This window comes from Oceanobacillus sp. NCCP-135, from assembly GCF_059698015.1.
In genome coordinates this window covers 57,672-115,342 of sequence record NZ_BAAKSZ010000007.1, presented here as the reverse complement: position 1 = coordinate 115,342, position 57,671 = coordinate 57,672, and the positions used below count along the sequence as shown (strand labels likewise).

Genomic DNA, 57,671 nt, shown 5'->3' with positions numbered 1-57,671 from the left:
CGTCTTTTTGAATATTTATTATCCTCGTCAATTTAAACGTTCGATAGTCTTCTCGTTCTAAATTATAACCAAAAAGATACCAATGCATTTCACGTACATGTAACTTATACGGTTCTACCACCCTATAAGTGATGTTGCCTATTTGGTCAACATACTCAAACTTTAATAACCAATTTTTTTCAATTGCTTGCTTAATAAATAACATATCTTCTTTCATTTGACTTCTTCCTACCCAATCATAAAAAGTTAAATCAAGTATTGGTGAAATATCTGCGCTGGTCATTCCTTTGATTTTTTGAATAGTCGTTTGAATCTCTTGATTGGTAATCAGTTTCTCAAATCCTCCTAAAGCTACGAGTATATTTTCAATATCCTTGTGATTTAATAATCGCTTATCGAATTTATACTCTTTCATTAGTGCATATCCCCCTTCAGCACCATATTGTGCATAAATAGGGATGTTTGCATAACTTAATGCTTCCATATCACGCTGAATCGTCCGTTTCGTCACATGAAAAAGTCGGCTAAACTCTGATGCCGAAACCACTTCTTTTTGTAACAAAATCATCACTATCGAGATAAGTCGCTCAATCTTTTTCATATTTCCCTCCCATATACGACATACACTTGTCGCCTATGTCCTATTATACTTCAAATATGAAAAGGAGGAATTAAATTATGAAAGCAATCGTTTATCTACAATTTGATGGAAGAGCAGAAGAAGCGTTAGCCTTTTATGAAAAGGCATTACAAGCAACAAATGTAAAAATGGTGAGATTTGGTGCTTTTGGTCAGGATCCAAGTGCCCCATTAACGGTAGAAGAACAAAACATGATTATGGAATCCCGTTTGGAGTTTTTAGAGAATATGTTAATGATCTCAGATGTTCCGCCTTTTATGCAAGCTGCAGCAGGCGAAATCACAACAGGGAATACCGTCTTAATCAGTATTATTGATGCTGATCCAGAAATGAATAAGCAAATTTTCGATGGGCTTTCAGAAGATGGTACTGTGATCATGCCGTTATCTTCTACGCCATGGTCAGCAAGTTTTGGAATGCTAATCGATAAATTTGGTGTAATGTGGAAATTCAATAGTGATGCAAGTAAATTTCTAGATGGTTTCGTAGATTAAATTTGTATTATTAGTTTGGGTGTCCCGTCAACATTTTTTACGATATACCTACATTAAGACATTATTAACAGACCCTGAAGTACCTTTATGATTGGTTATTAGCAGAACTGCTTCCTTAAAAGCTATGTCCCCTATATACCATGGAGTATTGCATTTTAGGACAAAATATTAATTTATACATCTGAATATATGTTAAGAACGCAATCAAGAGCGGTAGCTACAAATGATGAAGTGCTGGAGTGCTGGAGTGCTGGAGAAATGTCCATCCTACTTAGAGCTGAAAGTTGAGAGAAACTGGGTAAAAGTTGAGAGATAACATGGGAAATTACAATTATCTCTCAACTTTATAGGCTTCTCTCTCAACTTCATGCACTCTTCTCTCAACTTCATAAGCTTCTCTCTCAACTTCATAAGCTTCTCTCTCCACTTTGTCTGATTTCGGCAAAAATACTCGTAAAATCTATACTTTTTTATTATTTTCACTAAAAAACTAAGGTGCTCACATTATTTATATTTACACAAAATGAGTGTCCTTTTTTATTCATATTTACTTTTCAAAACTTCCATGAATCCTACCGTGAAGCCTCTTCATTTCGTCTTTTAATTCTTTATTTTTCTATTCTAACTCGTTTACTTTTCCCCGCAATCAGTAATGGGTCAAGCTATTTTCGGAAGTAATTAGGCATCCCACCTATCTTCTCCCCCCCTTTTTCAACAGCACCTGCTCCAATGCACCCGTCCCAATAAACACACCACTTAAAATCAAGATAAATCCAGCAACATGATTTAAGGTAATAATTTCATTTAAAAATACTGACGCACCAATAATCGCAAAAAGTGTGTTCAAATTTATAAAAATCGCTGATTCCGCCGGACCTACTTTTTTAATCGCATAATTATATGTCATATGCCCAAATCCTGATGCTAAAACGGCACTAAATAAGAAAACCGATCCCAGTTTCCAGTCAATCAAATTGGTGATCTCCATAATCCCTGGATGGAATAATTTGCCAAACAAAAAGATAAATGCAGCACCGAGTACCAGCATATAACCAGTTGCCAGCCTTGGATCAAATGTTGGTTTTAATTTGCTAATTAACACAAAACTAAATCCTTGCACGACAACAGCTAAAAACACGATGATATCTCCCAACGATACAGCAGCTATTCCATCTCCACCTGTCAATGTCGTCACAACTATACCGATAAATCCCAACACAAAGCCTGAAATTCGTATCCATGAAACACGCTCACGTAAAATGATCAATGCCATCATCACCGTAACCAGTGGCATCATTCCCAGAATTAATCCGCCATTTATACCTGTGGTCATCTCCAGCCCAACCGCCACTAGCGAATGATGCAGAATCACATTGAACACCGCTATGTAAAAAATAACGAGCCACTCGTGCTTGTAGGGCAGCCGAAAGATCCCCATTATATAGCAAATGATTAAAACCGTAATACCTGCCACCATGATTCGAAATGAGGTAAGCAGCAGCGGATCAATCGCATCAACCAACACCTTCAACGCCGATACATTAAACCCCCACATCACCATGACCAGCAGTAATAAAGTATAAATTTTTACCATGTATTATTTCACCCGGTTTCTAGATTGTTATTCTTACACTCTACTATAATGGTTGGAGGGTGTCACTAATAGGGATTGCTTTGTGGACTGCTGATTTTAATTGTTTAGAAGTGCTTCATAAGGGCTAGGATCTTTCTGCTTTCGAAAAAGTAAGGGAAGTTATATCCTTGCCATCCCCCAAATAATCCAAAAACGAGGAATTTAAGTGCTTCAGCAAGGCTATGGCTAATATATCTTTCAATGTTACCGCTTCCCATCACTTTCTCGACAATATACACCCGACTTAACCTGAAACACTTGAAGTATATAATAGATATGTTACGCTATTAAACGTTCAATAATAAGTAAATAGGAGCGTATTAAACTTTGAGAAATAAACGAATTGCATTTATCGGTGCAGGTAATATGGCAGAAGCAATTATTTCCGGATTTATTAAGTCTAAGAATTTAGAAAAAGAACAAATCATCGTTACAAACCGAAGCAATCAGCAGCGTTTGAACGAGTTAAATAGGAAATATGGCATTGAAACAGTAACGAAAGAAAAGTTGGATTATAAAGCGATCGATATCTTTATTTTAGCAATGAAACCGAAAGATATTGGGACTACTTTGGAAGACCTGCGTGATAAGATCACTGCCGATCAGCTGCTCATTTCTGTATTGGCGGGAATTTCAACTTCATATATGGAAGAAAATTTAAACGATCGCCAGCAGGTAATTCGGGTGATGCCGAACACCTCCAGCATGATTCAGGAATCGGCAACCGCTGTTTCGCCTGGGAAGCATGTATCCATGGATCAGATGATGCTAGCTAAGCAACTGATGCAATGTATTGGAGAAGCGTATATCATTGACGAAGCGATGATGGATATTTATACGGGGATTGCAGGCAGTGGACCAGCCTATTTTTATAACCTAATGGAACATATGGAAGAAGCCGGTCAAAAAGCAGGACTTGAGAGGGAACTGGTACGAGAAATTGGAGCACAAACACTGCTTGGTGCAGCAAAGATGATCATCACCCAAGCGGAAACCCCTGCCCAGCTTAGAAAAAATATTACATCACCAAATGGAACCACCGCTGCCGGATTAGCCGCTTTAGATGCATATGGTGGTGGAAGAGCAATGGAAGAAGCGGTAAAAAGTGCTGCTTTAAGATCGAAGGAATTGAGTAAGCAGCCGGGGGAGAAGTTGGTGCTACAGAGGTAAATTGTTGAGGATAGGTGGAATTACCTATCCTTAGAAGTACACCTACGGAACAGAGAACTGTTCGTTTTGAATGCATTTAATTCATACTTCTCAAAACGAACAGCTCTTTATAATTCCAGTATTATTCTGCGAAATTCAGGAAGTGGCAAGCACTAGCAAAAGTACCATTCCCCTTCCCATACACTTAAATTATCCCCTGTAATCGCAATACAATCTCTGCAACAATTGCTGATCCTAAATAAGTTCCTATAATTACAAACATACCGATAACGATCGTTCTCCATCCTAATTTGGCAAAGTCTGTCCATGATCGACCAATCGAAATACCGGCATAAGCTAAAATTGGTGTTGCAACAGCTAATAGATTGACTTCTGTTGTCCAGGCATTCCTGGAATTGTAAGGATAAATGAATTGCAGCAGTTTAGGGTTCATTCTTGCAATGACACTCGTTTCAAAGATTGCTGGTTCGATGGACATTATCGAATATCATGTTATATATTATTGTCGCATTAATCGCATCTCAGACCGACTTCAGCCAATTATTCCAAGCACCAATATATATCATCCGTGGATTTTTGATTTTGTTTATTCGTAACTACTCAGAGGATCGAAACACCGCTAAAAAAATGCAACCCAAATAAGGGGCATGTCACCCCTGTATTTGAGTCATATTAAATTATCCATCTGGTAACTACTCAGGTATATGAAAAGTCAACACGTACAAAAGCTTAGTGCGCCCGTTTAGCGACGTAAGGACTGGACTGAGCAGTAGGAGATAAAGGAAACATGGCATTTAAGATATAAACCAATCATTTTCACCTACATACCTAGAATCACTACTACTTTCATTTTATGTAAAAAAGGAACCCCTCAGGATTCCTTCCACAAAATTTTCTGAGAAAACCACTAACGCAAACTCCTTTTCATTTCCCGATTAAAGTCCTTTGTTAGATCTGCAAAAAGATCATCCCAGTCTGCTTTATACCGTTTATAAAACGATGTATATTTCTTACGCACCCGGAGAATTCCTGCAGCATAATCCTCTTCGAGTAGGCCTTCCTCCCCCAATACGGTATCCGTTATCGTACGTTCTCTTCCACCGAAAGGATCCAGTTTATGACTTCGAACATCGCCATCTAATAAGACAGTGATCAGGCTTTGGGTTGTAACTGATTTCCCACTGCCATTATGGCCACGAAGTACCCCACAGCCATTTTTAAAATAAAATTCCTGGTCCGGGTAGTACCAAAAACTGAATAATTTCGCTCGATGCATCTGCCACCTGCCTGTAGTTTGAAGTGTTTCACTCATGCTTGATTCCCCTTTTCACACTGGCTTCTTCATCCGTATAGTCACCAACAATACGGAAGATCCCTTCTTTTATTACCACCGTTTTATCATCTTTTATTTCTGCAAAATTCCAGTTCACCAAATAGTCTGTTAGTACATTTCGCAGTTGCTCAGAAGACATTTGCTTAAAGCTTTTCGTCCAAAACCGCCCGTCACTTTCCTTTAATTTTGCCAGAATCTGTTGTATTTCATGATTGGAAATTTCGATTTCATTTGTAAAGGAGAAGTCATGAGCTTCCTGATTTTTAAGTAAATATCCGGCAAATCTGAGGACAAGGTTTGTCAGCATGTTTTCAGCAGGATGGACTACCTCCCCTGAACTCATCATCGTTTTCGTCAAAATAGAATTATGCTGATAGCGTTCATATTCATAGCCTGTGTATTTTAGAAGGTTGCTTTCGATTACATGATAAAACCGTTTCACATAATCCTGTTCATCCTCGGTAATTTCATGATGATAAACAATCGGTTCCAAAAATAAACGCCGATAAAAGCGATGTTTCCCATCAATGTATTCATCATTTTCATTTTCCAGGAACGCTGCGAAATCATCGTAGCTGTTCCAGGCAAATAAATCTTTAAAATTACGCAGGAAAAAGGGTACATATGGGGTTCTTTCAAATAACACATCATGATTGGAGTCTGCTGCAAAATCATCCAAGTGCTGATCCACAACAACAATCAGTTTCATCTTCAGTGCATACTTTAACACCCGGATTAAGGAAAGTCTGTTTTGATAACCGGAGCCCTCTTTCCAGATGATCGTTTGATGTGCATCTTCGTCCGTTTGGGGATAATAGGCTTGAATTGCTTCACATATATTTTGCAGGGAAAACTGATCATCTCTTCCTTTGCCTTCGATAAATGCCAGTATACAAAATAAAAAGACAAAGTCACGCTGCCTTTTAAATGTGGTCTGACCCTTTACTTGCTTATCCCCCATCCAATTATATGTTTTGACAGGAACCTTCTCGAGTTTTGCCAGCTCATGGGTAATAATTAAACGATAACGAAATATGTCCCGAAAGAATGCTTTGATATCTGCCTCATTATCTTTGATGAGATAATACAATTCCTCATCATCTGCTCGCGTAATCCAGAAGCGTTCGATTAATTGGCGGACACATCGCTGTACTTCTTCCTTCATCAGCTTTTTGCCTTCTCCAGTTGATTCCATTTCTTCATTCATCACTTCTTACACCTCAAAATTTAAGACATAATCATCCATTTGGAGCATTCCCTCTGTTGTACTTACCGTTATCATTTGATTACTATTTTTTAATAGTTTATACGTGATACCATGTTCCGTCTTGCCGCTTTTGGACTTTGTAGAGTTCGCCTGACTGATCCAATTTAAAATAGCATATAATAAGAAGCTTTCGATTTCCTCCACCTCGCCAAGTGCTACTTTGCCCCGTCTCGTAAATGCTTCCAGCTGCTGCTCTTCATACGCCTTTCGCTGTCTTAATTCTTCTAGCAGCTGCTTATCCTCTTCGCTTGGTTCAATCACGGCAATTTGTTTTTTCTTTCTGATTCCAGCAGTTTTAGCATTTTGCAAGGGCTTCACCTCTGCACCTTGTTCGATGATCGTTTCATCGGCATAGACTTCCTCATCTCTGGTTGAAACGATATGGGGAGGATTTTCAATGTTGGTTATCGCACCAAACATCCTCAGACAATGCTCGAAATTCGCTTCTTCCTCAAATAGTTTTGCCAAATGCAGAAATTCATGTTTTCTGCTTTTCATCTGTTGTTCTCTTTCCGTTAACTGTTCTAAGAACTTCATGAATTTACTAATCGTTTCATTGGTCTGTTTCTGTAAATAGTCCACATAACGTTCCTCATATTCATCGTGAACAAACCATTTTTGAATCCCGCTCCATTGCATCAGATAGATATCTGCCATCTGCTCGTCGTCCATTTCCTCTTCCAGATTCGGCTTATCCTTTTGGTAGATGATCAGCTCCTGAATTGCCCGATCCACCAGATTTCGATTTGATATATCCTTCAGCGCATATTCAATGATCAATGTATTTTCTTGCAAAGCAATGATAAAATCTGTCAAATAATTCGTGAATTTAATACGAAATGCACTGATATCCTTGCGCCCGATTGCTTCTTCAATATTTTTACTTTGAATGATACCTAAATAATCCGAAGCCTCTTCTCGGAGTGTCTTAAATCTGTCGATAATATCTGTCCAAAGTTCGTGAAATTCAGTACGTTCCTCTTTTGTCAGTGGGGTTTCAAACTTCATCTGTTGAAATTCCAGCACAAGCGTCGCCAATGAACTGATCATTTTCGAATCCAGGGAACCTTTGATTCGGTGGATTTGACCTTCCAGTTTTTCCAGCATCCGTTCGATTTCAATCGTTTCATCCGTACATTGATAACGCAGTCTGCTTCGATTGTAGTCCTGAATTTTACTCACTCTGGAATTATCTGCATGGGATAGAACATTTCCCCATTCCTCAAGCTGCTTCAAATCCTCATCCAGTTGTTTCTCCGTGTAATCCACAAACAACCCGAGCGAGTCATTTTCGATTATATTATTATAAATATCACCCGGAAGTGCTGGGGGACCATAATAGTATTCATGCTGCTGATATAAATAATGAATGATACTTGTATACCTTCTATAATTAGCTTCTGATAGGTATTTAGCCTTCACAAAAGGGCTTAGCATACGCTGTTCTAATTTCACTCGAAATACACCTCTCCCTTATGGAAATTATAACACGAATTATTAATAGAAAAAGAGCTTTTAGACATTTTTTGATCATTTAATGGGAGGGATTTCGTCAATCTTTTCCTTTACTCTGGTTTTTGTTATTCTGTGAGACCTAAAGTGACAATGTTTCCTTCTCTGCTCTTCGCTTAAGTATTGAATTTCTTATTTCACAGCAAAAGATAAAAAGCTGCCAGTTTCATCTGCATTACATCATGCTTCTCAAAACTAACAGCGTATACATCTAGATTTCTGTTCAACAAAACTCAAAGAAGATAGCGTCCTATGGCAAAATAAGTCCTATAGGGCCTATCCCCTATTTACTTAAGCTTCGTTCAATCTTATTCGTCTTTCTTTTTACTCCTTCTACCTCTTTAAAGAGAAGATCAATATCGGATCGAGTTTCTTGATTCGTTACCCGCATGTCTTTCCGAATAGAAGTGAAATTTTCAGTCATTAACGTAGCATTGTGTCTAACAATATTTTTCAGTTCTTCCAGATTATCATCTAATCGGTCAAAGCGAATATCTGCGCCTTCCTGCCATAAACGCAGGGCGATAAACGCAGGGACGGTTCGCTTGTTTCAACTTGCATTGATTTGAAACAGCAGAACCGTCCCCATGATAAACGCAGGGACGGTTCGCTTGTTTCAACTTGCATTGATTTGAAACAGCAGAACCGTCCCCATGATTCCTTCTATATATTTAATATCTCTCTAATGTCTTCTTCTGTTATGGTCGAGATTGCTTGGTCTCCAGGCTGGACGACTGTTTCAATTAGCTCTTTTTTGGTTTGTTGTAATTCATAAATTTTTTCCTCAATTGTACCTTGTGTGATTAATCGGATGACTTGCACAACCTTTTTTTGCCCAATACGGTGGGCTCTGCCTGCAGCCTGCTCCTCAACTGCTGGGTTCCACCAAAGATCATATAAGATGACCGTATCCGCTCCTGTTAAATTAAGTCCTGTATTTCCCGCTTTTAAGGAAATTAGAAAAATAGCCGCATCCCCTTGATTAAACTGTTCAACCATATTGACCCGTTCCTTTGGTGCTGTTTGACCATCTAAATAGAAGAAATCTAAATCGGAACTCGCTAACTGATCGCGAATAATCGAAAGCATACTCGTAAATTGTGAAAAGATTAACATCCGCTTTCCATTTTCCAAGGCATTACGGACAACCTCCATTAATTGCTGCAGCTTTCCGGAATCCCCTGTGTAGTTTTCCAAAAATAAGGAAGGATGGCAGCATAATTGACGGAGTCTCGTCAATCCTGCCAATATTTTCATACGACTTTTTTGAAAGCCTTCCCCCTGAAGCGATTCCTTTGATTCCTGTTGGATTTTCTCCAAGTACGCCAGGTAGAGGCTTTTTTGCTGACTCGTAAGCTCTGAATAGTTGACCGTTTCAATTTTGTCAGGTAACTCCTTCAATACGTCTTTCTTAACCCTGCGCAGTAAAAACGGACGAATCATTCTAGCTACTTTTTCTGGTTCAATTTGACGAAACGCTTTTTGATTCGGAAAGAAGTCGGGCATAATCGTCTGAAAAATAGACCAAAGCTCATCAATCGAGTTTTCTATCGGGGTTCCACTAAGTGCAAAACGTGTTTCCGATCGAATATCCCTAACTGCCTTCGCTGTTTTTGTTACGTTATTTTTAATCGCCTGTGCTTCATCCAAAAATAGCGAACTAAATTCAAGCTGCTGATAGGATTCAATATCCTGTCTCAATGTCGGATAGGATGTAATATAAACATCCGGCATTGTTTCCCTTTGCAGCTTTTGAACCCGTTCCTCAGGCTTTCCAATCAAAACCTCACATGTTAACGATGGAGAGAACTTTTGAAACTCATTTTTCCAATTATAGACAAGGGATGCAGGGGCAACAATCAATGCTGGCTTAGGATTTTTATCCAATCCTTTTTCTGATAAAATAAAAGCAATACTTTGTATCGTTTTCCCTAGCCCCATATCGTCTGCAAGTATGCCCCCGAACCGGTAAGACCTAAGTGTTTTCAGCCATTGAAAACCGTAATTCTGATAGTCTCTCAATTCAGCTTGCAGTAAGTCAGGCAGATCGAATTCCAGTTCTTCAGGATGCTTCAAACGATTTAAAAGCTTGCGAAACTGCTTTCCATACTTGGTATTGCTTCCTTTTTCCTTATCAACCACATCAGCAAGCTGCATCCCCCTGTATAATGGCAAATTCATTGTTCCGTTTTGTAGTTCAGCATGTTTAATATTTAACTCTTCAAACATGTTCTGAATGGTTTGGAATTCTTCAGCTTCTAGTGAAACAAACGCACCGCTTCTAAGTCGGTAATAGTTTTTCTTTTCCACCACAGATTGTAGAATATCACCAATCTCACCTTGATCTATCCCAGCCATATCAAAGCTTACCTCCAGCAAGTTACTCGAAGAATCGACCTCGATATTCGTAACAGGGGCTTGTTGCTCTGGTAATATTAGTGACTTCACAGGATTGGTCAGAAATATTTCCACATTGTCCTCAAGCTGTGGAAGAATTTCATATAAAAATTCGAAAATTTCAGCTTCCCCTTCTATATATAATTGCTCCCCTTTAAAGCTCAGAGAGGAAGATTCGATTACATCGAGGATGACCTGCTCCTTATCTATATCCCTCATTATAATACGCCCGCCTGTCTCCGGTGTCGTTTGTTCAAATGGAAGAATCATATATTCCCCGTAATGAAATTCCATTGAAACATGGAGCAGCTCATCCACACGATCGACATAGAGCCTTGCATTTAGTGGAAAGTTTACGATCTTATTAGAAACACTATCCGTCATCTCCAATGTTCCAATCGTTGCAATCCTCGGAGCAACTTGAGAGATAAATGAATCGATCTGGTCATTAGCAATTGGCAGCAAAGGAAGATTTACCTTATCCGTTAAGTTCTTCAGTTCAGTCAATAGTAATTGCTGCTCAGCAGATATTTTATAAAAGTGATTAGCAAATACGACATAGCCATATAGATCTAGATTCTTATACGAATGTAATTCTGTTAAGTTCAAATGAAACGTATCATCTTTTTTTGCTTTATCTAATTGAATAGAAAAGGGAAGTTCAGATTGATAGATGTTGATTTGCTGATACGCTTGCCCACCAGATTCAAAGCGAAGCGATCTTTTCTCAAGCTTTGTTAGGAGCTCATCGGTAATCATCGGAGGAAGATTCAGCGCCCGTTCATCCGATGACCCCGATCGATAATAATTAGATTGAAATTCCCGGTAAGTTTGCTCAAATTCTATTGCATCCTGCAAAAGATCAATAATCTCCTGATCTTCCGTGATAAATTCCTGTTCTGACGGATCATAGCTAAAGTTTTTTGTAAAAGGGTATGGTGCTTGGATTTTAATTGCCCAGAGAAAATCTTTTATTTTCTTCACAACATAGGCTCGTTTTTGACCTACCTTCATTTCTAATGATAATAACGTTTTTGTCGAATAATATGGCTTATCCACCCTCAAAATCCATTCGACAAGTAGAGGAGATTTTATCCTCCCTGTTTGCTGTTTGGAACTTGTTTTCTGTTTGGAACCTGTTGGCGAAAACCTGGAAAAGCTTTGAATAAACTGATTGGTCAGCTGTTTCACATAGCGGGCTTGTCTTTCTTTTCTTTGCCTTTCTAATTCCTGTTGTCGCAAGTCAAAGGCTTCCTGCTGCTTTCTTTGCCTATCAAGTACACTATCGGAAGAACTAGATATAGTAGTTTTCCCCTGCATACTATTTTCGTGAATTTTAAGCATTACTGCAGCAATATGTTTACAGGGATTCCAGTATTTAGCATAGGCAGGACAATCACATTCTGAAGAAATTCCAATTTCATCGTACTCAATTTCCACATGATAGGTCATTGACCCTCTTACACTTGCCTTCCAACTATTATTTACAGAATCAAAATATAAATCCCTAACACGACCTTCCCGATAGTAAGTACGCCCGCGCCGATAAACAGCATTCGGAAATATATCTTTAATCTCATCTTTTGATAATTGGTCAATCATCTGGTTACCTCCATTATTGAAACGTGGTGAAACGTGGGGACGGTTCGTTTGTTTCAGCCCCCATACATATCATATTCTCCTATTATCTATTAATTTAGACTCTAATTCCAGTTTTGTAAACATGGGTGTAAACATGGGGACGGTTCGCTTGCTTCAGTTTGCATTGATTTGAAGCAGCAGAACCGTCCCCATGCATATCTTTAAACCACCAATCATATAATTGATATAGCATTCACATAATTCCCTGAGGTTTTTGTTTGTAAAATGATATTTAGAGGGAATGGAATATAATATTATATTTGAGGGTGATATTATCGGAATTTTAGACAATTTTTTTAGTAGTGCTTCTTAGATTATATCAAGAAGGGCAGTAAAAATACATTAATTTTGAGAGGAAGATGACTAGTGCCAAAAAAATTATTTAAGGTTGATTTGAACAAAACGATGGACAAGCAGGCTGTGCCTGGACATAATCGGTGGCATCCGGATATTCCAGCTGCATTTTCAGTTGATCCAGGAGAGACTTTTCGGATGGAGTGCTTGGACTGGACGGATGGACAAATTAGTAATAATGATGACCCCTCAGATCTACGCAATGTAAATTTGAATCGTGTACACGTACTTAGTGGACCTGTTCATGTAAATGGTGTCGAGCCCGGGGATTTACTTGTTGTTGATATTCTTGATATTGGTACATTCAGCGCACATGAATGGGGATTTAACGGCATTTTTGCAAAAGAAAATGGAGGAAGCTTCTTAACGGAGCACTATCCTGAAGCAGCGAAATCAATCTGGGACTTCCAAGGAATTTATGCAACCTCCCGCCATGTTCCTAATGTTAAATTTGCCGGAATTATTCATCCAGGATTAATAGGCGTTGCTCCCTCACAGGAAATGCTCGATGAATGGAACAGACGGGAGAAAGAATTAGTTGATCAGAATCCGAACCGTGTACCACCATTGGCAAATCTTCCAACAAAAGACAGTGTCGTTCTGGGAAGCTTGACAGGGGAGGATTTTGACAGGGTAGCAAGAGAAGGGGCAAGAACGGTTCCACCAAGAGAAAATGGGGGAAATTGTGATATCAAAAATCTATCCCGCGGTTCCAAAGTGTATTTTCCTGTATTTGTTGATGGTGCCAAGCTTTCTGTAGGCGACTTGCATTTCTCACAAGGAGACGGTGAAATCACATTCTGCGGTGGAATTGAAATGCCGGGATGGATTGATTTACATGTCGATGTAATTAAAAGGGGAATGGAAAAATACCAAATAAAAAAGAACCCAGCATTCCAACCAGGTCCAGTTGATCCACATTATAATGAATACATCGTGTTTGAAGGAGTATCTGTAAACGAATTTACCGGCAAGCAAACCTACTTAGATGCTAACACAGCGTACCGAAATGCATGTTTGAATGCAATTGAGTTTCTAAAAACGCATGGCTTTACGGGCGAACAAGCCTATATGTTACTTGCAACTGCTCCGGTACAAGGACACTTAGCCGGTGTTGTTGATATTCCAAACTCTTGTTGCACGGTAGCTTTACCAAAAGATATTTTCATGAAAGATATTATACCAAAATAGCGAAGGAGGTTGGACATGGCAAATTTCACATTTCATTGTCATACATGTGGTGAATTTACATTATGGTATCAAGGGATGAATGGAAATAAACAGGAAGCCGAATGTCCAGATTGCAGGGCAATTGCAAAAAGGGTATTCAAACCACCGATCACCTTCCGAATAGATAGTAAGGTTAAAAACAGAATGGAGCGTGGAATGGAACCACTAGTTGTTAAAAAGGAAGACATGCCAATGACCAGATATAAAAAACCGACTGTATCCAGACCGTGGCAAGCAGGGCATTGAGAAACATGGGTGAGAAACATGGGGACGGTTCGCTTGTTTCAGCTTGCAGTAATTTGATGTGAAGCAGCAGAACCGTCCCCATGCACCCCCATGCACCTCTAAACATTTCTGTAATAGTTTATTTCCTTTGGTTCTCCCAAATAAAATCCCTGCGCAAAAGGTACTCCTAACTCCACAGAAACTTGTAAATCCTCCCTGGTTTCTATTCCTTCTAATACTATTGAAAAGTCTTCCCCAAAAACCTGTACAACATTTTCAATATATGCTTGCTTTTCAACCGAACTTTTTATATTTTTTGCAAAGAAGCGATCAAATTTAATAATGTCAGGTCTAAACTTGGTGATGGACTGTAACGTTAAATTACCTTTTCCAATATCATCAAGCGCAATCAAATATCCTTGTTTTTTCAGCTTTAGAATTACATCTTTTAGTAATTCAGTTTCTTTGATTTTTTCCGCCTCATTTATTTCAAATACGAAAGAACTTGGTTTAATTTTCAAGTTTTCTTCCATCTCCATCATTCTTGAAATAAATTTAGGGTGAACTAATGTCGATGGAAATATGTTAATAAATAGTAATACAGTATCATCATAAGTGAAATCTGATTTACACGCTTTCTCAATCGATCTCATATCCAATTCAAACAAAATATGTTGTTTCTTAGCATATTTGAAATACATTTCTGGATTTGGAAATTTGTTGGTTCTGAGTAATACTTCATAGCCGTAAACTGCGTTGTTAGACAGGGTAAATATAGGCTGATAAACATGATAAAAAGCCATTTCTTCCTCATTCAAATATGAAACGTCAACAGACATGGAATCACCCCAAATCTTTTTATATATTGGATACTAGTCTTAAAGCTTAAATCGTCCAACCAGTTCATTTAATTCTTCAGCTAATTTAGCCAGATGCTCGGAACTTCCAGATACCTCTTCCATAGAGCCACTAACTTGCTGTGCAGATGCGGCTGTTTGTTCTACACCTGCTGCTGATTCCTCGGAAACTGCAGCTATTTCTTCAATAGAACCATTCATTTCCTGACTACCTGCTGCTATTTCAGATAGGTTTTCTGATACTGTGTGAATATTTTGTACCATTTTTGTAAGAGCTGTACTTATTTCTTTAAACGTTTTACCTGTGGTTTCGATTTCTACTGTTCCTTGTTCAACCTGTTCGTAACCTTCTTTTAAAGACTCAGCTACTACGCCAGATTCAGACTGAATATTCGTTACAAATCCAGTTATATCGTTAACGGAATGTGCAACCTGTTCAGCTAGCTTTCTTACTTCGTCTGCAACTACTGCAAATCCTTTGCCATGTTCTCCTGCTCTAGCAGCTTCAATCGCTGCATTTAAAGCTAACAGATTGGTCTGATCGGCAACATCTTTTATAACAGATACAAGCTTTGAAATTTCCTGTGACTGGTTATCCAGGTTTTGCATTTTCTTCGCTGCATCTTTAACAATATGATTTATCTTATTCATTTGATCAGTTGAGGATTGCATCAATTGACTACCTTCACTGGTCATTTCGATAATTTTATTCGAATTCACTTGAATATGTTCGCCATTTTCATTTGCTTCCTCTACTCTAGCGGTGAATGTTCCCATAACGGAAGCTAAGTCACTTGCACTATTGGCTTGAGTCTCAGATCCTGTAGCAAGTTCTCCCATTGTTGTAGCGATTTGTTCAGTTCCGGTTGTCACCTCGCCTGCCGCTTGGGTTAACTCCTCACTATGACTTGAAACCGTTTCAGATACAACGTTAATTTGATTTAATAAATCACGCATTTTCTTATTCATTTCATTTGTCGCATTACCCAATTGACCTGTTTCGTCTGTGGATCTCACTTCAAGTGGGTCTTGACTTAAATCACCATCCGCAATTTTTTTCATTCTTTCCATTACTGTCTTAATTCGAGTCGTAATTCTTCTTGTAACCAAAAACGATATGATAATTGCTAAAACTAGTGATACACCTAATGTGATGGCGATCGGAATTAGAACACTTTGTGCCTTTTTCTGAAACTCTTCTATATACACGGTACCACCAAGAATCCATCCAGTAGTTGGGTTTTTAATAAACGCCATTATTTTGTCTTTACCTTCAAATTGATATTCTATAATACCTTGTTCACCAGCATCCATAATTTTTTTATAATATTCTTCTTCAGACTCATCTTTACCAATATACTCTTGCTCTGAATGTACTACATATTTACCAGAATTATCAAACACAACCCCGTAGCCTGTGTCACCAATTTCCACTTTATCCATCATGTCAATTAACGTTCCTATCATTACGTCAGCAGCGAATACACCGTACAATTTATCACCGTTATAAAAAGCTTTTGATACAGTAACTACTGTTTCACCAGTACTAGCGTCGATATATGGTTCAGTCCATACTGTTTCATCAGATTCTAAAGCATTTTGATACCATTCTCTTTCTTTAGGCTTAAAGTCTTCACCCAAATCTGCTTCAGGATAAATAATTACTTCTCCTGTACCATCAATAACTGTGTATATATTCGCTATAGAAGGATTCGTTTCTTTCGTCTCTCCCAAATAATTTAATAACTCTTGTTTCATTTTAGATTGATAATTCTTTACTAATTCATTTGATATAAAACGATCCAACGTATTATTAATATTTGAAAAGAATAATTCAAACGTGTCATTCATTCCCACCATTTGACTTTCTACGTTATTAGTCAGTTCATCGGTTGTATTATTTGCACTTGATTGATAACTTACCATAGCCACAGATCCTACGACCAAAATAAGTAGTATTAAAAAGGGAATTAAAATTTGATTTTGTATCGATTTTTTAAAAAATCCACCTTTGCTCCGGAACTTTTTTGCCTTTCCATTATCCGTATTATTATGTTTCATTTTTTTACTTGGCCTCCCTCAATTTAAACTAATGGTTAACCTTAGTTTCGTTTCGCATTATATAAATCTTTAATTAGTTATTGTTTGATTAAATTGGAATATTGAACTGATATAGTTATATTTATAAAACTTTATTTACAGCTTCTTGTATCCTATCAACAGAAAAAGGCTTGACAACAAAATCCTTGGCTCCTGCTCGAATAGCATCAACTACCATACTTTGTTGTCCCATCGCCGAACACATGATGATTTTCGCATTTATATTCAATTTTTTAATTTCTCTTACAGCATCCACCCCATTCATCTCAGGCATGGTAATATCCATTGTCACCAATTCAGGTTCTAGTTCTTGGTATTGATCAATGGCAACCTGACCATTCTCTGCTTCACCAACAACTTCATGCCCTAATTTTGTCAATATATCTTTTAATTGCATTCTCATAAATGCAGCATCATCAGTTACTAATATTCTTGCCATGTTATATATTCCTCCTGATTTCTATTCAACTACTTCTCTAACTTCATTTATTTCGTTAAAATCTAAGATATGTTCTACATCCAACAAAACTAAAAGTCTATCCTCAAGCTTTGCTACACCTTGAATAAATGTTTCCTTTACTCCACCTATCATTTTTGGAGCGTTCTCAATAACTGTCGGATGAATATCTACTACTTCCGTCGCTGAGTCTACTATTAAACCAACTTGAATAGCATTAATTTGTACAATTAAAAATCTGCTTTGTTCAGTTGGCTCCGTTTTTTCGATAAGTAAACATTCCTTTAAATCGATGACAGGCGTTGTTTCTCCACGAAGATCAATAACACCTTTTATAAAATCTGAAGTTCTTGGTATTTTGGTTACTTCCTGTAATCGTTCGATTGAATTAATTTGTTGAACATTTACTCCAAAGACTTGGTCATGCAAATGAAATACAATATACTTTGATAACTCATCCATTGTAAGACCTCCATTTATTTAATCAATGCATTTGGATCAATAATTAAAGATACACGACCATCTCCCAAAATAGTCGCACCTGAAATAGCGAATATATCTCTCAAATAATTACCAAGTGACTTTAAAACGATTTCTTTTTGCCCTAAAAACGAATCAACGATTAAACCAGCCAGCTTGTCTCCTTTTTTCACAATTACAACCGCTCTTTGTTCCATAGCACCCTCATCACCAGATATATTAAACACTTCTTTTACAGAAACAAGTGGAATAACCTTCCCTCTATAATCAATCACCTGTTGACCATGAGCGTACATGATTTGCGCTTTCTCTAACTGTGTTGTTTCAAGGATTGAGGACATGGGAATTGCATACGTTTCTTTTTTAATATCCACTAGCAATGTTGACAAAATAGAAAGCGTTAATGGTAATTCAATAGTAAATTTGCTGCCCTGACCTTTAGCAGATTCTATGTAAATTTGCCCCCCAAGAGATTCAATTTTATTTTTGACAACATCTAATCCTACACCGCGCCCGGAAATATCTGATATTTCATCAGCTGTGCTAAAACCAGAGGATAAGATGAACTGATGAATCTCGTTATCTGATAGAAGTTTTGATTCTTCCACTGTAGTTAATCCATTCTCAATTGCTTTCGCTTCTACCTTATTCCGATTAATTCCTGAGCCATCATCTTCAATTTCGATAAATACATGGTTGCCGCTATGATAGGCTCTTAACGTTAGCAGGCCTACTTCCGACTTTCCTATATTTTTTCGTACTTCCGGAACTTCAATACCATGGTCAATCGAATTACGAATTAAATGAACTAGTGGATCTCCTATTTCATCAATCACTGTTCGATCCAGCTCTGTTTCAGCTCCAAGAACTTCAAGATCAATCTTTTTATTTAAATCTTTGGCTAACCCTCTCACCATCCGTGGAAAACGGTTAAACACCTGCTCAACAGCAACCATTCTCATCGTAAGCAATAAACCTTGCATATCCTCAGAAACCCGACTCATATGTTCAACCACATCAAGTAAATCGTGATTGCCTGCTTTTTGTGAAAGATCCTCTAATCTACCTCGATCAATAACTAATTCTTCAAAAAGGTTCATTAGATCATCTATTCGTTCCAGATTTACTCTAATTGTTTTTGTAGCGTTGCTTTTGGTTTTTGTTTCTTTTGTTTCTTTTGTTGACGTATCGGCTGTATCAATTTGTTCATTAGGCTTTTTAATTGTAGCCGAATACATGGTAATTGCTACATTATTAATTTCTGATATTTTATTAATCTCTATTTCAATCACTGTTGAAGGTTCTTTTGAAACATAAATAAAAGAAAAATCCAAATTAAAATTTTCATTTTCGAGTTCTTCTATGGATGGAAAAGTTTGAATAATCTCCCCTTTACTTTCAAGAGATTCAACAACCATGTATGCTCTTGCTGCTTTTAATATACAATCATCTGCTAATTCAACTGCAATATGATATGCTTGATAACCTTGTTCTACAGCTTGTGAAACAACAGTCTTCTGATAAATGTCTAAATCCATCTGCTGAAGCGTTTTCTTATCTGCTTTATGCTCTGACACTTCAGAAACAACTCTCCCCATCTCCATTTGTTCCAGACGGCTAACTAAACCTTTTACATCCTTTTTACCATCATTACCAGCACTAATTTCATTTACCATTTCTTCCATCGCTTCTATAGCTAAAAAGGTAATATCGATAACTTCTGTTGTAACGGCTAATTCATTATTTCGGATTTTTTCCAGTACATTCTCCATTTTGTGGGTTAATGATGCAATATCCTTAAACTCCATGGTTGCTGCCATTCCCTTTAATGTATGAGCTGAACGAAAAATTTCATTTACTACAGATATTTCCTTTGGCTGCTTTTCCAATATCAGCAAATTATCATTTATAGCCTGCAAATGCTCACGACTCTCATCTAAGAACACTTCAATATATTGATCCGTATCCATCTGATACTTCCTCCTTCATTATCAGTTGAGCAATAAATAAATATCCAGTCCACCAACACCTTCAAATTCTGCAGTTAACTGAATCGCTTTTTCATAACCTGATAACGTTGTATTCCCCTCCATAATAGTCGGAGCAGTAATATCTGTTTTAATGTCATTCTCTACGATAGTGGTGGCTATTCTGCCTGCAAGCATATTACCCAATTCACCGCTAAATGATGAGAGCATTTCTCCTTCTATTGGCATTTCAAACATTGATTCTCCAATCGAACTAAAGACTGTTGGTTCTCCTGCTAAAATTAATCTTCCCTTGATATCCCCGGTTACACCAATCAATACACCAAATTGAAGATCTAAGGTTCTACCTAAAACTTTAGGTTTACTCATTTGATATTTTATGGGCACAATAGATTTCAAAGATGTATATGTTCCATTCAATAAATCTGTAATTGTTCTGTTTCTTTCCGTAGTAGTTACAGTCATATTATAATCTCCTTGTGTTCAAATTTAGTTTGTATTAATTTCATAATTAGGTAAAATAAGAATTTCAACTCTCCTATTCTTTGCTCTATTTTTTTCATCAGTATTAGGTACGAGTGGTTGATATTCACCAAATCCTTTAGCACTAAAACGCGTGGGATCGTGGTCCTCATTATTAAGAATTAACCCCATAAAGTTGACTGCTCTGATAACACTCAACTCCCAATTTGATGCAAATTCTTCATTGTGCATTGGTATGTCATCTGCATGACCACCAATTACAACTTGATGAGGGGGATTGGTATTAAGGAAACTTGATACTTCTTTTGCTATTTCCTTGCCCTTTTTTTTAACTTTTGCACTACCTGGATCAAAAGATACTTCATTTAAAATCGTAATTAATAAACCCTCATCGGTTAATTTTGTATCCAATGCTTCAGCCAAGTTATTTGTTTCAATGAAATTATTTATTCCAGCTTGAAGCTCTTTAAGATCATTCAATTCATCAGTACGATTACTTACTTCTTTCCCTTCTTCTGGCGTCTTCGTAGTAATTTCTAACTGATTATCTCCTGGAGACGATTTCTCTAAAAATAAGTCTCCTCCTGAAAATTCACTTTTAAAAACCTTTGAAAGCTCCTCATACTTTTGTGCATCAATCTCACTCATAGCAAATAATACAATAAATAACGCAACAAGTAGTGTGAGCATATCAGAATAGGGGAGTAGCCATGATTCGTCTAGACGGTGTTCGCTTTTCTGTTTGCGTCTACGCATCTGGTATCGCCTGTCTTTTTTGAGAAAATTCCTTTGACGATAGATAGGAACTTAACTTATCTTTTACTACTACTGGAGAATCTCCGTTTGTGATTGAAAGAATTCCCTCAATTATTATTTCTTTCGTTTGTATTTCTTTCTTTGATTTCTGTCTTAACTTATTTGCAAATGGATGCCACAACACATAACCTGAAAAGATACCTAATAATGTAGCAATAAATGCTGCAGATATAGCATTACCGAGTACTTCCATATCCTCCATATTACTAAGGGCAGCAATTAACCCAATAACAGCACCGAGCACTCCAAGGGTTGGTGCATACGTACCGGCCTGCGTAAAAACTGCCGCTCCTTCTTCATGTCTACTCTCCATTGCATCTATTTTTTCCGTCATAACCTCACGTATAAATTCGGATGATTGCCCGTCAACAGCTAATTGCAGTCCAGAGGATAAAAATTCATCATTCGTTTCTTTTACTTGTTTTTCTAAAGATAACAATCCCTCTTTGCGAGTTTGATCGGTCCATTTTGTAAACATATCAATAAGCTCCTGTAAATCAAATTGTTTATCATCTGTAAACAGCTTTTTGAAATAGGAAGGAACCTTTTTAATCGTACTTGCCGGAAAAGCAATACACACAGATGCTGCTGTTCCTAAAAAAATAATTAAAATAGCCGCTGGATTAACTAATGCTACGATCTCGACACCTTTCAAGACCATTCCTGTAATAACTGCAATAAGGCCTAAGAAAATACCAATGATTGATGTTTTATCCATTTTTATACCTCCACTTTATGGCTCTTTGATTAGATGATTTCTATTAATTAAGATCTGCATTTCCACAAGCAATTAATAAGTTAAATGAACTAGTATTTATTACCTAATTTATATCGGGCTTTTAAGTGATTGTTAAAGGAAACTAAAAAAAGAAGTAAAATTGAAATTATTGAATCCGATTACAATCGATTTATTTATTTGCACACTTAATGTCATAAATCATCCCTAGAAAAAAGATGCAATATCATTTAATATAAATAGGATTATTATTTTAGGAGGAAGTTTAATTGCATAGAAATTGGCGTAATTATGAAATTGAATATTTAGAGGAAAAAACCGGTCATGTCAAAACATCTACTATAGCTTCTAATTTAGGAAAGACTTGTACAGCCGTCGAGTTAAAAATGAAGCGATTAAATTTACATAATACAAAAAAACAAATAGGTTTATTAACAATGGGGGAATTAGCTAGAATTATTGGAGTAGATCGCAACATTGTTAAAGGTTGGGTAGAAAATCATGGCTTGCCATATGAAAAACGGATTACAAAAGAAAAAAGGTATTTTTACTTTATTGGCGTTATAGATTTTTGGGATTGGGCAGAAAGTAATAAGGAAAAGGTACAATTTCAGAATATAGAATATCAGGTATTAATTCCAGAACCATTATGGGTACAAGAGGAAAGAAGGAAAGAAAAATTTGAAGGAGTATTAAAGAAAAGAAAGTATCAGCCATGGACCACCTTAGCTGATCAACAATTATTAAAGTTAAGGAAAAAAGGCCTAACCTACAAAAAAATAGGGGAAATCATGGGTCGTAGTCATATAAGTATTGAAAGGAGATATAAACGGATTAAATCTATACTGTGATACATGGGGATACATGGGGACGGTTCGCTTGCTTCAGCTTCCATTGATTTGTATAGTACACCCCAAATTCAGATTTTAATCCACTTTTGGGGTGCATTCGGGATGCACTACACAGAAGTAAACTTTTTTCTGGTTTGTTTTTAATTCCATTTAAAAAAGTATTCTGATTCAGCAAAATTCGGGAGTGACAATGAACACCCCCCTAAACTCAAAGTACTTCTCTAACAGATAGCTTTAGTCCTTTAAACGAAATCGACTTCAGCGCGTATCTTCTCCTGAAAAGAAAAGCGGCCTTTCATATAGGTCATTTTTATCTAGATGATAAACCTCAATGAATTCATTTTGCGGATCACTATAATGCGACAGGTCGGCAGTAGTGCACGGTTTCTGACCGGGTCTGCACAACTCGGAAAGTAGCAGTTTCTCAGGCACGCTTCATCCTAAAATGCAGTTTGGAAATTGTTAAAAACGTTTAAAATTATCCACTAAAGAATCTTTATTTAAAGGTAGAATAATATAGATTCTTTTATATCGCATTCAACAAAATTCGAGAAGCGACTGTACACCCAAATGTAAATCACAAATATTTCCAATTAGTCCTATTTTTTCGTTTCCATAAACCACTGGTTCAATAATTTATCCGTTTGGTCCTTTACAGCCGTTGTTTTCAAGTAATGAAAATCTAAACGATTGAAGTGTATTAAAAATAATCTTTTTCCCCATTCACAATCAGAAGATGATTTCCAATGAATACATGCACGCATACGATCCAATATAATATCTTCTAAACCAATCACATATACATAAAGACCATCAGGCAAGACTAATTCAATAACCCTCTCTTCATCTGCATCTTCAAGTATGTCGTTTGGAATTTCGACACTTACCAGTAACTCCTCATGATACCAATGTCGCCCTTCACGTACAAAACCAAGCAATCTTAAATATTTATCTGCAATTTCTCTTTGACTAAAAATAATATCAATATCTAATGTGGTATATTCATTTCGCGTATAAATTTCAACTGCTAAGCCACCAACAATCGTAGGTTTAATACCTTCCCTTTCAAAAAGACTAGTAAGTATCGCAGTTGTTTGCAACATTTTTTCGAATTTAGGTTTATCTACCAATTGATTGATTTTCAATTTAGCTGCTTCAATTGAAATCATAAAACCACTTCCGTTCGGACAGATACTTTACTTTACCTTCTTGCTCCGCCTTTTCCCACCGTTTAATGCAAAGTATATCAATGATTTTTTGCTCTTCTTTATCTCTAACCCGTGTACGAATAAGTTTTTCTGATGGCTGGTTTCTAATCATTGTTCGCTCTACTTCAGGTTTGTTTGTATCTATCCATTCAATGAGATCGTTCAAGTTTATTTTTTCCAAAATCATTCACCCCGTGATAATGTTATGGAAACATGGAAACATGGGGACGGTTCGTTTGTTTCAGCTTGCAGTGATTTGAAGTGAAACAGCAGAACCGTCCCCATGCACCACCCCATGCACCGCTTATCCATTTTTGCACTCGATGGGGATAGAATTTCGATGATTAAGTTTGGAGATCCTGCACAGCCTTTCTCATCTAGTTTATGTTTATCACAAATCACGGAAAGATCTGGTTGGACAACATGAAAGACTTCATCATCATCTTTTCCTTCAGAAAAAAGCCGTACATCAAATGGAGCTGCAAATACCTGACAATTCTTTTCCCTAAAAAAATCCATCAGCTGATAAGATAAGCTCATCGATACCTGTTGATGTTTTGTCGATGGTGCAGGAGACATGTTATATGGAATTCCATCGATAATTTCTATTTGTTCATCTTCAGACCAACTTAAATAATCAGAATAGGAAAGTTTCTTATCATATTTTGGAATGCTCATGAATTTACCACCTCTAATTTATAGTAAGGTAACCTAAATCCTTTTTGACTTAAATCCGTCTTATATTGACCTAGTTATAGATATTAACTCCTATCCCATATTAATTATTGAATTTTTGAAATGTAATGCCTTTCATTTTCAATTATAAAGAAAGACATTACATTATACAATGGAAACATTGGGACGGTTCGCTTGTTTCAACTTGCATTGATTTGAAACAGCAGAAGAACGAAATCGCTTTGCGATGGCTCCGAAGAATGGAGCGTATTTCTGTATAGAGGAAAAATCTACATGCGGAGGTTAATTAAAGTAGAAAACCCATAAATATAATAAAGAAAAAGTATGCTTTCTATGTTACTGTTTAATCGCCAAAAAAAACAAGAAAGAGAGCATACTTTTATGGTATTTATTATAACATGGACAAATCTAAAATTACATAACCAATATTTTACTCTTATTATTCGAGGGCCACCGCCTTCCTGATTGTTTGTCATTTAACTAACAATTAGGAGACTTTTGTGATGGAAAAATATGAACAACAGATTGAACTCTTCTTTGAGCTTAAAAATTCTCCAGAGTCCACAAGAGAATCGATGCGAAGGAGAATTAACGACTTTTTACTCTATATGAGTGTTCTTGAGCTTACTATTGGTGAAATGACTTTCGAAGATATTCAAGGGTATATCCTTCACCTTAAATGGGATAGAGGGCTTTCACCGGGCACCATTAATAATCATATCTCTGCCGTTCGATTTTTTTACACTTACGTTTTGGGAAGAACATGGAATTCCTTAAAAGTTCCCAGGATGAAAAGGGAGAAGCACTTTCCTGTTATCCCACCCCGGGAACAAGTTTATTCCCTGTTGGATGCCACACGCAATTTAAAACATAAAGCACTATTTTACTTGATTTATGGGAGTGGGTTATGAGTCAGTGAAGTAGTCCGAATAAAGATTAGCGATATTAACAGTCAAACCATGCGTGTACGAGTGGAACAAGCAAAACACGATACCAATCGATACACTATTTTATCGGAATCCTGTCTGTCTATACTTCGGGATTACTTTAAAGCCTATCATACCCTTTCCTTTTCAAAGGATAATTGGCTTTTTAAGGGACATAAAAAAGATCGTCCGATTACGGTTAAAACTGTTCAAAATACCTTTGTCAGGGTAAGAAACAGACTGAAATTGGATACGAAGATTTCTGCACACACCTTACGACATTGTTTTGCGACACATTCTTTAGAAGATGGTGTTGAGCCAGTTCACATTCAGCATATGTTAGGTCATAAAAATCTGCAGACAACAAATAATTATTTGCACATGACTTCCAAAAGTTTGATGGGGATTAAAAGCCCCTTAGATCAACGAGGTTTTCGATCATGAGTACAGTACAGGATATATTTCGCAATAACTATGAGGAATACAGAGAAACAAACAAGTTATCTGCAGAACAGGCCAAAGCAGCGACAGCTATTATCAATTGCCGAACAATGGCTTTAGGAGGACATACGTACGAATGTGAGGAATGTGGTCATACAGAGATCAGTTATAATTCTTGTCGGAATCGCCATTGCACACTTTGCCAGAGAGTAGATAAGGAGATTTGGGTGGATCAAAGAAGAAAAGATATTCTTCATGCGCCTTATTTTCATGTTGTTTTCACGATGCCGCAACAATTACACATGCTTATCTACCACAATCAGAAGTTGCTTTATCCATTAATGTACAAAGCGGTGGCGGAAACGTTAACAGAACTCGCACAGGACGATAAATATTTAGGCGCTCAGATTGGCTTTCTTTCCGTGTTGCATACGTGGGGACAAAATTTACACTATCATCCACATATTCACACCATTGTCCTAGCTGGTGGGCTTACAAAAGAAAATCAGTGGAAAAGCACCAGTGATAAATTTTTTATCCCTGTCAAAGTTCTATCCAAAAAGTTTCGCGGCAAATTTCTCTATTATCTCAAGAAATATTATCAACAAAGAGAATTAAAGTTTTACAACGAAACGGAAGTATTTAAAACCCGAACCAGTTTCAAGATTTAATAGATGAATGTTATAAGTTAGATTGGTATAGCTACACAAAAAGAACATTTTCTGGCCCGTTAGCCGTCATGAAATACCTTGGTCTTTACACGCACCGTATTGCCATATCGAACCACCGTATCCTTTCTGTTCAAGATGATACGGTGACCATTCGAGTGAAAGACTATAAAAATAAAAATAAGAAAAAGTGTGTAACCATGAAAATAATAGAGTTCATCCGTCGTTTCCTCATGCATGTATTGCCGAAGGGCTTTGTCAAAGTGAGGCATTACGGGTTATTGGCGAATCGAAATAAGAAAATGAAACTGGCTCGTTGCCGTAAATTAACCAAAACGCCAATTTACAAACCACTATATGAGGGATTGAGTAAAATGGAGGTTCTCAGCAAAATCTTAAACAAAGATCTTACGTTGTGCCCAGCATGTAGAAAAGCCCAATTACAGCTTGTTGATTCTAAATTTATACCTTAGTAATTTCCAATTGCATAGCTCTTTCAAAAAAAGCCTCTTTAGTGGGGAGGGGGGAACTATATCCAGATTCGTGATATTTCCGCTTGCTTCCTACATAAATGGGATTTTCTTTCATGAAATGTGCTATAATAAAGTGAAAAAAGAGAGCGTGTCCGATTGAATCCCCATAGACCGAGTCTGCGACTTCGTCCTTCTGGGACAATCAAAAATTTTGCGTATAAACTAATTACATAAATAGAAGAAGGCACAACGAGCAGATTATTTCCGCTTATTGTGCCTTCTTTCCTGCAAAACTTCCGATTGTTCCCTAAAAGAACCGTCCCCATGCATATAATAAATGATGTAACGTCCTGCGATTGAAAAGCAGGACGTTTTTTTATATGACTTTTCAGTGTAAGCAACTAAGAATAAAATGAGGTATGGGACATATTAAAGTGATGGCTTATGTAATTTTTGATTGGAAGTAGAAAAATGCAAAGCGTTCCCATTAACCCAACTTAGTCTACATAGGGTTGAATTTAACCCCCCCGAAAACGCTCTACCAAAGGTAGGGGGTCTTCACATTAACATATATAGAGTAACCTCTCGATTCGAGCGATAAAGTTACCAAAACGGCGATGTGTTACAAGCACATCGCCGTTCACTATTTCTACTATGTTTCTTTAAAGAAAAATTCCTTTCATGGAAAACTTACATTAATCATACAAGAATTTACACGTTGAACTTTCACTTCAATTGGCCATTTTTAATGTAGAGAACCAAAAAGACAACCCCAATTAATAAAAACAATGGAACAAATAAATTGCCAAATATAGAGAACAGTTCCGGCTTATTTGGATATTCCCCAGTAGAAACTTGTGCAAACCAATAGATGTACCCACTTAAACGTTCAATGGTAAATATTATTCCGCTGCTAATTAAAAACAAAGAACTTAACAGTAAATATCTTTTCATAAAAATAAACCTTCCCATTCAACAAAAGTTATTGACTATACTGAATTTTTATTATACTATAAAGTAGAATAAAATACTATTATTAGAGGAGAGATTATTATAAGGAAAATCAAATGGTTATTTGGTGGTTTATTACTATTGTCAACATTTATTTTCATCGCACCTTTAACAAGTTCAGCAAATACAGATTTGCAACATACTCCAACAGATGGAACCACAGTCATCGAACCCACACAATTGTATACTTACAAGTGGCTCGTTACTTCAAAAACAGTTGTGAGCAACACATTTGGTAGTTACAGAACGGGACCCACAGGACGTGGACCAGGATCTTTGAACATCAATGAATCCACTACATTAAGTAAAAGCTTTACTAACACCATTTCAGGTAACTATACAATAGGTAAAATAGCGATAGGGAATTCTCTCGGTAGAAACATGGGGACGGTTCTCTTGTTTCAGTTTCCAGTGAATTGACATGATGCAGCAGAACCGTCCCCATGCACCACCCCCATGCACCACCCATGCACCGAGTCTCAATGATTAAGTTTGGAGATCCTGCACAGCCTTTCTCATCTAGTTTATGTTTATCACAAATCACGGAAAGATCTGGTTGGACAACATGAAAGACTTCATCATCATCTTTTCCTTCAGAAAAAAGCCGTACATCAAATGGAGCTGCAAATACCTGACAATTCTTTTCCCTAAAAAAATCCATCAGCTGATAAGATAAGCTCATCGATATCTGCTGATGTTTCGTCGATGGTGCAGGAGACGTGTTATATGAAATTCCATCGATAATTTCTATTTGTTCATCTTCAGACCAACTTAAATATTCAGAATAGGAAAGTTTCTTATCATATTTTGGAATGCTCATGAATTTACCTCCTTTATTAAGGTAAACTAAATCCCTTTTGACTGACATTCGTCTTATATTGACCTAGTTATAGATATTAACTCCTATCCCATATTAATTATTTAATTTTTGAAATGTAAAGCTGTTATTAAAAAATGTGATTAGCTTAAATTAAAGAAGGTTAAATCAAGACATCGTGAAGGATACCAATACAAGGAAGTAAACTATACGCCTAATACCTCTTCAATTCTTCAATCGTTCTCTTCAAATCCACTGTTCCATCTTCATTGATTTTAATATAGTCTGTCCTTTGGGCAATTGTCATTGTTTTACCATTTCCAAGCCTTGTTGGTTTCTGAAGCTTTAGGTTCTGTTCTTCCGATTTCTACAATACGTCACGATATTAGGAATGAAACAGTCGGGACCATTCATTTTCTAAATCCTTTTCTAATGCGACTAAATCAAGCCCTTTTTCTTTATATAGACTTCTAACCTCTAGCAATGCACTAAATGCAAACCTTGACCAGGCTACTGAATTAATTCTCGTTGCAAACAGGAGTTTACTTCCGCCAGACCGTAGTGCTGCATCTACTCCATCTACTAAACAAAGAGCGCCATAACCTACTATTAACATTCGCCTTAGCTCTGGCTTATTTCCGATTGGAATGGATTCCTGCCAGCTTCTTTGATGATAAAACTTACTTTTAATTGCCCATAATAAGCGGATTGCTAATTCATTGAAAGTTACAGGTATAGCCATCGTTACACCAAATCTAGCATCATATCCTGCTTCAAAGACAGAAGTTGAAAATTCAGCAATCGTTTTATTAGAACCATTTTCTGATATGGATCCAAAATCAAATAATTGCAATAAAGAATAAAAGGGTAAAGGAATACCTGATCCCCTCCGACCATCCATATGTCCTCTTGTTCCACTTGAACCAGCGACATCAGACATTAAATGCCCCAACCAATTAGCGAATCCAGAGTAGAGTTTAGCAATGAAGGTATCTCCACGTAATTCAAACTGTCTCGTTCCTTCAATTGGTTCAAGTCTTAAAATTTTCCCATCAGAGATAAAGCTCGCTTTCCCCGTAAATTGATCTAGTATGGAAAAAAAGAGACCGATAATATCTGGTGAATGCCCTAACGATTTTAAATGGTGATCACTTGGGCGCATATTTAATGACGCATCCCCCATTTTTAAATCACTTGCATATCTTGCATCATAATTCACTCGATACTTACGTTCTAAAAAACCAATCGCCTGCGCAATCGTATTGGGGTCTGTTTTGAGTTGGGCACCATTATTTTTATCAGAATGCCACAAAGTCTTAGCGAATTTTACAGTAACATTGTCCACCATTTCATCTGTCCATTTACCTAATTTACTTGCACCGGGCATACCTACAAAAAAGCTGTCGATCAGACCTGCTGCAGTGCCACAGAATGCTGCAATTAAATAGTCATACTTATCACAGTTTGGGGTCGCTATTTTATAATCTTCCCGGATTTGTTTGGTCAACTCTATTTTTTCTCTGTCACTTAACAACCTGTTGAACGGGTCTTCTTGGGTATTTATTTTGTGTCTAGCGGCATACTCATCTATTTTTGTTAAAAAGCCTTCCCAAGAATCATTTTCCGATACAGGTATAGACTCTAGTTGCTCATAATTATGTTCAGCTAGTTTAGTAAATTCTACCGTATAATCACCAGCAAATGTCTCTGCCTGATTATTCACATCTTCATTCATCATCCGCTCAGCTAATGCCAACATTTCATCTAAGGCTTCATCATGCGCATCATTCAACATACTTAGTTGATCCAAATCATTTATAATCCTACCTGTCACTTGTTCTGCTTTTTCTGTCATTTGCTGTTGAACAAGTAAAGACTTTGCACTTTCATTAACTAATGCATCCGGGAGCTCGTTGTTCTTTTTCATTCTCTACCTCTAAAAAATCCTTTTGCCTTTGCAGATGCCGTTGCAAACGCTGCTTGTGCAACTTTATTATATTCAATTTGTTCAAAACATTCATGAAGACTTTCAACTTCTTCCAAAGTTAGTCTTTCTCTTAACTTAAAATCTACTTTTGTTGCAGAATCTTCATCATTTATTTGAACACCCGGTGTATCGGTATAACATGATTGTATAAATTGACGAACCTTTTGTAATGTTGGTTTGTTTGTTAATTCAATTAATCTCTTTACATTTAATGTAGGAGGTAATTTTGTAATCACTTGTTCAATTTGGGAATGATTCTGTTTCTCTGCACTAATCTGCGCACCCTTACTCAACATTTTTAACATATTAGATAACTTATGGATTTTATCAGAGTTCTCATTGCTCTTTTTCATTTCTTGCATGAGTTGCTGGGTAATTCCATTTATGTCCTCAATTAAATAGGAGAGGGACTTTTGAGAGTTACGTATAATTGCTTGTAACATAAATTCACGTTGCTTATTATTTTCTAAGTCACCGATCCCACTAATAATTTTAATTCCTTGATACGTTCCTACACCTAATAAAACCAGAGCACCTATTCCGGTAAACATACTAGAGAATCCTAAGATTCCACCCATTCCCATGGCTGCTAAACCTGAAGTGATACCTGCTGCACTTAGTCCTACAACAGAACCTGAGAAATAAATAGCCGCCATGGGAAGTCCGACAGCTGCTGCTTTTGCAGATAAATCTTTCATTGATTTTTTAATTTGTGAGTCATTTTTACGATGTTTTAAAATATCCTCATCATTTTTAATCGCGGCGATTATTATTTCTATTTCTTCATCCGTAACGGAAAGAGATTGAGCTAAATTTTGTAGAAATTCATTTTGTCGCCAACTGTACATATCTTGCTTCAATCCAAATATGTATAAAACATCTTTAAACAATGACTTACTTAATATGTCAAAACTTCCTTCCTCTACTTCCTCTTTTAAGGTTGTAAGTAGTGATTCATTTGATTCTATAACATCTTTGTCACTCAAATACCCTCGAATTTCTAATCTATTGACAGAACTTAATTCAATTCGTGAAATTAATGAAACAATTTCTGTATATTCTTGTACATCTATTGCTTGGTCATCTGAATAGGCAAAATTAGCTACGAGTTTAATATAGTTTTTCTTTATATTCTTCGGCATTTCGGACAAAGGTGTGACTTGAGATGTATTTTTATATTCCTTTCCATCTTCAGCTTCCTCTAAAATCCCTTTAATTACTTCTGCAAATCCTTTTTGGTCAACGTTTAATAAATATTTAGTTACATCATAAGTCGTATCATCTTTCATAATAACCTTTACATTTTCTACAACTTTTTTATTTCCAAATCTCGTTGTCTTTGTATCTGTCGAATATTCAACCGTATCGATTAAAGCATATTCCAATTTAAATGGGCTTTCAAATGCTGCTTTCAAATAAACAGCATCACCTAAGAACAAACATCCTTCTTTTCCTGACGAAAGTATGGAAGAATCTTTAAGCGCAATCACATACTCTAAGTTCACTTCAGAGGCATAGCTTGTAATCGCTCCGTTAAGCTTTTTTTCAGGAATATTAGGAGCAGTATATGTATTAGAACCTAATAATTCTATGTTTTCTTTGATATACTTTTGTATAGACATTTGATCCCTCTTTCTGTTTATAAGCGATAGTATTTGTCATAAAATAAGTCGGAATAGAATTATTTTATGTACTAGGATTATTTTTTCACAATTTAACCAGTATTAGACATTCACAGTTGGGGACTGACACTCAAAAGCTTTTAAGGTTTATATTCGAAAAAGCGCACTTCTCCTTACATGCTTGGTTCAAAATAACTAGTCTTTACCTACTATATCGACCCATTGGCAGAAACTGCGGGACTAGCCTGCAGCTGTATGCTCTCGACCGTTGCTAGGCACTTTGATTGACTTTCGTCACCATAGGAATCTCATAATTATAGCATCGGGAACAAATCTCTTAATCACTAATACCTTTATAACAGTGGGGGATTGACTCCAATGTCCCTATCTGAGTCCTTATGATTCCTATCAGCTTATTTTATACTAATAAGTTGAATTTTGAAATGAAAGTAAATTTCCTCTCAACATACTCATATGTGCTGGAATAGGTTGAATAACACCAGGTGCTTGCTTATCTAAATCAATTTTCACATATGCGTTTGTACTTCTATCAATATGTGGTGCAGTATTCGGATTATCATTTGTTTTAATCTCATAGAACCGATTATAGTCCCGTATAAATCGGATTCGTGAAGTATTCTGAAAGATTTCTGGGTATACATAAACAACAGGATTGACAAATAAATCATTATATCTAGCCATCCAAAAATATTTGTGATTGAAAAAAATGAAATGAATATAATTTCTTGCTTCAATTGGAAGTTTGTCATATGCTATTAAGGAGTCAAAGTTGATGTTAAAAATATTATTGTTATTCGATGTTTTCAGTTCTACTAAATGCCAAACTCCATTTAAATCAATAATAAAATCTCCAACCTTTTGCATGAAATTCAGATTAAGTATTTGATTCGAAAACTTTTGAACTAATGTGAAATAAAATGAGCTTTGCTCTAAAGCTTCATCCAATTTTTCAAAGAATTCTTCTGAAGGAAATAAATTTTTTATTATTTTTCTAAAAGGCTCCATATGTGGATCAACAGGGTATAGTGGTGCTTGAAAGAAAATGTTATTGTTGTTAATTAAATATTGTAATACACTATCATGAGGTGCAGCTCTATCAAAAGTCATATATTTTCCTCCTAGGATATATTATTTACATCATACTATATAAAAAATGTCGATTACCACTACTAGTAGACGATCGGCTAATATTATCAGCTTTATTATTAATCTAAACGCTTGAAAAAGAATTTGTCTACTTAATTATCTGAAACATACACCGCCAAACCTCCCACCAGCATGAAGAATAATTTTGAATCATTGTTTCCTTGTCCCACCTGTTAATAGTTTTTCGGGCTAGTGAACTATCCCACTGATCCTTTTCAGCAAGGGACAGACCCCAAAACTACTCATCAACGTAAATATCTTCGCAACTTTCAAAAAAACTATCCAAGGCCACGGTAATGGTTCTTCTATGGTCTCAACTTCTAATAGTTCTTTGTATTTTTACACACTAATTGTAATTGATTGTTAGATAGTGCTATTAAATACAGTAGTCCATTATTGAAAATCCCAAAGGAACTTGACTCACTGTATCCAAAGTATGATTGCTTTAACAGATTCTGTAACATATTCCAATCTTCATCCTTAAACATATGAGATTGCAAATTAACATTAATTTTACCGTAAGCGTAATCACTTTTAAATTGATTATATAATTGTTTGTTCTCCAACATAATATCTAATGAAGATATTTCAATTTTATAGCCTTTGTCTATCAATATACACAAATCGTAAATAAAATCTTGTAATAACACTCTTTCACTTGCCATTATTTGTCACTCCTCTATTTTAAAAGGACTCCAGCAATTAAGCCAGAGTCCTAGTTGTTTGAATATTAACGAAGTAACTGCAATACGCCCTGTGGCTGTTGATTTGCTTGTGCTAACATAGCCTGTGCCGCTTGAGAAAGGATGTTGTTCTTAGTGAACTCCATCATTTCTTTCGCCATGTCAACATCACGAATACGTGATTCTGCAGCAGTTAAGTTTTCTGCAGAAGTTCCTAGGTTATTTATAGTATGATCTAAACGGTTTTGATAAGCACCAAGTTTAGAACGTTCTGCTGAAACAGACTCAATAGCATTGTTAATGGCAGTAATAGCTTGATCTGCACCTGTTTGAGTCATTACCCCCCCAGTAGATTCACTTGTTACATTATCAACTTTTAAGGCGTTTATTGAAGCGATAGTCACTGTTTCAGTTGCTTCTGCTGGAGTTGTAGCCCCTGCAAAAGAGTTAGCATCAGCAAGAGTAGTTGTAAATGTATCTTCTGAACTGAATACAACATTATCGCTATCATCTAATTTTGCTTTAATACCACTATCACCTAATTGTGCATTAATATCAGCAACAACAGCAGCTACATTATCATATTCCTGATCTAAAGTAACAGTTACTTCATTGTCTTCTCCACTATTAAATACAATTTTTTCAGTTAAATCTTCTCCATCAGTTGGATCTGCTATTGTTCCATCAGTGAAATCTATTTTAGATAATGCATTTGTTGTAGTTGCATTATAAGATTCTACTTCAACTTTACCAATTGCACTAGTTCTCATATCAGCAATTTGTAAATCAATACTTTGTCCTTCATTTGCTCCAATATGAAATTTTCCACTAAATCCACCATCAAGAAGTTCCTTAGTGTTAAATTCAGTGTTATCACCAATTCTATCAATCTCATCAATTAATTCGTTCATTTCTTTTTGGATTTCTGATCGGTCAACCTCATTGTTAGTATCGTTAGAACTTTGAACTGCCAATTCACGCATACGTTGTAGAATACTGTGTGTTTCGTTCAAGGCACCTTCAGCAGTTTGAATTAATGAAATACCGTCTTGAGCGTTTTTTGTAGCCATTTCCAATCCACGAATCTGTCCACGCATTTTTTCAGAGATTGCTAGACCTGCAGCATCGTCTCCTGCTTTGTTGATTTGTAGACCTGAAGAAAGTTTTTCTAAGGATCCTTGCACAGCATTACTATTGCTGTTTAGTTGGCGGTGTGTATTTAACGCCGCAATGTTGTGATTAATAATCATAATTTCCTTACCTCCATGTAAGTGTATTTTTTGCGAGTCACATCCTTATGTCCCGCATATATAACAACCCTTATTCAGAGTTATTACCAAAACTTGATCTTTCTAATGTTAGGCCATAACATTTACTCATCATGATGATGTATTCTTTATATCGGCAGAATCAAATAATGTTTAAGCCTTTTTGAAAAGATTTTTCGGTACTGTTTTGTGATGAATTAAATTCTCTTAGATATGCTGAAACTATTTACTTTAACAGTTACAGGAGTATCTTGGTTGAAAGGAGTAGTTTGGGGGTGTTGCACTGAAGAATTTATTAAATCGTTAAGTCAAATCAGATAAAAATAAAATGCACCTTTGTCAATAAAGTGAAACTTCATTCAGTGGGGGTTTCCCTTCCTCCCCCACTGAATGTTAGTTGAACAGAATCAGGAAATTTACGAGCTGTTTATCCCCCACCTTCACGTTTGGGATTTCTCACGCTTGGAGGTGGGGGTATTACAGCCCGTTAATGCGTGATAAATATTGATGTGTCAGCATTTACGAAAGTTATGGTTACCAATTGTAAATTATCTCGTTATAAATAGCGAGAATTCAGATAAATAAAATCACATTTTACCTAAGACATATTTTAATTACCCGAGGGTACACAGCTTTCCTCCAGAGGTGCAACACTTCTGACAAGACGTGCACAGCTTCCCACCAATTCAAGATCCAGAGTTATCATTTTCAGTTCACCTCCCCTCATTTGGACATAAAGTGAGAATTCAATCAGTGTTTTTTCATCCGTGACTGGCGAAATGGAATCAAATCTCATGCGTCCTGGGTACGATTACTCGCCCCATCGAACACCCTTGTTTGCAACGCCTTTGTGGTCTGTATCCTGCAGACCCGAACAGATTCGATATTGATCAGTTTGATCCCCCCAAACTTCTTTGTATACTTGTACGTTTTTCAGTTGTGGTCTTACTCCCTTTATACGCAGGTTACAGGCACCCCTTCATCACGTATGATAATATATATATACAAAGACATTCGGACTAATTAGGAGTGAGCTGATTATGACCTTTTATAGAAAAGTTGCGAATAGCGATATTTTTAAAAAAGGAATTGACTTGCCAAAAAATCTTCAGAATAAGGAAGTGGAAATCTTGATTTTTCCGGTGAAGAAAATAAAGAAGGAAGTAAACTCAGTAAGAAGGAAAACTCAGCCAAAGGAATGCTGGAAAAACATAAAAACACTACCCTTTTAAATCAAGAAAAGAACGCCTGACCTAAAGCGGTGGAAGAAAAATATGAAGATTATTGATGCAAACATAGTTTTACAATATTTGCTGAATGACATAGAAGAAATGGCTGAAAAAGCAGCAGAACTGATTAAAAATAATGAGGTCTTTATTCCGAACGAAGTTATCGCAGAAATTGTTTATATGCTACAAATCGAGAACAAAGAGATTAGCAAAAACCCTGCGGCATATTATTAACACTGAACTTATTCAAGTAGATGAAAAGCACATAATTAACAAAGCTCTCGATTTATTTGCTGAGCGAAGGATAGATTTTGTCGACACATTCCATTATGCTTATCAAAAAAATTAGGAACCATGAAGTATACAACTTTGATAAAAAGCTTAACAATCTTCTCAGATAATCAAAATGCAAAATATAAAGTATTGTAAAGCCCGATGAATAAGACAACTATAGTATCATAGTATATAGCGAATAGCAGTGTAGAGCTTCAGCTTACACTTAAGGGGACTGGATGCGTCTGGTGCTCTTTTAATTATGTCCGGATTTCACAACGGTCAACCGCCCATCCGCTTATGTGGTTACTATAAAATAGGATTATAGCTTCTGATTCATGGAATATCTATTAATATACAAAACATAGTGGTATCTTACCCCCAAAACCCATTTCCCCCCTTCACCAATCACCTAATTTCGCATAACCTATAATGATATTCGTCTAAAGGGGGGGGATTTACATGTTACAACAGCCTGCCATCATACAACCACGCTCCTATATTGACAACCAGCGAAACATCCAGATTTACTATCCAGTAGTGACAGGACTGAACAATCCAAATGTTCAACAGCATATTAACCAAACCATTATGGCACACCTGAATCAACTGCTAACAGAGTGGAATTTTTATGAACCAACACTTGTGGAAATGCAGTGCTGGTTTGAGGTAAAAACGAATGAACGCGGCATTTTAAGCCTTGCGCTGTACGTATATTCATTCTCAGGTGGAGCGCATGGTATGACAGTTATTGACACACTTACCTTTGATGTAACTACAGGAAAACGTTATACATTAGATGAGCTTTTCAAGCCTGATTCCAATTACCAACAAGTGTTACTGAACATGATCAAATTACAGGTGAAGGAAAGAGATATTCCTGTCATCAATGAGCCAATTGTTTTACCTGGTAATGAAAATTTTTATATCGCAGACAAAAGCCTTGTCATCTATTATCAGCTTTATGATCTGGCTCCATATTATTTTGGAATTTCATATTTTCCGATAAGTGTATATGCAATCAGTGACATTATTGATGAAAATGGACCGCTTGGTGAAATGTTAGGGTCTTTTTAGAAGCATGGGGAGAGTTCTCATGCTTCTTTTATTCTACTACGACGCTGGTTTTATTGCTTGCGACTTTAGATTCTTCATGAAAATTCCAAGAGAAAAGTAACGACTCAATCCGCTTTACTAATTCTTTCAAGTGTTTTTATATTATATAAAAAACTGCTGGAATTCCAACAATCTATTTCACCAAAGTTCTCTAACACCACCACAATTGATTCCTGTTAAAAAAGCTAATCTATTTTCCAGTTATCCAATCTAAAACTAGGCATACACACATTTCCAACCCCCACCATACCCTATATAAAATGCCTGGAGGGGAGCTTATATGGATAAAGAGCAAAAAACAGAATCACAAGTTCCACGTAACCGCTCAAAATGGAACTTGTTTGAAGTTATTGGTGTCTTGATTGTCATAATTTCACTCATCGCACTTTTTCTTGCCCCTGACTCTCTATCACAACTATTTGATACCATTATCAAAGAAGTGAAACCTGTAGTTGTAGACACCTTTTTAACAAGCGAAGTTGGTATTGCTGTCATTGTCAGTGTAATCGTTGGTCGGATTCTGGAGCGCTTTGGGTTTACAGATGGATTAATCCGTCTCTTCGTCCCAATCATGCGTTGGTTTAAAATCAATCCATCTGTCATCATTCCCAGTGCATACAACATACTGGGGGATATTAATGCTGCCGGAAAAATTGCGGGTCCCATCCTTGTAAAAGCAAAAGCAACAAAGGCGGAACAAAAGATAGCAGTTGCTACCATGATTCAATCACCACAGTCTTTCGCTACATTTGTACTTGGTCTGATCGCTTTAACAATCTTTGGTATAAATGCATTTCCACTCATCCTGTTATCGATATTTGCACCATTAATCGTCGTTCCTTTCATCTTATCTAAGACAATTTATCGTGATACCAAAAAAGTTACCCTTGATGAATTACCACGATTCACACCTAAAACTACATTTTTAAATACGATTTTTTCATCTGCTAAAGAAGGAACGGAATTACTTCTTTTAGTCATTATTCCAGCTGTAACGGTAGTATTTATTTTAATAGGGATATTAAAATTCGCTGGTATATGGGATTCAATTGAAGCAAGTATGGCCTCTATCCTTACGTTAATCAGCATTGAACCTGGCACCGGAATCGTTTCTTTTCTCGTTGCACCTACCCTCGCTGTAGCACAACTTGCTGATTTAGCCGCTACCATTGATCCACGTTTAATTGTTGGATCCTTTGTACTCGCAAACTCGGGTCTTCCTATATATGTTATTGTCGGTCAAATTCCCGCCATTTGGGCTGAATCAACTGACTTACGCGAAAAAGAAGTCATTACTGCGGCTCTAGTTGGAATGATTATCCGGATTGCAACAGCGTGCATTCTTGCATATGTCTTAACACCGTTTTTGGTGGCGTAAATGACTAACAATTATATAGTTCATGCTGGAAAAATTGTAACTGTAAGCAGTTTAGGTACCATTCACGATGGAGCAATGATTATTAAAGACGGTAAAATAGCTGAGGTTGGGAAGTGGAATACGTTACAAAGCCAGTTCCCTTCACTAACTGTCATCGACTATTCCAATTATGTCATTACACCTTCTTTGGTAGACTGTCATACGCACCTGCTGGAATTTGCTCCGTCATCCTTATATCCAGTTACACCAACCACCCATCTACTGACAGGAAAATCAATCTTACTACATGCATTAAGATCGGGTATCACAGCACTTGGTGAACAGGTATGCGGACATCCGAATAGTGACTTTTCTATCACTGATTATCGTCATGCCGTGAAAGATCTTCCACTTGATATTTCATTCGCTGCCACAAGTATCTCCATCGGATTTAAAGAATTGGTACATTTTACAGCGGTAACGAAATCAAAGGCAGTTCGTCAAGAGGATCTGTCAGACCCGAAAATTATAAAAGATATTGCCAAACAAAATGATTACCCAGGTGAAAACCTATTTATTAATGCGACACCAGCAAACTTTACAACTGATAAGGTCCCACGTGCTGGGGAAATCATTTATACGCTTGAGGAATTAAAGAGCATTGTAAAAATCTACCATCAATACGGCAAACAAATTGGCGTACACGTTGCGGGTAAAGAAGCAATTGAAATGACATTGGAGGCAGGTGTTGATGTTCTCCATCATGCACACGGAATCACGGATGTACAGATAATTAAGGCAAAACTAAAAGGAGTAAAGATTGTTGCAACACCGATGGGCGGATCTCATTTGGAACCAAATTCTCCTGAGAACATCTTGAAATTGGTTGAAAATAAAATTGATGTATCCATAGCAACCGATGCCTATTTACCAGCCTATCCGAATGTGGATTGGCTACCCTTTAAAGATCAATCCTTACAGGGACCGGATGTTTTCATAAAAATCGCTCATTCTGGAATGAAGCTTTTACAAGAAAATGGGTTTGATGAAAACGAGATACTTGCTTTGCTGACAGCAAATCCTGCAGCTATTTTAGGAAAGGGAGATCAATTTGGTAAACTGCAGCAAGGTATGGATGCGAATTTTCTAGTGACGCCTGGGATTCCGGGGTTAGAGATTACAGATGTGGAGAATGTAAAAATAGTGTATTTTCGGGGGAATAGGGTTATTGACAGGTTGAATGGATAAAAAGTGGGGGACACGAAGTAAATCTTGACAACCCTCGCAAATCTATCAATGTTTCTTTCTAACAAGTCCTCAAAGTTGATAATCATCATAAATTATTTGTTTTAAAATGGTATTTTTCATTTTAAAACACCAGCGGCAGAGTTGGGTCTGCTACTGGTGTTATTTACACTATTGTCTGATTTCCTTTTCATGTTTCCCATTCGGCAAAATTCAGGTAGTGGCACCTCTACAACCTACAACTACCCATCCAACAACCCCAAAAACATCTCCCCCTTACTCGATATTGTCGTCCCTCTCCTCCCCTTCTGCACATTTAACAACCCAAGCTTATTCAGAACCTCTATCCTCAGCCTTAACTGCTGATCTGTAAGTGTATAACCCTCTTGCAAAAGCAGTTCCTTCATCGTCCTTCTTCCATAGGATTTATGCTCACTTTTCCCTTGTTGGAACAAGTTTAATAAACGGATACTCTCTGAAAGGAACCCGTGAACTTCAATTTGACTGACAATATTTTCCACGTCTGTCTCCGTAAGTGATCCAGTATCACGCTTTTCCTGATTTCCGCCCCGAAAGTAAAGTGGTAAGGAATCGGGTGTTATATGCATGCTGTCTAAGCAAACGCAATAGGAAATCACATTATATAGCTCCCGGATATTTCCTGGCCATTGATAATGATAGAATGCTTGCATCGCTTCCGCTGAAAAGGATAATTCCTTCTTATTAAAATGGCTTATAAATTTTTCAATTAAATGCTTGATATCCTCTTTTCTTGCTGAAAGTGAGGGGACTTTTAAAACACATGATGAAATATAGGAATAGACTTCTTTATGTATGCTTCCATTCTTTTGCAGCTCATCCACATTACCGATCGTTGAGGTAATGATGCGAATATTTTTTCTATCTGTATTGAATTTGATGAACTTCAGAAAATCCTCCTGTAGGGAATAAGGAAGATGCTCTAGGTTTTTCATATATAACGTCCCACCGGTTTTATCGTCTACAACCCCTTTTATCTTCCCATCCTTGGAACCAAATAACTCCTCCCTCATTGAACTGGATTCACTCTCTGCACAGTTATATACATAAAAAGGTAGATTAGCGAATCGTGATTCATTATGGATCATCTCCGCAATCATTTGTTTTCCCGTTCCTGCTTTGCCTTGGATATGGACAATGGTAGCTGTTTGGGCAATTTTCGTGGCAATTTCGATTGTCGATTTCATGAAAGCGGAATTAGTACTCAATTGATTAAACGTCCGGTATTGATTTTCGTCACTGAAAGATGCAGCAGGACGATGTTTAATTCCATCATTATTGGATAAAAGAATCATTGCTTTTATATAACGTTCTATCAGCAGCCAATCGTTTAATTGGATTTGAAAGTATTTTTTTACCTGAAATAATGTTTCTATTGCAATCACTCTTGGGCCTATGTCGATAATATCCGGAAAACCTTTCGGGATCAGGTTTGTTTCCCCAGGTGTCACAATGAAATCAACATGCACAAGGTTAGGCTGCTGGTCGGTATAACCGCTATACTCATGCTCTGGTGCAATTTGTTTTAACGAACGGACGGTTTCAGTCGTACTGGTTTCATTATCATTGATAATCAATAGATTCCGCTTCGACTCTAAGTAAAATAGCTGCTTTAAATTAACTGTATTTTCGGTTCGTTTAGCGACAATACACACAGACTCTAATGGTAAAAATGGCTTAATCAATCCTTCTATTTCTGCAGTTGTTAGTAAAACAACATCACTTGGAAGGATAGAATTCGCATGTATTTCTTTTAATGTGATCGATTTGATCGTCAGCAGTGTTTCGAAAATATATTCTAATTGTTTTGTTAGGTGAAACAGATTTTCTTCCTGGATCCCGATAACAAGTAATCTTTTCTTCATGAGGCTCCCCCAATCCATCTTTATTCCTTTATTTTACCTTATAATACTTTCAATTCCTATTGCAAGTTCATTTAATTGGTTGAAATGGGTTGTATTGGTTTCCGATATGGTTTATAATTCTATTAATAATTTGATGATAGATAATAATAAGAAAATTATAGCTCATCAGTTGATTTTTCAATGGAAAATACTAATTTTCCACTTTCAGCAAAATCCGAAGAACTTCAAATGGAAAGGAGAATCATTGTGATAACGCTTATAACAAACGGGGAATTGTATGCCCCTGATTATCTTGGACAACAATCCATTCTTATTGTTGGTAATAAAATACTGAAAATTGGAGAAATAAATGCGGATGATCTATCGGGTTTAGCCTTAGATGTTGAGGTGATTGATGCCACTGGTTTAATCATTGCCCCAGGATTCATAGATCCACATGTACATTTAATTGGTGGTGGGGGTGAGGGTGGTTTTGCCACAAGAACGCCTGAACTCCAGCTGAGCAGCATTATCAAAGCCGGCATAACGACTGTTGTCGGTGTGTTAGGCACGGACGGAACGACAAGACATATGACTTCATTACTGGCAAAAGCAAGGGGCTTGGAAGAGGAAGGAATTACCACCTATATTTATACCGGAAACTACCATATACCTACCCCAACGATCACGTCTTCGGTAAAGGACGATATCATATTGATTGATAAGGTAATTGGTGCAGGGGAAATTGCCATTTCTGATTCACGATCAGCTCAACCCTCTATTCATGAAGTTGCAAAATTAGTTGCTGAAGCTCGAATCGGTGGGTTATTAAGTAAGAAATCCGGTGTTACCCATTTTCATGTAGGACCAGGAAAAGAGCGGCTGGCATTTTTACATGCTTTACTGGAAGATTACGAGATTCCACCAGCCAACATTTATGCCACACATATCACCCGAAGCAAAGAGCTTGTCGATGACGCGATTGCTTTGGCTAAAAAGGGCGCATTTGTAGACATCACAGCCGATCATGAAACAGGAAAATGGCTTGAGTATTACTTGCAAAATAATGGGGATAAGAACCAGTTGAGCATATCCTCTGACGGGAATGGCAGCCTGCCTAAATTTAGTGAAAAAGGGGAATTAATCGGGTTTGGAGTAGCTTCACAACAAACATTGTTCGACCAAGTAGTTTCTGCTGTGAAAGAATATGAACTACCACTTAGCGATGTGTTGCCACTAGTAACCCGAAATCCGGCTAAAGCACTTCGCCTTCCGCATAAGGGAATCCTAAAAGAAGGATTGGATGCAGATATGATTATGATGGATAAAAATACATTGGAGCTTGAACATGTTTTCGCAAAAGGACAGCACATGCTGGAAAATAAAAATATGCTTGTAAAAGGAACATTTGAATGAGTGGGTGAACATGGTGAACATGGGGACGGTTCTTTTGTTTCAGTTTCCATTATTTTGAAACAGTAGAACCGTCCCCACGTTCCACCCCACACCCCCGTTCCATGAAAGGATGATGATTATGAAAAGGAAACCGACATTACTAGAGGCCTTCATACCAATCGTTACCATGTTATTGCTACTTGCGATTGGGTATGGTGTTTATGGGTTAAGTCCAGAACCACTGCTGATATTAGCCGCAATGGTTGCTGGGATTATTGCACTTCGTGTTGGTGTTAAATGGGACGAAATGATGCTCGGTATCCGCGAGAAGCTGGATATGGCAATGCCGGCCATTTTAGTGCTTATCTCGATTGGTATTTTAATCGGCAGCTGGATGATAGCAGGAACGATACCAATGATGATTTATTATGGCCTGGAGTTGATTAATCCGAGATTCATTGTGCTCATTGCATTCATTGTATCTGCAATCATCTCGATTGTGACCGGTACATCCTGGGGATCAGCTGGAACTGTTGGTGTTGCGCTGATGGGGATCGCAATCGGGTTAGGTGCATCCTTACCCGCTACAGCAGGTGCTATTGTCGCAGGGGCTTATTTCGGGGATAAATTATCACCGCTTTCCGATACAACGAACCTAGCACCGATTGCTGCAGGAAGTGAGTTATATGAACATATTAAACATATGCTTTATACGACCATACCAGCTGCAGTAATAGCAATGATTGTGTATACCATTGTAGGATTCAATTTGTCTGCAGAAGCAGTCTCGACCCCAGAGGAAACTGCGATCATGCTTGAAACATTAGCTGCCATGTTTGATTGGAATCTATTGCTGTTATTACCGCCAGCAATCGTGCTTTACGGTTCCATCACAAAGAAACCAACATTGCCAACAATCATTTTTTCATCGATTGCCGCTGGCTTGCTCAGTCTGTTTTATCAAGGGTTTTCCATCGTTGATATTTTCGCTTCCACTGTTACAGGATTTGATGTCAGCATGGTCAACAAACCTGGCTTCGATGCGGAGGGTGTGATTTTCGAAGTAACCAGACTCGTGAATCAAGGTGGAATGCAGTCCATGACAAGTGTTATTCTCATTGCTTTTAGTGCCTTTGCATTTGCAGGGATTATTACGAAGGCCGGGGCATTAGAAGTAATTATGGAAGCCTTGCTAAAGATTGTTAAACGAACAGGTGACCTGATTTTATCAACGGTTGCCTCCTGTATTACGATGGCTTTGGTTACGGGGAACTCCTACTTATCCATCATTGTCCCAGGGGAGCTTTTTAAAGATACGTATAAAAAGAAAAAACTGCATGCTAAAAATTTATCAAGAACGTTGGAAGACTCAGGAACTGTTATCGTACCACTAATTCCCTGGTCATCTGCAGGCGTTTACATGGCAGGAGTGCTTGGCGTTTCCACACTCAGCTATGCACCATGGGCAATTCTTTGTTACGCAGGATTCATTTTTGCAATTATTCTGGGATATACGGGGATTGGGATTGCGAGGATTGAGGAGGAGGAAGAAGCTAATTAGGATTAATGGTGGCTATCACGGTGTAACGCATAATAGCCACCATTTCTTCATAGACTATTAGTACTTTATAAACGTAAGGATTGATATTAATGATGAGCGATAAAGGAAAATACATCGCCAACCGTTACCTTGATAGTAAACAGGAAAATGAGAAAAATAAATTTTTTAATGGTTTTCATTTCCAAAAAGGAAAAAGAGTAGCTCGCCCATTCTCATCATTCTATCCCGAACCAGAGAACATACAAAAAAAATCCGTTGATAGTTAATCAGCGGATTTTACTTTTATAGCTAAGTTTAAATAACTCATTGATGGATCTAGGTTCGTTCTTCATTTCGCCAGACTGTTTCCTATTACCATATCTTTGTAAAATTATCCGTTCTTGAGGAGACAATTTCTTCTGGTCATCTACACTAATATTTTCATCTTTTTCGTTTACTGGCATAGAAACTCCTCCTTTTTGTTTTTTATACCATAAAATTTAAGCTTTTAATGAAACTAAAAATTATAATCACTTTCGTCTTTATCTTATCTTTATTTTATTTGAATACAGCTGAAAATTAAATAGAAGCATAACAATCAACCATTGCTACGCTTCTATCTATCTATCTATCTATCTATAATTTCCTATAAATTCTTTGGCAATCCTATCACCATACTTATACTCCAATCATTCCGGCAAACCATACTGGGACAAGGAACCCGCCTCTTTGTCCCATCCAGCTTGGAACTCCGAGAGTTGAGAGAGAAACGCTAAAGTTGAGAGACATTGTCGCAAAGTTGAGAGATAATCAAGATTTATACAGTTATCTCTCAACTTCCAGGGGTTGTCTCTCAACTATTTATGAGTTTCTCTCAACTTCCAGGGATTTTCTCTCAACTATTTACCTGATTCTCTCAACTTTAGCAAGTCTGAGGCTTCCACGAACTGACAGGCACTAGAGCTACGCAATCTGCCCCCGCCCCCTCTGAATTTTACTCAAGCCTACCACCGCAACAACCAACAACATCGCCGTCAAAACAACTGTCCACGCATTCCCCGTAACCCCTGCTACAATAAATCCAATAAATGAAACACCCCCATTTAGCATCGCATAGGGAAACTGGGTTTTAACGTGATCAATGTGGTCAGCGCCAGCACCTGTTGATGATAGTAACGTTGTGTCCGAGATGGGCGAGGTGTGGTCGCCAAACATTCCACCTGAAAGAACGGCACCGATACAGACAAGTAAGTGTGCATCTAATGTAACCGCCATCGGGATTGCGATAGGAAGCATGATGGCGAATGTTCCCCATGATGTTCCGGAAGCTAGGGACATCACGGCACCTACAAGGAATAATAGGCCAGGAATAATAAAGATCGGAATATTCCCATCCACCATTTCAACAATATACATGGCCGTCCCCATTTCACTGATAACTGTGCCCAGTGCCCAGGCAAGAATAAGGGTAAGGGCAACATAGGTCATCCGCTGCATACCGGATGTATAAATATCGAATATCGCATTGAACTTTTTAATCTTATAGACTAGCATTAAAATAATGATGGTTACTGCCGCAAACAGATATGCCGTCGTTAGTGAAATCCTGAAGTCACTTCCTGCAACCTGTTCAAACGGGAACCCGTATGAAATCATTAATCCAAATAAGGTGATAAACAGTACCAAAAGTGGCAGCCAAATCAGAATTGCTTTGGACCCTTCCGTATACTTCTTCTTTTCGTCTGGTTTCCTTAGTGGTTTTGATTCTGGCCAGTACAATGCTCCAGTCTCCCGTACCCGTTTTTCCGCTTTTGCCATTGGTCCAAAATCCAAATTTGTCACTGTAACAAGTGGAACCATGATCACCGCCATGATGGCATAAAATTGAAATGGAATGACCCCGACAAGTGTAGTGAATTCAGACGTTGTCATCCCGATTAAATCAAATTCACTTCGGATTAGTCCCATAATATAGACACCCCAGCCAATAAAAGGAATTAATACGGCAACTGGAGATGAGGTCGAGTCAATAATCCAAGCCAGCTTCTCTCTTGAAATCTTCAGCTTATCAAATACATTTTCAAAAACAGGTCCAACAATTAATGGGGTACCTAAATCAGAGAAAAAAATGATGATCCCACCAATCCAGGCAGAAACCTGAGCTTTTGCACGTGTATTGATGTATTTAATCGCATGATAAGCAAGCGCAGCACCACCACCCGAATTTTCCATCAAGGCCACAAAGCCCCCGATGAAGAATAGTAGCACAAGTATGCCAGCATTGTATCCATCCGAAAGCTGTGGATAGATGTAACCCCCGATGGTTGACATCGTTGCCTCCAGCGGATTTCCCCCTACCAGAATCAATACACCGATAAATACACCAGAAAATAATGAAATAACTACATTTTTAGTAATAATTGCTAAAATCACCGCTATAATTGGCGGAATTAATGATATGATCCCCATGTGTTCCAACGTGAATTCTCCCTTTCTGTGATGTGAGTTGTGTATATTTATACATTTTAGTGTAAAATTATACAACCCAGTATACTACTTACTTTATAATTTGACAAGGGATTTAAGGAAACATGGGGACGGTTCTTTCGTTTCACTTCACAGAGGAATTACCCACTCGTATCATGCCTTGCGTTAAGCTCTATTTATCAAACTAGCTGAAACTCCCAAAATCCTTGCAGCTTGCCGTTGTGATATACCATTTAATTCCTTCACTTTCCTTAATAAGTTATCTCTTTCCATTCTAGGCAAACTCTTAACTTGCGCAATCTCAATAATTCCTAACATATCCCTGATAGCCGATCTTGCTTCTTCATCCGTCATCCTCATTTTATATTCTTCCTCTAGACAAACGTCACTATTTTTTCGTTCATTAAATTCTTTGAATCTATCTCTCGCATCTATTACATCATTAGAAACTAATCCTAAGACAAAATCATAGTCTAACAAGCCCATTGGGTAGCTTTTTTCACCATAATAAGCCTGACAGCTGCTCCATTTCCATTCAGCAACCTGCTGAACAATCCTTGCCTTCACAGGATTTTGATGTATATAACGAATTACTGCAAATAAATATCTTCGTGATTCCACATTCTCACTTCTATAACGGTCTTCAAATAAATGACCAGTTGTACTATACTTAGTGTTATAATAATGGACAAAACTTACACTGAATCGTTTTAAGGTCAATGATAGTTCTTCATTTCCTTCTTTCAACAACAAATGTACATGATTATTCATCAAGCACCACGCTAAAACCTTCATCTCGGAGGTTTGTTTATATCTGAGGATTGTTTCAAGAAACTTCATGTTGTCTGCTTCATCGTGGAAAATCTCTTGTCGATTGGCACCCCTGTACATAACATGATAAATACCACTTCGACTCTTAGTTCTTGGCTTTCGAGGCATATCATCACCACTTTATAAGTATTTTTTTGTAACATGGGGACGGTTCTTTCGTTTCACGAAACAAAAGAACCGTCCCCTCATCTCGTCTCGCCATATATTTAAGATAAATAATTAATAGAAAATAGTCAAAAACGTATGAACCCCTGCTAATTAGATTTTATGCTACCTTACTCTGTTTAAAATTACTTTTCACAACACAAAAAAGGGTATAAAATTCAATTATCCTCCAAATTTATTAAAGCAAAATCTATTTTCAACCATTTTCAATTTTTTTGTGAAACGGGAGAACCGTCCCCATAAATCGAGAGGAGATTTTTCATGGAGAAACACAAATACGTAATTGGTATGGATATTGGAACGACCAGTGCAAAATCAGTTATTTTCCAGAAAAATGGTGAAGTGGTTACAGAACAAGAGGAAGTCTATCCGGTGCATCATCAGCAACCGGGATGGGCAGAACAGGATCCACTGCAAATTGAGGCAGCTACGATCGAAGCAGTCTGTAAAGCAATGGATAAAGCAAACCTAAGTGAAAAAGAGATTCTTTCGGTTGGATTATCGTCTGCTATGCATTCGTTAATTTGTGTGGATGCAAATTGGGAACCGCTTTCCCCCTCAATCATTTGGGCGGACGTACGCAGCACTGATATAGTTCAAGAGTTGAAGGTTAATGGGGATGCAGATGCAATTTATCATCGTACCGGTACGCCAATTCATCCCATGTCTCCACTTACCAAATTGATATGGATGAAAAATACGCGGTATGAGGCATATCAACACGCTCATAAATTTGTCTCTATAAAAGAGTTTTTAACTGGCAGATGGTTTGGCATAGCAGCTGTTGATTACTCGGTTGCATCTGCTACTGGAATGTTTGATATTCATCAATTCCAATGGAGTCCATACGCTTTACGTCTTGCAGGCATTTCTGAAGATCAGCTTTCATCCCCTGTGGAACCGACTTATTTATTCACTGGCCTTAAGCCAAAAGTAGCTAAAGCGATGAAACTATCGAAGGACACTCCGTTTGCTGCGGGTGGATCAGACGGAGCATTAGCGAATATCGGCATCGGAGCCATTGATACTGGAGAAACTGCTATTACTATTGGAACAAGTGGAGCAATCAGGCAAATTGTGAACACTCCACAAACAGATGAATCACAGAAAACATTTTGTTATGGGATTTCTTCTGATGCTTGGCTCTTAGGAGGGGCAACAAATAACGGTGGCAATGTACTCGACTGGCTTCACACTATAGTTGAAAAAGATCCCAACATCAAAGGCGATGCGTATCAAGTGCTGTTATCCATGGCTGAACAGGCAAATCCAGGTGGAAACGGGCTGCTATGTCTCCCATTTCTAAACGGAGAACGCGCCCCATACTGGGATGGCAATGCGAGGGGAAGCTTTATCGGTTTGTCCGTGCAACATCAGCCACGCGATTTAGTTCGAGCAGGTATAGAAGGCGTCCTTTTCAGTTTGTATAGTATTCACGAAGCTATCCATACCCAGGGATGTTTAACCAATGCTCTGTATGCAAGTGGAGGGTTTGCCAGGTCACCTTTTTGGGTTCAGCTGTTGGCAGATATTTTTCAACAAAAAGTACAAATCCCGAGATCGTATCAAAGTTCGGCTTGGGGTGCTGCCTGGTTCAGTATGATTGCAATGAGTGAAGCGAAAGATCTTTCTTCTATTAAAGACTGTATTCCAATGAGTGAGCCTTTATATCCAGACAATACCCATCATGAAGATTACATGCGACTTTATCGAATATATCGTCCATTATACGAATCCTTGCAAGAAACATTTGATCAGTTATCTCGTATACAAAAGTGATGAACGGGGACGGTTCTCCCGTTTTCTTCCGTTTTTTTATAAAGTGTACAACTTCGTTTAATAAAGAAACGTTAAACGCTGGCGCATGTAACAGTGCGACTGCCCGTCGCACAAAAAGAGGGATAAAGTAAAATTATCCCCCAGATTAATAGCCACTCCGCACTCCGCTATTTAGTATGGGAGCAAAAGGTGGTTTAAGAGGTTGTATACGGTGTGATAGACATGATAGTATGATAGTATGATAAGCGTGAGTCAAAATCCCTTGATACTGCGGCTTGGCTCGTGAATCATGCCCGCAAAGCTCCCGCGTCAACCCGACTACGAATCTATCTTTTGGATTAGCAGCCAACACTAAATAGCAAGGAACCGATTTATAAAAGTCAAAATCTACTTTCTATCATTTTTAAATGTATTTATGAAACAGGAGAACCGTCCCCTTGAATTGGAGGCTAGACTATGGGTTGGTTTTATTTAATTTTAGCCGGATTAGTTGAGATCGTTTATGCGGCTTCTATGCCAAAAACAGATGGTTTTACTAAACTTTGGCCAAGTATCTTCACCATTCTTTTCATCGCTATAAGTATGTATTTATTATCACTGGCCACTCGTACGATTCCGATTGGAACAGCCTATGCTGTTTGGGTCGGAATTGGAGCTACTGGCACAGCAATATACGGTATGATAATGTTAGACGAACAAAGAAGCTTTATTAAAATAGTTTGTTTGCTATTCATTATCATGGGAATTGTAGGTTTGAAATTATTTTCCAACCCGAATCCAACCAGTTATACTGAATAGAACCCACCAAGTAGCCAACTCTGTGGGTTTTCTAATCAGTTCTTATTTACCTCGTTTACCTTCCTTCTCCAAGAAACCGCCTATAATAACACATACTCTAAATGTTCCTCAACATTTCTCCCTTGATATGAGTTAGATAAAAAATCTAAGGATAGACTTAGATAAGAATTCAAACGCTAAATATAGATAAAAAAAAGGCCTCTTCGCTATTAAGTATGGGAATCGAAGTTAGATTAGGAGATTTTATATGGAGAGGCGGGCATGATAGCATAGAATGTGTGAGCCAACATCCCTTGATGCTTGGCGGCTTGGCTCGTGAATCATGCCCGCAGAGGCTCCATGTCAAATCGACTATGATTCTATCTTTTGACTTTACTCCCAACATTAAATAGCGAAGAGCCAAAAAAAGCAGTTTTTATCTAATCATACTAACTGATTTGCTTTGATGCTAGAATATAAATAGGACAACCCAAATAGAGAAATTTCCTAGCTTAATACAGTACAATATTATTAACTCGGGGAGATCGTGATATGACAAAACACAAACAATTTAGTGCAGAATTTAAGCAAGATGCAGTCAATTATTATTATTCATCGGGCAAAACCTTAGGTCAGGCGGCAAAGGATCTAAAAATTGGTGAAGCTACACTCGGAAAATGGGTATCAGTCGCCAAGAACAACAATGGCGTAGTTGATCACCGAGGTTCCGGAAGCCATGCGTCCGATGCTGAGAAGGAAATTGCCCGCCTTAGGAAGGAATTGCGAGATTCGCAAGATGCTCTAGAAATCTTAAAAAAGGCTAAAACATCACCATTAGGGGAGGAAAATTAATTCAAATTAGATTTAGAAATGTTGATTGAACTACCTAAAAACCTGATGATTTGCGAAGAAAGAACGGTTTTCCTTTTCTTTGTAAATCATCAGGGCATCAAGCGAAGCGCGGTAGTTACACAAACCAGATGTTTTTCTAACCCACAAAGTGTATAGAACATTTAGAAGGGTGGATCTAATTTTATCTTGAAAGGTCAAAGGGTACATTACACACTGCTGGCCTATTTTAAACCAAATTAAATCTAAGGAATTTCTACATTTAACTTGTCCGATTTCTTGACATAAGACCAAGCAGCCAACACTAAATAGCAAGGAACCGATTTATAAAAGTCAAAATCTACTTTCTATTATTTTTAAATGTATTTATGAAACGGGAGAACCGTCCCCTTGGCCACACCCTTGGCCACAGTCCAGCTGTACTGGCACTATGAAGCCAGTGGAGTTTTCCTGCGGTCCGTACTCCCGATTCGTCAAGGTGAATGACAGGTTCATTCATCAGTTGCTCTTTTACCTGTTCTTCATAAGGAGCCAGACGCGAATGTAACTTTTCATTGATATTATAAAGCGTCCCTTCGCTGAGTCGGTGACCAGTCAGATCCTCAAACAGGTCGCAGATCCGATCGGAAGGGAGCAATTGATACACACTGCAGTAACTGGTAAACGCTTTTACCGTATTCCCATACTGTACGGGATTTGGGACATCATCAGGAAACGTAGCCTGATTGACGTGCTGACATTGCGGACAGCATTTGCTCTGAGCTTGATGTTCCGTTACTTCCATGTAGGAAACAATCTCAAACACCTGTCGTTTCTGGTAGGCATCACTGCACACATCCTCCAGAGATTGCTGACATTTTTGACAGGTTGATACCGTATGTTGAACGATACGATCAGGTGCATCTGTCATTTTTAACCAGTTTCCTTTGTGCCCAGCCTGTCCGCCGCTTTTTTTATCACGCTTGCCCCGAAGGCTTTTGGGCTTAGCTGTAGGTTTGTTATATCCATCACTTGATGGCGGTCTGCTGCTATTGCGGCTGTTTTGATTTGTACGGCCCTCTAGTTCTTTTACTCGATGTTCGAGTCGTGCAATCTCATCGGCGAGAAGTAGAATAAGGTCCACAACGCCATCCGGATTGGTTTTCATATCTTCTTTCAGTTTTTCTCGATTAAGGTTTATATCCATCAGATTCCGTCCGATTTAAGAAATGGTATCTTTACCATAACATAGCCCAAACTCTTACGTATAAAACAGTGTGAAAAAATAGTAGAGTCATTATGTCCAATGGGATACTGATAATTAATAAATTTGCAGAGGATACCTAAATATCGATAAATGCGTAAGAGCCATAGCCCAAAAAATAAGTCCAGCAAAATTTTATTTAACATTTCAAAGTTACACCTAAGTAGTTACCTTTTATTTAATTTAAAAGGCTGCAGGATCTATGGTATTTCATTGGTCATAGCAACTTTAATATCCTTGTATTTTATGAGGAGTTTAAAATTCGACATACCTTGACACAAACCGAGAAGTAACAGGCACCTAAAAAGACCTGGATGTTTAAAATAATAGTTTAGAACTTTCTCTTTAAATTCTTTTGAATACCTTTTACCACTTATTTCCTAACCCACCCTATATGTTTAATCTAACAGCTTCGCTCATTTAGTGTCTACTATAAGGGGATAATATCTCTGACCCCAAAAAACAAAATATTGACTTAGTACTAAATCACGTTTATAGTCAAGTTAGAGTTAGTACTAAATCAAAAAAGGAGTTTACATGAAAAAGGTTATTGGTGGGGCTGTTTATAATACCGAAACAGCGAAGAAAATTTACGAAAAGGTAACAGTAGAGAATGAATATCGTAAAGGTGCAGAGGTAACAAAGTTAACACAGCTTTATAAAACAAAAAGTGGCAAATATTTCTTTTACACAGCTAGTACATTTATTACTCCAGTGGCTGTGGATGATGATGCTGGCGCCGATGCGATTGATCCTCCTCTAGAATTGAAGGAGGTAGCAGATGTGAGAATTATACCCATTCCCTATGAGACCGCTTTTCAATATGCAAGTGAAATAATTTCTGACCCTGATACAGATGAAGCTTCAATCAAGAAGATTGGAAAGTACTTTCAAGAGCTTGTAGCTAATGGGGTCGATAAAAATAAAAGAATCCAAAAAAAATTTTATATTTCAGAGAAAACAAGCTGGTACTTAGAAATGCTTTTAGTTAATAGTGATGAGACGAATAGCAGTATGTTAGAGAAGCTAGTTTTTGAGGAATACAAAAGACGTTATCAAGCAGGCTTTTTCAATGAAGACCCGTTTCATGAATTAGAAGATTAAGAATGCCATTTTAAAAGACTTGTGATATGAAATCAAGAGAAAGTTTAAAACAAACTTTTCAAGAGAAAAGGGCACACTTAACGAAACCTGCACCCAATCGAGAACGGGCGCTCTTGCCAGGAATGCTTCTTAAACACTGGCTTTCTGGTAAAATGATGCAAGAATCCATTTATGGTGTTGGCGACTGATGCCAAGTCAATCCAAGCACCAAACGGTAAGAATCGTGAATGGCTTTTTGAAGGGAAATGATCTGGATGGCATTTACGAGGAAGTGGAAGATTTTATTTTATAGCTGCCATTAAAAAAATGAGGGTAATCTATCCAATTACGCACCTGTAGAATGGTTATAGTAATGATGGACTACAACCTACTATTTTTTTGGAAAAACGTTATATTAGAACTACTATTACTTAGAAAATCAGACAAATGAACGAATGGAGGAGATGGGGAATGATGTTATGTAAAAAATGGGTGAGCCTATTCACGGTTCTTATTGCTGTACTTTTTTTGACAGCTTGTGGGGGTTCTACAGAGGATAAGATCATAGGAAGCTGGAAAGCGGTTGCTGATGGAGAGACAGGACAATACATAGAGATAAGTGAAGAAAGGTTAATTAACAGATCTGAATCTGTGAGTGCTGAATACATACTGACTGAAACGCAAAGCGATACCTTCATGATAGAAATAATCAATCCAGAAGATGGTGTACCAATCCCTTTCTTTGAGGGTTATTTTGAAAGTAAAGATAGAATAAAAATTGTACTAATGATGGGTGAACCAATAGATAATGCAAAGTTTATTAGGGTAGACAACATAGAAGAAGAACAAGCAAAAGAAGAAAAAGCAAAAGAAGAAGCGGAAGAAAAGAAACGTGCTTCAAAAGATGCTGAAAGACAAAAAGAGCAGAAGAAACAAGCAAAACAAGAAGATGTCGTACAGGATGATGCAGAAACAGTAGAAGTGAACGATGATTGATGAATTAGAGAGATTTAAGGCAGAATCAGAATATATAATGGAATTGATTGATGAAGGAAGATTAGGGGAAGCTAAGGAGCGATTAAATCTATTAGGTGCGCCAATCACATCGCAGGAATATTCAAGCAGTCTGCGTGCAATGGACGATATGATAGAAAGTGCGAAATATGAAAGGGAGCAGGAAAGAAAATCCCCAAATTACAGCAGCTTGAAAGAGGAATACACGCATAAAGCAAGGATGCTAGATGAAGATATTGAACAAAAATATAAAGGCGACGTTGCAATCGGTGTTTATGGAGATTATCTTGATGATTGGGATGGATTACTAAATGAAGTATGGGGCGTTTTAGCAGATACAATGCCAAAGGTTACATTTGAACAGTTAAAACAAGAACAAATTGATTGGGTTCAAGAAAAAGATGCAAATTATGAAAAGGCTCGTGGTGAAATTGATGCAAAAGATAAATTAACCAATACCACGAGAGAAAGAACCTACTATTTAATTGAAAATTATTTAGATGAGTAGATAAATGTGATGTACTGTAAAACTCTTGTTTTTAAAGATTATTGCGGTAATCAAAGACAGGTTGAATGGTTTAAATTCACCTTATAAAAACTTACGAATAATTTTCAAAAAGGATAAGACCAACCTACTTATTTTTCAAGACAGTCATTAGTATTACAATAAAATTTTCAGTAAATTATTGACTAAACTAATAGTAAAGGAATGAAAAAGAGGTGAAAATAAACAATTAAGGAGTTTCTGAACAGTTAAGACCCGATCTGTTATTATCCTGACTATTATTTTGACACAATTGCAATGAATAAACTGGTTATTCAAATGAAGTGGATAAATATGGTAGCACGATATAAAAAGGTCTTGATTGAAGTTTCTAGTAAAATATAAAGTAAATAGGAGGTAACATATGAATAGCATATACGAATCACGGATATGGAAGAAATTTGGAAATGGAAAGACGTTACACTTTATAGTTTATACTTGGATTTTTGCTACCATATTTAATAATATTGCGGATAAAGAGTTAACCAAATTGCTAAATGCTAATAATGAAACAATTTATACATACAACTATTCGTTCGGTGCCACGGGTCTAATACTTGTGATTCCCGCAGCATTGCTTAGTTTATTGATAGTAATAGTATTGGTCAAAATAAGAGACAGAATTTTCCCGAAATTGACTACATATAAGGTCATGGTATTCCTACTAAAATTTATCAAATTGCTATGGAAAGCTGTATCCCTTTTAGGGGCTGGTGTAGTATATCTCGCATTTATTCTCGCAAGTTTATTTTCTGATAGTGGTGGCCGTTCTTCTTCTGCTGGAGGTAGTTATCATTCTAGTGGGGGAGTTTCTGGGGGAGGTTCAAATAATTCGGATAGTAGAAAGGAATTAAAAAAGAAAGCAGAATGGAAAGCAAGGCAATTGCAAAAAGACGCTGATCACGCTTATAAACATGCAGGAAAACAAGCTCAATATAATATCAATTCGCCTCATTTTGACAGCAGACTCAATAGGGCAAATGCAAAGCAACGTGAAGCTAATGAAGCAGCGAAGAGAGCACAAAAACTATAATAATGTACTTAAGGGATCTTAAAATATTAAGCTCCTAAATCAGAAAAACCTGAACATAGCTTTATACAGATGGCCCTTACGCAGACTCTTTCTCAAATAGGGTGATAGATATCAAGAAATGGTTGCAATTTATTAACGGAAACGCCCTTAAAGGGGTAAGAAACTAGGATTGATTCTAATTCTAGATGGCTCAGCTG

At 37.3% G+C, this 57,671-nt stretch carries 51 protein-coding genes and 4 pseudogenes (1 of these 55 only partly in view); 24 read left to right on the top strand and 31 right to left on the bottom strand.

Annotated elements, in window-relative coordinates; all coding sequences use genetic code 11:
* Positions 1-601 carry the 5' portion of a helix-turn-helix transcriptional regulator gene (locus AC6HVZ_RS07200; protein ID WP_497557472.1) on the bottom strand. Its footprint begins 308 nt before the window's first position, so only the first 601 of its 909 coding nucleotides appear in the window; its start codon is at positions 599-601; its stop codon lies off the left edge, out of view.
* 77 nt (positions 602-678) lie between these two features.
* Here AC6HVZ_RS07200 and AC6HVZ_RS07195 point away from each other — a divergent pair, with 77 nt between their 5' ends.
* Positions 679-1,134 carry a VOC family protein gene (locus AC6HVZ_RS07195; protein ID WP_497557471.1) on the top strand — a complete coding sequence of 152 codons (456 nt, stop codon included), beginning with the start codon at positions 679-681 and terminating at the stop codon, positions 1,132-1,134.
* A gap of 691 nt (positions 1,135-1,825) precedes the next feature.
* On the opposite strand, the gene AC6HVZ_RS07190 is transcribed toward AC6HVZ_RS07195, so the two are convergent.
* On the bottom strand, positions 1,826-2,728 hold the full coding sequence (locus AC6HVZ_RS07190; RefSeq protein WP_497557470.1) for a DMT family transporter: 903 nt from the start codon (positions 2,726-2,728) through the stop codon (positions 1,826-1,828).
* A 366-nt stretch (positions 2,729-3,094) separates the two neighbouring features.
* Here AC6HVZ_RS07190 and proC point away from each other — a divergent pair, with 366 nt between their 5' ends.
* Entirely contained in the window at positions 3,095-3,937 is an 843-nt protein-coding gene (proC, locus tag AC6HVZ_RS07185; protein ID WP_497557469.1) for a pyrroline-5-carboxylate reductase, read from the top strand.
* A 184-nt stretch (positions 3,938-4,121) separates the two neighbouring features.
* Here the strand turns inward: proC and AC6HVZ_RS07180 are convergent.
* Positions 4,122-4,319: pseudogene (locus AC6HVZ_RS07180) on the bottom strand (hypothetical protein); the annotation flags it as partial.
* A 34-nt stretch (positions 4,320-4,353) separates the two neighbouring features.
* On the opposite strand from AC6HVZ_RS07180, the pseudogene AC6HVZ_RS07175 reads away from it, so the two are divergent.
* A pseudogene (locus AC6HVZ_RS07175) lies at positions 4,354-4,528 on the top strand (DUF819 family protein); the annotation flags it as partial.
* 316 nt (positions 4,529-4,844) lie between these two features.
* Here AC6HVZ_RS07175 and AC6HVZ_RS07170 read toward each other — a convergent pair.
* The 5 genes from AC6HVZ_RS07170 to AC6HVZ_RS07150 form a co-directional block, all read right to left on the bottom strand.
* Positions 4,845-5,249: a hypothetical protein gene (locus AC6HVZ_RS07170; protein ID WP_497557468.1), complete on the bottom strand. Its 405-nt coding sequence runs from the start codon at positions 5,247-5,249 to the stop codon at positions 4,845-4,847.
* Complete coding sequence (locus AC6HVZ_RS07165) at positions 5,242-6,477, bottom strand: TIGR02678 family protein (RefSeq protein WP_497557467.1); 1,236 nt, start codon at positions 6,475-6,477, stop codon at positions 5,242-5,244. Before AC6HVZ_RS07165 ends, AC6HVZ_RS07170 begins: the two co-directional genes overlap by 8 nt.
* Positions 6,478-6,483: 6 nt before the next feature.
* Complete coding sequence (locus AC6HVZ_RS07160) at positions 6,484-7,992, bottom strand: TIGR02677 family protein (protein ID WP_497557466.1); 1,509 nt, start codon at positions 7,990-7,992, stop codon at positions 6,484-6,486.
* Positions 7,993-8,332: 340 nt separating this feature from the next.
* A complete protein-coding gene (locus AC6HVZ_RS07155) occupies positions 8,333-8,473 on the bottom strand; it encodes a hypothetical protein (protein WP_497557465.1) in 141 nt (46 codons plus the stop codon).
* Positions 8,474-8,712: 239 nt separating this feature from the next.
* Positions 8,713-12,048, bottom strand: a complete 3,336-nt coding sequence (locus AC6HVZ_RS07150) for a DEAD/DEAH box helicase (RefSeq protein ID WP_497557464.1) — start codon at positions 12,046-12,048, stop codon at positions 8,713-8,715.
* A 405-nt stretch (positions 12,049-12,453) separates the two neighbouring features.
* On the opposite strand from AC6HVZ_RS07150, the gene fmdA reads away from it, so the two are divergent.
* Positions 12,454-13,632 carry a formamidase gene (gene fmdA, locus AC6HVZ_RS07145; protein WP_497557463.1) on the top strand — a complete coding sequence of 393 codons (1,179 nt, stop codon included), beginning with the start codon at positions 12,454-12,456 and terminating at the stop codon, positions 13,630-13,632.
* A gap of 15 nt (positions 13,633-13,647) precedes the next feature.
* A complete protein-coding gene (locus AC6HVZ_RS07140; RefSeq protein WP_497557462.1) occupies positions 13,648-13,917 on the top strand; it encodes an FmdB family zinc ribbon protein in 270 nt (89 codons plus the stop codon).
* 98 nt (positions 13,918-14,015) lie between these two features.
* On the opposite strand, the gene AC6HVZ_RS07135 is transcribed toward AC6HVZ_RS07140, so the two are convergent.
* The 8 genes from AC6HVZ_RS07135 to motA form a co-directional block, all read right to left on the bottom strand.
* Positions 14,016-14,735, bottom strand: a complete 720-nt coding sequence (locus AC6HVZ_RS07135) for an EAL domain-containing protein (protein WP_497557461.1) — start codon at positions 14,733-14,735, stop codon at positions 14,016-14,018.
* Between the two features lie 39 nt (positions 14,736-14,774).
* On the bottom strand, positions 14,775-16,814 hold the full coding sequence (locus AC6HVZ_RS07130) for a methyl-accepting chemotaxis protein (protein ID WP_497557460.1): 2,040 nt from the start codon (positions 16,812-16,814) through the stop codon (positions 14,775-14,777).
* A 121-nt stretch (positions 16,815-16,935) separates the two neighbouring features.
* A complete protein-coding gene (locus AC6HVZ_RS07125; protein WP_497557459.1) occupies positions 16,936-17,292 on the bottom strand; it encodes a response regulator in 357 nt (118 codons plus the stop codon).
* A gap of 21 nt (positions 17,293-17,313) precedes the next feature.
* A complete protein-coding gene (locus tag AC6HVZ_RS07120) occupies positions 17,314-17,772 on the bottom strand; it encodes a chemotaxis protein CheW (RefSeq protein ID WP_497557458.1) in 459 nt (152 codons plus the stop codon).
* A gap of 14 nt (positions 17,773-17,786) precedes the next feature.
* Complete coding sequence (locus AC6HVZ_RS07115; RefSeq protein WP_497557457.1) at positions 17,787-19,760, bottom strand: chemotaxis protein CheW; 1,974 nt, start codon at positions 19,758-19,760, stop codon at positions 17,787-17,789.
* A gap of 21 nt (positions 19,761-19,781) precedes the next feature.
* A complete protein-coding gene (locus tag AC6HVZ_RS07110; RefSeq protein WP_497557456.1) occupies positions 19,782-20,243 on the bottom strand; it encodes a chemotaxis protein CheX in 462 nt (153 codons plus the stop codon).
* Between the two features lie 24 nt (positions 20,244-20,267).
* Positions 20,268-21,017 carry a flagellar motor protein MotB gene (motB, locus tag AC6HVZ_RS07105; protein ID WP_497557455.1) on the bottom strand — a complete coding sequence of 250 codons (750 nt, stop codon included), beginning with the start codon at positions 21,015-21,017 and terminating at the stop codon, positions 20,268-20,270.
* Positions 21,010-21,795 carry a flagellar motor stator protein MotA gene (motA, locus tag AC6HVZ_RS07100; RefSeq protein ID WP_497557454.1) on the bottom strand — a complete coding sequence of 262 codons (786 nt, stop codon included), beginning with the start codon at positions 21,793-21,795 and terminating at the stop codon, positions 21,010-21,012. Before motA ends, motB begins: the two co-directional genes overlap by 8 nt.
* Before the next feature lie 287 nt (positions 21,796-22,082).
* On the opposite strand from motA, the gene AC6HVZ_RS07095 reads away from it, so the two are divergent.
* Positions 22,083-22,664: a hypothetical protein gene (locus tag AC6HVZ_RS07095; protein WP_497557453.1), complete on the top strand. Its 582-nt coding sequence runs from the start codon at positions 22,083-22,085 to the stop codon at positions 22,662-22,664.
* A 599-nt stretch (positions 22,665-23,263) separates the two neighbouring features.
* Here the strand turns inward: AC6HVZ_RS07095 and AC6HVZ_RS07090 are convergent.
* The 3 genes from AC6HVZ_RS07090 to AC6HVZ_RS07080 are packed head-to-tail and all read right to left on the bottom strand — an operon-like array spanning position 23,264 to position 24,550.
* Positions 23,264-23,833, bottom strand: coding sequence for a hypothetical protein (locus AC6HVZ_RS07090; protein ID WP_497557452.1), 570 nt, complete (start codon positions 23,831-23,833; stop codon positions 23,264-23,266).
* Entirely contained in the window at positions 23,820-24,059 is a 240-nt protein-coding gene (locus AC6HVZ_RS07085; RefSeq protein ID WP_497557451.1) for a hypothetical protein, read from the bottom strand. The genes AC6HVZ_RS07090 and AC6HVZ_RS07085 overlap by 14 nt, the downstream gene beginning before the upstream one ends.
* The gene (locus tag AC6HVZ_RS07080) at positions 24,056-24,550 is read right to left on the bottom strand and encodes a Uma2 family endonuclease (RefSeq protein WP_497557450.1); all 495 of its coding nucleotides are present in this window, start codon (positions 24,548-24,550) and stop codon (positions 24,056-24,058) included. Before AC6HVZ_RS07080 ends, AC6HVZ_RS07085 begins: the two co-directional genes overlap by 4 nt.
* Before the next feature lie 521 nt (positions 24,551-25,071).
* Here AC6HVZ_RS07080 and AC6HVZ_RS07075 point away from each other — a divergent pair.
* The 3 genes and pseudogenes from AC6HVZ_RS07075 (at position 25,072) to AC6HVZ_RS07065 (ending at position 27,076) form a co-directional block, all read left to right on the top strand.
* Positions 25,072-25,479: a tyrosine-type recombinase/integrase gene (locus AC6HVZ_RS07075; protein ID WP_497557449.1), complete on the top strand. Its 408-nt coding sequence runs from the start codon at positions 25,072-25,074 to the stop codon at positions 25,477-25,479.
* Positions 25,480-25,491: 12 nt separating this feature from the next.
* Positions 25,492-25,938 (top strand): annotated as a pseudogene (locus tag AC6HVZ_RS07070) (tyrosine-type recombinase/integrase); the annotation flags it as partial.
* A pseudogene (locus tag AC6HVZ_RS07065) lies at positions 25,935-27,076 on the top strand (IS91 family transposase). The pseudogenes AC6HVZ_RS07070 and AC6HVZ_RS07065, both read left to right, overlap by 4 nt.
* Before the next feature lie 726 nt (positions 27,077-27,802).
* On the opposite strand, the gene AC6HVZ_RS07060 reads toward AC6HVZ_RS07065, so the two are convergent.
* The 7 genes from AC6HVZ_RS07060 to AC6HVZ_RS07030 form a co-directional block, all read right to left on the bottom strand.
* Positions 27,803-28,030, bottom strand: coding sequence for a hypothetical protein (locus tag AC6HVZ_RS07060; protein ID WP_497557448.1), 228 nt, complete (start codon positions 28,028-28,030; stop codon positions 27,803-27,805).
* A gap of 373 nt (positions 28,031-28,403) precedes the next feature.
* A complete protein-coding gene (locus tag AC6HVZ_RS07055; protein WP_497557447.1) occupies positions 28,404-28,907 on the bottom strand; it encodes a Uma2 family endonuclease in 504 nt (167 codons plus the stop codon).
* A gap of 382 nt (positions 28,908-29,289) precedes the next feature.
* Positions 29,290-30,831 (bottom strand): hypothetical protein, encoded by a 1,542-nt coding sequence (locus AC6HVZ_RS07050; protein WP_497557446.1) that lies wholly within the window; start codon positions 30,829-30,831, stop codon positions 29,290-29,292.
* A complete protein-coding gene (locus AC6HVZ_RS07045; protein WP_497557445.1) occupies positions 30,828-32,513 on the bottom strand; it encodes a hypothetical protein in 1,686 nt (561 codons plus the stop codon). Before AC6HVZ_RS07045 ends, AC6HVZ_RS07050 begins: the two co-directional genes overlap by 4 nt.
* A gap of 423 nt (positions 32,514-32,936) precedes the next feature.
* On the bottom strand, positions 32,937-33,641 hold the full coding sequence (locus tag AC6HVZ_RS07040; protein WP_497557444.1) for a hypothetical protein: 705 nt from the start codon (positions 33,639-33,641) through the stop codon (positions 32,937-32,939).
* 359 nt (positions 33,642-34,000) lie between these two features.
* Entirely contained in the window at positions 34,001-34,345 is a 345-nt protein-coding gene (locus AC6HVZ_RS07035) for a hypothetical protein (RefSeq protein WP_497557443.1), read from the bottom strand.
* 65 nt (positions 34,346-34,410) lie between these two features.
* The gene (locus AC6HVZ_RS07030; RefSeq protein WP_497557442.1) at positions 34,411-35,613 is read right to left on the bottom strand and encodes a flagellin N-terminal helical domain-containing protein; all 1,203 of its coding nucleotides are present in this window, start codon (positions 35,611-35,613) and stop codon (positions 34,411-34,413) included.
* A gap of 1,292 nt (positions 35,614-36,905) precedes the next feature.
* Here AC6HVZ_RS07030 and AC6HVZ_RS07025 point away from each other — a divergent pair.
* From AC6HVZ_RS07025 to AC6HVZ_RS07010, 4 genes are all read left to right on the top strand, one after another.
* Complete coding sequence (locus AC6HVZ_RS07025; RefSeq protein WP_497557441.1) at positions 36,906-37,094, top strand: PIN domain-containing protein; 189 nt, start codon at positions 36,906-36,908, stop codon at positions 37,092-37,094.
* Positions 37,095-37,595: 501 nt separating this feature from the next.
* Positions 37,596-38,210 carry a DUF3298 and DUF4163 domain-containing protein gene (locus tag AC6HVZ_RS07020; RefSeq protein WP_497557440.1) on the top strand — a complete coding sequence of 205 codons (615 nt, stop codon included), beginning with the start codon at positions 37,596-37,598 and terminating at the stop codon, positions 38,208-38,210.
* Positions 38,211-38,529: 319 nt separating this feature from the next.
* A complete protein-coding gene (locus tag AC6HVZ_RS07015) occupies positions 38,530-39,627 on the top strand; it encodes a hypothetical protein (protein ID WP_497557439.1) in 1,098 nt (365 codons plus the stop codon).
* Positions 39,628-40,854 (top strand): amidohydrolase family protein, encoded by a 1,227-nt coding sequence (locus AC6HVZ_RS07010; RefSeq protein ID WP_497557438.1) that lies wholly within the window; start codon positions 39,628-39,630, stop codon positions 40,852-40,854.
* A 239-nt stretch (positions 40,855-41,093) separates the two neighbouring features.
* Here AC6HVZ_RS07010 and AC6HVZ_RS07005 read toward each other — a convergent pair whose 3' ends face one another.
* Positions 41,094-42,755 (bottom strand): sigma-54-dependent transcriptional regulator, encoded by a 1,662-nt coding sequence (locus AC6HVZ_RS07005; RefSeq protein ID WP_497557437.1) that lies wholly within the window; start codon positions 42,753-42,755, stop codon positions 41,094-41,096.
* Between the two features lie 180 nt (positions 42,756-42,935).
* Here AC6HVZ_RS07005 and iadA point away from each other — a divergent pair, with 180 nt between their 5' ends.
* The 3 genes from iadA (at position 42,936) to AC6HVZ_RS06990 (ending at position 45,956) form a co-directional block, all read left to right on the top strand.
* Entirely contained in the window at positions 42,936-44,150 is a 1,215-nt protein-coding gene (iadA, locus tag AC6HVZ_RS07000) for a beta-aspartyl-peptidase (RefSeq protein WP_497557436.1), read from the top strand.
* Positions 44,151-44,268: 118 nt separating this feature from the next.
* Positions 44,269-45,690 (top strand): Na+/H+ antiporter NhaC, encoded by a 1,422-nt coding sequence (gene nhaC / locus AC6HVZ_RS06995; protein ID WP_497557435.1) that lies wholly within the window; start codon positions 44,269-44,271, stop codon positions 45,688-45,690.
* Positions 45,691-45,779: 89 nt separating this feature from the next.
* Positions 45,780-45,956 (top strand): hypothetical protein, encoded by a 177-nt coding sequence (locus tag AC6HVZ_RS06990; RefSeq protein ID WP_497557434.1) that lies wholly within the window; start codon positions 45,780-45,782, stop codon positions 45,954-45,956.
* Here AC6HVZ_RS06990 and AC6HVZ_RS06985 read toward each other — a convergent pair whose 3' ends face one another.
* The 3 genes from AC6HVZ_RS06985 to AC6HVZ_RS06975 form a co-directional block, all read right to left on the bottom strand.
* Positions 45,957-46,133 carry a hypothetical protein gene (locus AC6HVZ_RS06985; protein WP_497557433.1) on the bottom strand — a complete coding sequence of 59 codons (177 nt, stop codon included), beginning with the start codon at positions 46,131-46,133 and terminating at the stop codon, positions 45,957-45,959. It lies immediately after the preceding gene.
* A gap of 499 nt (positions 46,134-46,632) precedes the next feature.
* Positions 46,633-48,138, bottom strand: a complete 1,506-nt coding sequence (locus AC6HVZ_RS06980; protein ID WP_497557518.1) for a Na+/H+ antiporter NhaC family protein — start codon at positions 48,136-48,138, stop codon at positions 46,633-46,635.
* A gap of 183 nt (positions 48,139-48,321) precedes the next feature.
* A complete protein-coding gene (locus AC6HVZ_RS06975; RefSeq protein ID WP_497557432.1) occupies positions 48,322-49,095 on the bottom strand; it encodes a transposase in 774 nt (257 codons plus the stop codon).
* A 318-nt stretch (positions 49,096-49,413) separates the two neighbouring features.
* On the opposite strand from AC6HVZ_RS06975, the gene AC6HVZ_RS06970 reads away from it, so the two are divergent.
* The 3 genes from AC6HVZ_RS06970 (at position 49,414) to AC6HVZ_RS06960 (ending at position 52,560) form a co-directional block, all read left to right on the top strand.
* The gene (locus AC6HVZ_RS06970) at positions 49,414-50,931 is read left to right on the top strand and encodes a gluconokinase (RefSeq protein WP_497557431.1); all 1,518 of its coding nucleotides are present in this window, start codon (positions 49,414-49,416) and stop codon (positions 50,929-50,931) included.
* 456 nt (positions 50,932-51,387) lie between these two features.
* Complete coding sequence (locus AC6HVZ_RS06965; protein ID WP_497557430.1) at positions 51,388-51,729, top strand: DMT family transporter; 342 nt, start codon at positions 51,388-51,390, stop codon at positions 51,727-51,729.
* Positions 51,730-52,260: 531 nt separating this feature from the next.
* Positions 52,261-52,560 carry a transposase gene (locus tag AC6HVZ_RS06960; RefSeq protein WP_497557429.1) on the top strand — a complete coding sequence of 100 codons (300 nt, stop codon included), beginning with the start codon at positions 52,261-52,263 and terminating at the stop codon, positions 52,558-52,560.
* 337 nt (positions 52,561-52,897) lie between these two features.
* Here the strand turns inward: AC6HVZ_RS06960 and AC6HVZ_RS06955 are convergent, their stop codons facing one another.
* Positions 52,898-53,743 (bottom strand): DUF6444 domain-containing protein, encoded by an 846-nt coding sequence (locus AC6HVZ_RS06955; protein ID WP_497557428.1) that lies wholly within the window; start codon positions 53,741-53,743, stop codon positions 52,898-52,900.
* A gap of 594 nt (positions 53,744-54,337) precedes the next feature.
* Here AC6HVZ_RS06955 and AC6HVZ_RS06950 point away from each other — a divergent pair.
* The 5 genes from AC6HVZ_RS06950 (at position 54,338) to AC6HVZ_RS06930 (ending at position 57,474) form a co-directional block, all read left to right on the top strand.
* Positions 54,338-54,904 carry a hypothetical protein gene (locus AC6HVZ_RS06950; protein WP_497557427.1) on the top strand — a complete coding sequence of 189 codons (567 nt, stop codon included), beginning with the start codon at positions 54,338-54,340 and terminating at the stop codon, positions 54,902-54,904.
* A gap of 26 nt (positions 54,905-54,930) precedes the next feature.
* Positions 54,931-55,092, top strand: a complete 162-nt coding sequence (locus AC6HVZ_RS06945) for a hypothetical protein (RefSeq protein ID WP_497557426.1) — start codon at positions 54,931-54,933, stop codon at positions 55,090-55,092.
* Positions 55,093-55,357: 265 nt separating this feature from the next.
* Positions 55,358-55,879, top strand: coding sequence for a hypothetical protein (locus tag AC6HVZ_RS06940; RefSeq protein WP_497557425.1), 522 nt, complete (start codon positions 55,358-55,360; stop codon positions 55,877-55,879).
* Positions 55,872-56,405 carry a lysozyme inhibitor LprI family protein gene (locus tag AC6HVZ_RS06935; protein ID WP_497557424.1) on the top strand — a complete coding sequence of 178 codons (534 nt, stop codon included), beginning with the start codon at positions 55,872-55,874 and terminating at the stop codon, positions 56,403-56,405. The genes AC6HVZ_RS06940 and AC6HVZ_RS06935 overlap by 8 nt, the downstream gene beginning before the upstream one ends.
* 400 nt (positions 56,406-56,805) lie before the next feature.
* A complete protein-coding gene (locus tag AC6HVZ_RS06930; RefSeq protein WP_497557423.1) occupies positions 56,806-57,474 on the top strand; it encodes a hypothetical protein in 669 nt (222 codons plus the stop codon).
* Positions 57,475-57,671: the final 197 nt, after the last annotated feature.

Coding starts and splice junctions, on each gene's coding strand:
- AC6HVZ_RS07195 (WP_497557471.1), top strand. CDS start 679: ATGAAAGCAATCGTTTATCTACAATTTGATGGAAGAGCAGAAGAAGCG.
- AC6HVZ_RS07190 (WP_497557470.1), bottom strand. CDS start 2,728: ATGGTAAAAATTTATACTTTATTACTGCTGGTCATGGTGATGTGGGGG.
- AC6HVZ_RS07170 (WP_497557468.1), bottom strand. CDS start 5,249: ATGAGTGAAACACTTCAAACTACAGGCAGGTGGCAGATGCATCGAGCG.
- AC6HVZ_RS07165 (WP_497557467.1), bottom strand. CDS start 6,477: ATGAATGAAGAAATGGAATCAACTGGAGAAGGCAAAAAGCTGATGAAG.
- AC6HVZ_RS07155 (WP_497557465.1), bottom strand. CDS start 8,473: ATGACTGAAAATTTCACTTCTATTCGGAAAGACATGCGGGTAACGAAT.
- AC6HVZ_RS07150 (WP_497557464.1), bottom strand. CDS start 12,048: ATGATTGACCAATTATCAAAAGATGAGATTAAAGATATATTTCCGAAT.
- AC6HVZ_RS07140 (WP_497557462.1), top strand. CDS start 13,648: ATGGCAAATTTCACATTTCATTGTCATACATGTGGTGAATTTACATTA.
- AC6HVZ_RS07135 (WP_497557461.1), bottom strand. CDS start 14,735: ATGTCTGTTGACGTTTCATATTTGAATGAGGAAGAAATGGCTTTTTAT.
- AC6HVZ_RS07130 (WP_497557460.1), bottom strand. CDS start 16,814: ATGAAACATAATAATACGGATAATGGAAAGGCAAAAAAGTTCCGGAGC.
- AC6HVZ_RS07125 (WP_497557459.1), bottom strand. CDS start 17,292: ATGGCAAGAATATTAGTAACTGATGATGCTGCATTTATGAGAATGCAA.
- AC6HVZ_RS07120 (WP_497557458.1), bottom strand. CDS start 17,772: ATGGATGAGTTATCAAAGTATATTGTATTTCATTTGCATGACCAAGTC.
- AC6HVZ_RS07115 (WP_497557457.1), bottom strand. CDS start 19,760: ATGGATACGGATCAATATATTGAAGTGTTCTTAGATGAGAGTCGTGAG.
- AC6HVZ_RS07110 (WP_497557456.1), bottom strand. CDS start 20,243: ATGACTGTAACTACTACGGAAAGAAACAGAACAATTACAGATTTATTG.
- motB (WP_497557455.1), bottom strand. CDS start 21,017: ATGCGTAGACGCAAACAGAAAAGCGAACACCGTCTAGACGAATCATGG.
- motA (WP_497557454.1), bottom strand. CDS start 21,795: ATGGATAAAACATCAATCATTGGTATTTTCTTAGGCCTTATTGCAGTT.
- AC6HVZ_RS07090 (WP_497557452.1), bottom strand. CDS start 23,833: ATGATTTCAATTGAAGCAGCTAAATTGAAAATCAATCAATTGGTAGAT.
- AC6HVZ_RS07085 (WP_497557451.1), bottom strand. CDS start 24,059: ATGATTTTGGAAAAAATAAACTTGAACGATCTCATTGAATGGATAGAT.
- AC6HVZ_RS07080 (WP_497557450.1), bottom strand. CDS start 24,550: ATGAGCATTCCAAAATATGATAAGAAACTTTCCTATTCTGATTATTTA.
- AC6HVZ_RS07075 (WP_497557449.1), top strand. CDS start 25,072: ATGGAAAAATATGAACAACAGATTGAACTCTTCTTTGAGCTTAAAAAT.
- AC6HVZ_RS07060 (WP_497557448.1), bottom strand. CDS start 28,030: ATGAAAAGATATTTACTGTTAAGTTCTTTGTTTTTAATTAGCAGCGGA.
- AC6HVZ_RS07055 (WP_497557447.1), bottom strand. CDS start 28,907: ATGAGCATTCCAAAATATGATAAGAAACTTTCCTATTCTGAATATTTA.
- AC6HVZ_RS07050 (WP_497557446.1), bottom strand. CDS start 30,831: ATGAAAAAGAACAACGAGCTCCCGGATGCATTAGTTAATGAAAGTGCA.
- AC6HVZ_RS07045 (WP_497557445.1), bottom strand. CDS start 32,513: ATGTCTATACAAAAGTATATCAAAGAAAACATAGAATTATTAGGTTCT.
- AC6HVZ_RS07040 (WP_497557444.1), bottom strand. CDS start 33,641: ATGACTTTTGATAGAGCTGCACCTCATGATAGTGTATTACAATATTTA.
- AC6HVZ_RS07035 (WP_497557443.1), bottom strand. CDS start 34,345: ATGGCAAGTGAAAGAGTGTTATTACAAGATTTTATTTACGATTTGTGT.
- AC6HVZ_RS07030 (WP_497557442.1), bottom strand. CDS start 35,613: ATGATTATTAATCACAACATTGCGGCGTTAAATACACACCGCCAACTA.
- AC6HVZ_RS07025 (WP_497557441.1), top strand. CDS start 36,906: ATGAAGATTATTGATGCAAACATAGTTTTACAATATTTGCTGAATGAC.
- AC6HVZ_RS07020 (WP_497557440.1), top strand. CDS start 37,596: ATGTTACAACAGCCTGCCATCATACAACCACGCTCCTATATTGACAAC.
- AC6HVZ_RS07015 (WP_497557439.1), top strand. CDS start 38,530: ATGGATAAAGAGCAAAAAACAGAATCACAAGTTCCACGTAACCGCTCA.
- AC6HVZ_RS07010 (WP_497557438.1), top strand. CDS start 39,628: ATGACTAACAATTATATAGTTCATGCTGGAAAAATTGTAACTGTAAGC.
- AC6HVZ_RS07005 (WP_497557437.1), bottom strand. CDS start 42,755: ATGAAGAAAAGATTACTTGTTATCGGGATCCAGGAAGAAAATCTGTTT.
- iadA (WP_497557436.1), top strand. CDS start 42,936: ATGGAAAATACTAATTTTCCACTTTCAGCAAAATCCGAAGAACTTCAA.
- nhaC (WP_497557435.1), top strand. CDS start 44,269: ATGAAAAGGAAACCGACATTACTAGAGGCCTTCATACCAATCGTTACC.
- AC6HVZ_RS06990 (WP_497557434.1), top strand. CDS start 45,780: ATGATGAGCGATAAAGGAAAATACATCGCCAACCGTTACCTTGATAGT.
- AC6HVZ_RS06985 (WP_497557433.1), bottom strand. CDS start 46,133: ATGCCAGTAAACGAAAAAGATGAAAATATTAGTGTAGATGACCAGAAG.
- AC6HVZ_RS06980 (WP_497557518.1), bottom strand. CDS start 48,138: ATGGGGATCATATCATTAATTCCGCCAATTATAGCGGTGATTTTAGCA.
- AC6HVZ_RS06975 (WP_497557432.1), bottom strand. CDS start 49,095: ATGCCTCGAAAGCCAAGAACTAAGAGTCGAAGTGGTATTTATCATGTT.
- AC6HVZ_RS06970 (WP_497557431.1), top strand. CDS start 49,414: ATGGAGAAACACAAATACGTAATTGGTATGGATATTGGAACGACCAGT.
- AC6HVZ_RS06965 (WP_497557430.1), top strand. CDS start 51,388: ATGGGTTGGTTTTATTTAATTTTAGCCGGATTAGTTGAGATCGTTTAT.
- AC6HVZ_RS06960 (WP_497557429.1), top strand. CDS start 52,261: ATGACAAAACACAAACAATTTAGTGCAGAATTTAAGCAAGATGCAGTC.
- AC6HVZ_RS06955 (WP_497557428.1), bottom strand. CDS start 53,743: ATGGATATAAACCTTAATCGAGAAAAACTGAAAGAAGATATGAAAACC.
- AC6HVZ_RS06950 (WP_497557427.1), top strand. CDS start 54,338: ATGAAAAAGGTTATTGGTGGGGCTGTTTATAATACCGAAACAGCGAAG.
- AC6HVZ_RS06945 (WP_497557426.1), top strand. CDS start 54,931: ATGAAATCAAGAGAAAGTTTAAAACAAACTTTTCAAGAGAAAAGGGCA.
- AC6HVZ_RS06940 (WP_497557425.1), top strand. CDS start 55,358: ATGTTATGTAAAAAATGGGTGAGCCTATTCACGGTTCTTATTGCTGTA.
- AC6HVZ_RS06935 (WP_497557424.1), top strand. CDS start 55,872: ATGATTGATGAATTAGAGAGATTTAAGGCAGAATCAGAATATATAATG.
- AC6HVZ_RS06930 (WP_497557423.1), top strand. CDS start 56,806: ATGAATAGCATATACGAATCACGGATATGGAAGAAATTTGGAAATGGA.